The 54,572-nt window shown below is 68.5% G+C and carries 54 protein-coding genes, 2 tRNA genes and 1 pseudogene (2 of these 57 running past the window's edge); 28 read left to right on the plus strand and 29 right to left on the minus strand.

All coding sequences use genetic code 11. The features are described from left to right. A protein-coding gene (locus tag ACQUS8_RS01755) for an SDR family oxidoreductase (RefSeq protein ID WP_435096021.1) crosses the window boundary here: on the plus strand, nt 1–246 show its 3' end. It extends 531 nt beyond the left edge of the window; only the last 246 of its 777 coding nucleotides appear in the window; the start codon falls outside the window, past its left edge; its stop codon occupies nt 244–246. Here ACQUS8_RS01755 and ACQUS8_RS01760 read toward each other — a convergent pair. Further along, on the minus strand, nt 243–710 hold the full coding sequence (locus ACQUS8_RS01760; RefSeq protein ID WP_435096024.1) for an NUDIX hydrolase: 468 nt from the start codon (nt 708–710) through the stop codon (nt 243–245). The two genes, ACQUS8_RS01755 and ACQUS8_RS01760, sit on opposite strands and share 4 nt — an antisense overlap. A 58-nt stretch (nt 711–768) precedes the next feature. Beyond that, nucleotides 769–1,752 carry a transcription initiation factor IIB gene (locus ACQUS8_RS01765; protein ID WP_435096027.1) on the minus strand — a complete coding sequence of 328 codons (984 nt, stop codon included), beginning with the start codon at nt 1,750–1,752 and terminating at the stop codon, nt 769–771. A 199-nt stretch (nt 1,753–1,951) separates the two neighbouring features. On the opposite strand from ACQUS8_RS01765, the gene gatC reads away from it, so the two are divergent. Together gatC and gatA are read left to right on the plus strand one after the other, a co-directional pair. Further along, the gene (gene gatC, locus ACQUS8_RS01770) at nt 1,952–2,230 is read left to right on the plus strand and encodes an Asp-tRNA(Asn)/Glu-tRNA(Gln) amidotransferase subunit GatC (RefSeq protein WP_435096030.1); all 279 of its coding nucleotides are present in this window, start codon (nt 1,952–1,954) and stop codon (nt 2,228–2,230) included. Beyond that, a complete protein-coding gene (gatA, locus tag ACQUS8_RS01775) occupies nt 2,231–3,505 on the plus strand; it encodes an Asp-tRNA(Asn)/Glu-tRNA(Gln) amidotransferase subunit GatA (protein WP_435096033.1) in 1,275 nt (424 codons plus the stop codon). It begins immediately after the preceding gene. A gap of 90 nt (nt 3,506–3,595) precedes the next feature. Here the strand turns inward: gatA and ACQUS8_RS01780 are convergent, their stop codons facing one another. From ACQUS8_RS01780 to ACQUS8_RS01815, 8 genes are all read right to left on the minus strand, one after another. Beyond that, nucleotides 3,596–3,976, minus strand: coding sequence for a helix-turn-helix transcriptional regulator (locus ACQUS8_RS01780; RefSeq protein ID WP_435096036.1), 381 nt, complete (start codon nt 3,974–3,976; stop codon nt 3,596–3,598). 96 nt (nt 3,977–4,072) lie between these two features. After that, a complete protein-coding gene (locus ACQUS8_RS01785; protein WP_435096039.1) occupies nt 4,073–4,771 on the minus strand; it encodes an NRDE family protein in 699 nt (232 codons plus the stop codon). Nucleotides 4,772–4,773: 2 nt separating this feature from the next. After that, nucleotides 4,774–6,267 carry an o-succinylbenzoate--CoA ligase gene (gene menE, locus ACQUS8_RS01790; protein WP_435096042.1) on the minus strand — a complete coding sequence of 498 codons (1,494 nt, stop codon included), beginning with the start codon at nt 6,265–6,267 and terminating at the stop codon, nt 4,774–4,776. Then, nucleotides 6,267–7,286: a mandelate racemase/muconate lactonizing enzyme family protein gene (locus tag ACQUS8_RS01795; RefSeq protein ID WP_435096045.1), complete on the minus strand. Its 1,020-nt coding sequence runs from the start codon at nt 7,284–7,286 to the stop codon at nt 6,267–6,269. Before ACQUS8_RS01795 ends, menE begins: the two co-directional genes overlap by 1 nt. Beyond that, on the minus strand, nt 7,283–8,218 hold the full coding sequence (locus ACQUS8_RS01800; RefSeq protein WP_435096048.1) for a 1,4-dihydroxy-2-naphthoate polyprenyltransferase: 936 nt from the start codon (nt 8,216–8,218) through the stop codon (nt 7,283–7,285). Before ACQUS8_RS01800 ends, ACQUS8_RS01795 begins: the two co-directional genes overlap by 4 nt. Nucleotides 8,219–8,274: 56 nt before the next feature. Continuing rightward, nucleotides 8,275–8,475 carry a hypothetical protein gene (locus tag ACQUS8_RS01805; protein WP_435096051.1) on the minus strand — a complete coding sequence of 67 codons (201 nt, stop codon included), beginning with the start codon at nt 8,473–8,475 and terminating at the stop codon, nt 8,275–8,277. A gap of 61 nt (nt 8,476–8,536) precedes the next feature. Next, entirely contained in the window at nt 8,537–9,640 is a 1,104-nt protein-coding gene (locus tag ACQUS8_RS01810; RefSeq protein WP_435096054.1) for an AI-2E family transporter, read from the minus strand. A 49-nt stretch (nt 9,641–9,689) separates the two neighbouring features. Continuing rightward, nucleotides 9,690–9,989 (minus strand): DUF5779 family protein, encoded by a 300-nt coding sequence (locus ACQUS8_RS01815; RefSeq protein WP_435096057.1) that lies wholly within the window; start codon nt 9,987–9,989, stop codon nt 9,690–9,692. 96 nt (nt 9,990–10,085) lie between these two features. Here ACQUS8_RS01815 and ACQUS8_RS01820 point away from each other — a divergent pair, with 96 nt between their 5' ends. Next, nucleotides 10,086–10,235: a DUF7557 family protein gene (locus ACQUS8_RS01820; RefSeq protein ID WP_435096060.1), complete on the plus strand. Its 150-nt coding sequence runs from the start codon at nt 10,086–10,088 to the stop codon at nt 10,233–10,235. On the opposite strand, the gene ACQUS8_RS01825 is transcribed toward ACQUS8_RS01820, so the two are convergent. After that, nucleotides 10,236–10,673 (minus strand): DUF5799 family protein, encoded by a 438-nt coding sequence (locus ACQUS8_RS01825; RefSeq protein ID WP_435096063.1) that lies wholly within the window; start codon nt 10,671–10,673, stop codon nt 10,236–10,238. A gap of 62 nt (nt 10,674–10,735) precedes the next feature. Next, nucleotides 10,736–11,134 (minus strand): OsmC family protein, encoded by a 399-nt coding sequence (locus tag ACQUS8_RS01830; RefSeq protein ID WP_435096066.1) that lies wholly within the window; start codon nt 11,132–11,134, stop codon nt 10,736–10,738. 113 nt (nt 11,135–11,247) lie between these two features. Between ACQUS8_RS01830 and ACQUS8_RS01835 the strand changes: the two genes are divergently transcribed. Then, complete coding sequence (locus tag ACQUS8_RS01835) at nt 11,248–12,546, plus strand: MFS transporter (RefSeq protein WP_435096069.1); 1,299 nt, start codon at nt 11,248–11,250, stop codon at nt 12,544–12,546. A 22-nt stretch (nt 12,547–12,568) separates the two neighbouring features. Here ACQUS8_RS01835 and ACQUS8_RS01840 read toward each other — a convergent pair whose 3' ends face one another. Both ACQUS8_RS01840 and ACQUS8_RS01845 read right to left on the minus strand, forming a co-directional pair. After that, the gene (locus tag ACQUS8_RS01840) at nt 12,569–12,823 is read right to left on the minus strand and encodes a DUF5816 domain-containing protein (RefSeq protein ID WP_435096072.1); all 255 of its coding nucleotides are present in this window, start codon (nt 12,821–12,823) and stop codon (nt 12,569–12,571) included. A 53-nt stretch (nt 12,824–12,876) separates the two neighbouring features. Further along, on the minus strand, nt 12,877–13,278 hold the full coding sequence (locus ACQUS8_RS01845; protein WP_435096075.1) for a CBS domain-containing protein: 402 nt from the start codon (nt 13,276–13,278) through the stop codon (nt 12,877–12,879). A 148-nt stretch (nt 13,279–13,426) separates the two neighbouring features. On the opposite strand from ACQUS8_RS01845, the pseudogene ACQUS8_RS01850 reads away from it, so the two are divergent. From ACQUS8_RS01850 to ACQUS8_RS01875, 6 genes and pseudogenes are all read left to right on the plus strand, one after another. Beyond that, a pseudogene (locus ACQUS8_RS01850) lies at nt 13,427–16,081 on the plus strand (type II/IV secretion system ATPase subunit); the annotation flags it as partial. Nucleotides 16,082–16,086: 5 nt separating this feature from the next. Then, entirely contained in the window at nt 16,087–18,129 is a 2,043-nt protein-coding gene (locus ACQUS8_RS01855; RefSeq protein WP_435096078.1) for a type II secretion system F family protein, read from the plus strand. Nucleotides 18,130–18,133: 4 nt separating this feature from the next. Then, nucleotides 18,134–18,538: a DUF7287 family protein gene (locus ACQUS8_RS01860; protein WP_435096081.1), complete on the plus strand. Its 405-nt coding sequence runs from the start codon at nt 18,134–18,136 to the stop codon at nt 18,536–18,538. Next, nucleotides 18,532–19,158 (plus strand): DUF7288 family protein, encoded by a 627-nt coding sequence (locus ACQUS8_RS01865; protein ID WP_435096084.1) that lies wholly within the window; start codon nt 18,532–18,534, stop codon nt 19,156–19,158. The genes ACQUS8_RS01860 and ACQUS8_RS01865 overlap by 7 nt, the downstream gene beginning before the upstream one ends. Next, nucleotides 19,146–19,613, plus strand: a complete 468-nt coding sequence (locus tag ACQUS8_RS01870) for a DUF7266 family protein (RefSeq protein ID WP_435096087.1) — start codon at nt 19,146–19,148, stop codon at nt 19,611–19,613. Before ACQUS8_RS01865 ends, ACQUS8_RS01870 begins: the two co-directional genes overlap by 13 nt. Continuing rightward, nucleotides 19,606–20,367 carry a DUF7289 family protein gene (locus ACQUS8_RS01875; RefSeq protein ID WP_435096090.1) on the plus strand — a complete coding sequence of 254 codons (762 nt, stop codon included), beginning with the start codon at nt 19,606–19,608 and terminating at the stop codon, nt 20,365–20,367. The genes ACQUS8_RS01870 and ACQUS8_RS01875 overlap by 8 nt, the downstream gene beginning before the upstream one ends. Here ACQUS8_RS01875 and ACQUS8_RS01880 read toward each other — a convergent pair. The 3 genes from ACQUS8_RS01880 to tatA form a co-directional block, all read right to left on the minus strand. Beyond that, nucleotides 20,364–21,782, minus strand: coding sequence for a DUF7289 family protein (locus ACQUS8_RS01880; RefSeq protein ID WP_435096093.1), 1,419 nt, complete (start codon nt 21,780–21,782; stop codon nt 20,364–20,366). The two genes, ACQUS8_RS01875 and ACQUS8_RS01880, sit on opposite strands and share 4 nt — an antisense overlap. Before the next feature lie 136 nt (nt 21,783–21,918). Continuing rightward, nucleotides 21,919–21,991, minus strand: a tRNA-Arg gene (locus ACQUS8_RS01885). 54 nt (nt 21,992–22,045) lie between these two features. Further along, nucleotides 22,046–22,315 carry a twin-arginine translocase TatA/TatE family subunit gene (tatA, locus tag ACQUS8_RS01890; RefSeq protein ID WP_435096096.1) on the minus strand — a complete coding sequence of 90 codons (270 nt, stop codon included), beginning with the start codon at nt 22,313–22,315 and terminating at the stop codon, nt 22,046–22,048. Between the two features lie 242 nt (nt 22,316–22,557). Here tatA and ACQUS8_RS01895 point away from each other — a divergent pair, with 242 nt between their 5' ends. From ACQUS8_RS01895 to ACQUS8_RS01905, 3 genes are all read left to right on the plus strand, one after another. Next, complete coding sequence (locus tag ACQUS8_RS01895; protein ID WP_435096099.1) at nt 22,558–23,037, plus strand: redoxin domain-containing protein; 480 nt, start codon at nt 22,558–22,560, stop codon at nt 23,035–23,037. Nucleotides 23,038–23,175: 138 nt separating this feature from the next. Next, nucleotides 23,176–24,009, plus strand: coding sequence for an HD domain-containing protein (locus ACQUS8_RS01900; RefSeq protein WP_435096102.1), 834 nt, complete (start codon nt 23,176–23,178; stop codon nt 24,007–24,009). A gap of 87 nt (nt 24,010–24,096) precedes the next feature. Continuing rightward, the gene (locus ACQUS8_RS01905; protein WP_435096105.1) at nt 24,097–25,377 is read left to right on the plus strand and encodes an MFS transporter; all 1,281 of its coding nucleotides are present in this window, start codon (nt 24,097–24,099) and stop codon (nt 25,375–25,377) included. A 145-nt stretch (nt 25,378–25,522) separates the two neighbouring features. Here the strand turns inward: ACQUS8_RS01905 and ACQUS8_RS01910 are convergent. The 4 genes from ACQUS8_RS01910 to ACQUS8_RS01925 all read right to left on the minus strand — a co-directional run bounded on the left by ACQUS8_RS01910 (nt 25,523) and on the right by ACQUS8_RS01925 (nt 30,055). Next, nucleotides 25,523–25,594 (minus strand) — tRNA-Gly (locus tag ACQUS8_RS01910). Nucleotides 25,595–25,640: 46 nt separating this feature from the next. Next, complete coding sequence (locus tag ACQUS8_RS01915) at nt 25,641–26,291, minus strand: class I SAM-dependent methyltransferase (RefSeq protein ID WP_435096108.1); 651 nt, start codon at nt 26,289–26,291, stop codon at nt 25,641–25,643. Between the two features lie 47 nt (nt 26,292–26,338). Then, nucleotides 26,339–28,423, minus strand: coding sequence for a type II secretion system F family protein (locus ACQUS8_RS01920; protein ID WP_435096111.1), 2,085 nt, complete (start codon nt 28,421–28,423; stop codon nt 26,339–26,341). A gap of 3 nt (nt 28,424–28,426) precedes the next feature. After that, nucleotides 28,427–30,055 (minus strand): type II/IV secretion system ATPase subunit, encoded by a 1,629-nt coding sequence (locus tag ACQUS8_RS01925; RefSeq protein WP_435096114.1) that lies wholly within the window; start codon nt 30,053–30,055, stop codon nt 28,427–28,429. Nucleotides 30,056–30,220: 165 nt separating this feature from the next. Between ACQUS8_RS01925 and ACQUS8_RS01930 the strand changes: the two genes are divergently transcribed. From ACQUS8_RS01930 to cdd, 7 genes are all read left to right on the plus strand, one after another. Further along, nucleotides 30,221–30,691: a DUF5793 family protein gene (locus ACQUS8_RS01930; RefSeq protein ID WP_435099242.1), complete on the plus strand. Its 471-nt coding sequence runs from the start codon at nt 30,221–30,223 to the stop codon at nt 30,689–30,691. Between the two features lie 36 nt (nt 30,692–30,727). Continuing rightward, entirely contained in the window at nt 30,728–32,080 is a 1,353-nt protein-coding gene (locus tag ACQUS8_RS01935) for a phosphomannomutase (protein ID WP_435096117.1), read from the plus strand. Between the two features lie 192 nt (nt 32,081–32,272). Next, nucleotides 32,273–33,394: a BMP family lipoprotein gene (locus tag ACQUS8_RS01940; RefSeq protein ID WP_435096120.1), complete on the plus strand. Its 1,122-nt coding sequence runs from the start codon at nt 32,273–32,275 to the stop codon at nt 33,392–33,394. 59 nt (nt 33,395–33,453) lie between these two features. Beyond that, nucleotides 33,454–35,016: an ABC transporter ATP-binding protein gene (locus tag ACQUS8_RS01945; protein WP_435096123.1), complete on the plus strand. Its 1,563-nt coding sequence runs from the start codon at nt 33,454–33,456 to the stop codon at nt 35,014–35,016. Continuing rightward, nucleotides 35,013–36,254 (plus strand): ABC transporter permease, encoded by a 1,242-nt coding sequence (locus tag ACQUS8_RS01950; RefSeq protein WP_435096126.1) that lies wholly within the window; start codon nt 35,013–35,015, stop codon nt 36,252–36,254. The genes ACQUS8_RS01945 and ACQUS8_RS01950 overlap by 4 nt, the downstream gene beginning before the upstream one ends. Next, nucleotides 36,247–37,380: an ABC transporter permease gene (locus tag ACQUS8_RS01955; RefSeq protein ID WP_435096129.1), complete on the plus strand. Its 1,134-nt coding sequence runs from the start codon at nt 36,247–36,249 to the stop codon at nt 37,378–37,380. Before ACQUS8_RS01950 ends, ACQUS8_RS01955 begins: the two co-directional genes overlap by 8 nt. Before the next feature lie 47 nt (nt 37,381–37,427). Then, nucleotides 37,428–37,835, plus strand: a complete 408-nt coding sequence (gene cdd / locus ACQUS8_RS01960; protein ID WP_435096132.1) for a cytidine deaminase — start codon at nt 37,428–37,430, stop codon at nt 37,833–37,835. Here the strand turns inward: cdd and ACQUS8_RS01965 are convergent. The 3 genes from ACQUS8_RS01965 to ACQUS8_RS01975 form a co-directional block, all read right to left on the minus strand. Beyond that, on the minus strand, nt 37,827–38,738 hold the full coding sequence (locus tag ACQUS8_RS01965; RefSeq protein WP_435096135.1) for a DMT family transporter: 912 nt from the start codon (nt 38,736–38,738) through the stop codon (nt 37,827–37,829). The genes cdd and ACQUS8_RS01965 overlap by 9 nt on opposite strands. A 103-nt stretch (nt 38,739–38,841) precedes the next feature. Further along, the gene (locus tag ACQUS8_RS01970; protein WP_435096138.1) at nt 38,842–40,008 is read right to left on the minus strand and encodes an NAD(P)/FAD-dependent oxidoreductase; all 1,167 of its coding nucleotides are present in this window, start codon (nt 40,006–40,008) and stop codon (nt 38,842–38,844) included. 84 nt (nt 40,009–40,092) lie between these two features. After that, nucleotides 40,093–40,626 carry an Rrf2 family transcriptional regulator gene (locus tag ACQUS8_RS01975; protein WP_435096141.1) on the minus strand — a complete coding sequence of 178 codons (534 nt, stop codon included), beginning with the start codon at nt 40,624–40,626 and terminating at the stop codon, nt 40,093–40,095. Between the two features lie 234 nt (nt 40,627–40,860). On the opposite strand from ACQUS8_RS01975, the gene ACQUS8_RS01980 reads away from it, so the two are divergent. The 3 genes from ACQUS8_RS01980 to ACQUS8_RS01990 all read left to right on the plus strand — a co-directional run bounded on the left by ACQUS8_RS01980 (nt 40,861) and on the right by ACQUS8_RS01990 (nt 45,475). After that, nucleotides 40,861–41,784 (plus strand): NAD-dependent epimerase/dehydratase family protein, encoded by a 924-nt coding sequence (locus ACQUS8_RS01980; protein ID WP_435096144.1) that lies wholly within the window; start codon nt 40,861–40,863, stop codon nt 41,782–41,784. A gap of 82 nt (nt 41,785–41,866) precedes the next feature. Then, nucleotides 41,867–42,787 carry an arginase gene (gene rocF / locus ACQUS8_RS01985; protein ID WP_435096147.1) on the plus strand — a complete coding sequence of 307 codons (921 nt, stop codon included), beginning with the start codon at nt 41,867–41,869 and terminating at the stop codon, nt 42,785–42,787. Nucleotides 42,788–42,949: 162 nt separating this feature from the next. Then, nucleotides 42,950–45,475: a PKD domain-containing protein gene (locus tag ACQUS8_RS01990; protein WP_435096150.1), complete on the plus strand. Its 2,526-nt coding sequence runs from the start codon at nt 42,950–42,952 to the stop codon at nt 45,473–45,475. Between the two features lie 11 nt (nt 45,476–45,486). Here the strand turns inward: ACQUS8_RS01990 and gyrA are convergent, their stop codons facing one another. From gyrA to ACQUS8_RS02010, 4 genes are all read right to left on the minus strand, one after another. After that, nucleotides 45,487–47,958: a DNA gyrase subunit A gene (gene gyrA, locus ACQUS8_RS01995; RefSeq protein WP_435096153.1), complete on the minus strand. Its 2,472-nt coding sequence runs from the start codon at nt 47,956–47,958 to the stop codon at nt 45,487–45,489. Nucleotides 47,959–47,974: 16 nt separating this feature from the next. Further along, nucleotides 47,975–49,897: a DNA topoisomerase (ATP-hydrolyzing) subunit B gene (gene gyrB, locus ACQUS8_RS02000; RefSeq protein ID WP_435096156.1), complete on the minus strand. Its 1,923-nt coding sequence runs from the start codon at nt 49,895–49,897 to the stop codon at nt 47,975–47,977. Between the two features lie 93 nt (nt 49,898–49,990). Next, nucleotides 49,991–50,530 (minus strand): CBS domain-containing protein, encoded by a 540-nt coding sequence (locus tag ACQUS8_RS02005; RefSeq protein ID WP_435096159.1) that lies wholly within the window; start codon nt 50,528–50,530, stop codon nt 49,991–49,993. A 30-nt stretch (nt 50,531–50,560) separates the two neighbouring features. After that, nucleotides 50,561–50,917: a DUF555 domain-containing protein gene (locus ACQUS8_RS02010; RefSeq protein ID WP_435096162.1), complete on the minus strand. Its 357-nt coding sequence runs from the start codon at nt 50,915–50,917 to the stop codon at nt 50,561–50,563. A gap of 263 nt (nt 50,918–51,180) precedes the next feature. Between ACQUS8_RS02010 and ACQUS8_RS02015 the strand changes: the two genes are divergently transcribed. The 4 genes from ACQUS8_RS02015 to ACQUS8_RS02030 all read left to right on the plus strand — a co-directional run bounded on the left by ACQUS8_RS02015 (nt 51,181) and on the right by ACQUS8_RS02030 (nt 53,355). Further along, complete coding sequence (locus ACQUS8_RS02015; protein ID WP_435096165.1) at nt 51,181–51,348, plus strand: hypothetical protein; 168 nt, start codon at nt 51,181–51,183, stop codon at nt 51,346–51,348. Between the two features lie 130 nt (nt 51,349–51,478). Further along, nucleotides 51,479–52,213 carry an archaeal proteasome endopeptidase complex subunit beta gene (gene psmB, locus ACQUS8_RS02020; protein WP_435096168.1) on the plus strand — a complete coding sequence of 245 codons (735 nt, stop codon included), beginning with the start codon at nt 51,479–51,481 and terminating at the stop codon, nt 52,211–52,213. A 107-nt stretch (nt 52,214–52,320) separates the two neighbouring features. Further along, on the plus strand, nt 52,321–52,899 hold the full coding sequence (locus tag ACQUS8_RS02025; RefSeq protein WP_435096171.1) for a hypothetical protein: 579 nt from the start codon (nt 52,321–52,323) through the stop codon (nt 52,897–52,899). Between the two features lie 51 nt (nt 52,900–52,950). After that, nucleotides 52,951–53,355: an HIT family protein gene (locus ACQUS8_RS02030; RefSeq protein WP_435096174.1), complete on the plus strand. Its 405-nt coding sequence runs from the start codon at nt 52,951–52,953 to the stop codon at nt 53,353–53,355. On the opposite strand, the gene ACQUS8_RS02035 is transcribed toward ACQUS8_RS02030, so the two are convergent. Then, nucleotides 53,356–54,572, minus strand: partial view of a hypothetical protein gene (locus ACQUS8_RS02035; RefSeq protein ID WP_435096177.1) — the 3' portion only. The gene runs 340 nt beyond the window's last position; 1,217 of the gene's 1,557 nt are visible here — the last part of the coding sequence; the start codon falls outside the window, past its right edge — the gene reads right to left on this strand; it ends in the stop codon at nt 53,356–53,358. It abuts the gene before it with no gap.

The raw sequence follows: 54,572 nt of genomic DNA on the forward strand, positions 1-54,572 counted from the left end.
CTCGGCCCCGAGGGGATTCGCGTGAACGCCATCCACCCCGGCATCATCCAGACGGAGATGACGAGCGAGGACGTCCCCCTCACCGGCGGCGAGACGGGCGCGGAGTTCCGCGAGACGATTCCGTCGCGGCGCTTCGGCCGCCCGGACGACGTCGCGGACGCCGCGCTCTACCTCGCGAGCGACATGGCCTCCTACGTCAACGGCGAGAGCCTCGTCGTCGACGGCGGCCTGACGAACGGCACCTAGTCCTCGACGGTCTCGATGGCCTCGAGACCGATTTCGACGACTTCCGCGCCGAGGTCCGCCTCCGCGAGGTCCGCGGGCGTGAACCACTCCCAGTGGGCGGCGTCGCGCTCGTCACCCTGCGGCGAGATGTCGCGCGAGTCCACTTCCGCGAAGTAGACGAAGTCGACGTGCTGGTGGCCGACCTCGCCGCCCTCGTACTCGTGGATGTCCTCCAGCAGGAAGTGCGCGGGCTGGGGCAGCGAGCGCACGACGCCGGTCTCGATGTCGGGTTCCTCGAGGAGGAGCGTCGGTTCCAGGCCGGTCTCCTCGCGGACCTCACGCTCGGCGGCGTGGTGTGGCAGTTCGTCGCGCTCGACGTGGCCGCCCGGCGGCAGCCAGAGGCCGAGGCGGTCGTGCTCGTGGAGCGCGGTCGCGCCGTCACAGACAATGTAGGTGGTCGCGGTGTAGTGTCGGGTCGTCTCCATACCTACGGGGGCAGCCACGAGCGCCTAACGTCTGTCGGAGTCCGGCGACGGGAAAGAATCAGGCCTCGACGGGGACGTCGTCCTGCGCCTCGAGAAGTTCGTGGTAGCGGTTGCGGATGGTGACCTCGGAGATGTTCGCCACCTCGCTCACCTGGTTCTGCGTCACGCGGTCGTTCGTCAGGAGGCCGGCCGCGTAGACGGCGGCAGCCGCGAGGCCGACCGGCGACTTCCCCGAGTAGATACCCTTCTCCTTCGCGGACTCGAGGAGCTGGCGGGCCTGACGCTCGACTTCGTCGGAGAGTTCGAGGTCGCTGACGAAGCGCGGCACGTAGCTCGTCGGGTCGGCGGGTGCGACCTCGAGTTTGAGCTCGCGGACGACGTAGCGGTACGTCCGGGCGATCTCGTCCTTGTCGACCCGCGAGACGCTCGTCACCTCATCGAGGCTGCGCGGGTTGCCGGCCTGCCGTGCGGCGGCGTAGAGGGAGGCGGTGGCGACGCCCTCAATGGAGCGCCCGGGGAGGAGGTCCTCGTTGAGCGCGCGACGGTAGATGACCGACGCCGTCTCCCGGACGTTCTTCGGGAGGCCGAGGGCGGAGCTCATACGCTCGATTTCGCCGAGCGCCTGTTTGAGGTTCCGCTCCTTCGAGTCCCGCGTGCGGAAGCGCTCGTTCCAGGTGCGGAGCCGCTGCATCTTCTGGCGCTGACGCCCGGACAGCGAGTTGCCGTAGGCGTCCTTGTCCTGCCAGCCGATGTTCGTCGAGAGCCCCTTGTCGTGCATCATGTTCGTCGTGGGGGCGCCGACGCGGGACTTCTGGTCCTTCTCCTGGCTGTTGAACGCGCGCCACTCGGGGCCCCGATCGATGTCGTCCTCGTCGACGACGAGGCCGCACTCCGAGCAGACCGTCTCCCCGTGCTGCTCGTCGCTGACGAGATCGCCGCCACACTCCGGGCAGACGAGTTCGTCCTCGCTCGCGCGTTCGCGCTCCTGTTCGTCCGACTCCGTCCGCCGTCGCTCCCGTTCCCGTGTTCGTGAGTCACTCATGATGTGTGTCGAGACGTAGACCGACTTTCCGTTCCCGTTGCCGGACAGACGACGATACACTAGTGAGTCGGACTGACGCCGGATAAGCTTGGTGACCAATTCGCGGCGGCCCGTGCCGGCTTCAGACGGCGAGCGCGCCGCTGCGCGGCGGGGTGGGCTTTCGAAACGCTTAGACGACCACGGGTCCCACGACTCGGGTATGAGCGATTCGGCCGTCGACGACGAGGAGGTCCGGCACGTCGCCGAGCTCGCGCGCGTCGACCTCGACGAGGCGGAAGTCGAGCGCTTCGCCGACCAGTTTGGGGATATCCTCGACTACTTCGAGGCCCTCGAGGAAGTCCCGGACGTGGAGGCGGAGCCGGAGCTCGTGAACGTCATGCGCCCCGACGAGGTCGAGGAGAGCCTCGACCAGGAGGCGGCGCTCGAGAACGCCCCCGAGACCGAGGACGGGTTCTTCAAGGGCCCGAAGGTGTCGTAAATGGGCGCGCACAACGCCTTCATCACCGAGACCGAGCTCGAGGGCGCCGAGGACGGCCCGCTCGCCGGGAAGACGGTCGCCGTCAAGGACAACATCTCCACCGAGGGCGTCGCCACGACGTGTGGCTCCGACATGCTCGCCGACTACGTCCCGCCCTACGACGCCACCGTCGTCTCCCGGCTGAAGGACGCCGGCGCGACCATCGTCGGGAAGGCGAACATGGACGAGTTCGGGATGGGTACCACCACCGAGACGTCCGCGTTCGGCGCGACCACCAACCCGGTGGACGACGAGCGCGTTCCGGGCGGGTCCTCCGGCGGGTCCGCCGCCGCCGTCGCCGCCGGCGAAGCCGACCTCGCGCTCGGCAGTGACACGGGTGGCTCCGTGCGCTGTCCCGCCGCCTTCTGCGGCGTCGTCGGCATCAAGCCGACCTACGGGCTCGTCTCGCGCTACGGCCTCGTCGCCTACGCGAACAGCCTCGAACAGATCGGGCCGCTCGCCCCGACCGTCGAGGAGGCCGCGGAACTCCTCGACGTCGTCGCCGGCCCCGACGAGCACGACGCCACCACGCACGACGCCGCCGCGGACAGCGATTATGCGGCCGCCGCGAACGGCGACGTCGAGGGCCTCACCATCGGCGTCCCCACCGAACTCGTCGAGGGCGCCGACGAGGACGTGAAGGCCGTCTTCGAGGACGCCCTTGACGAGTACCGCGACGCCGGCGCGACGGTCGAGGAGGTCAGCCTCCCGTCGGTCGAGTACGGCGTCGCCGCCTACTACGTCATCGCGATGAGCGAGGCCTCCTCGAACCTTGCGCGCTTCGACGGCGTGCGCTACGGCGAGTCCGGCGGGTACGAGGGCAACTGGAACGAGGTGTTCAGCGAGACGCGCGCCGAGAACTTCGGCGACGAGGTGAAGCGCCGCATCCTCCTCGGCACCTACGCGCTCTCCGCCGGCTACCACGACAAGTACTACAAGCAGGCCCAGGAGGCCCGCGCGTGGGTCCGTCAGGACTTCGAGGAGGCCTTCGAGGACGTCGACGTCCTCGCGTCGCCGACGATGCCCGTCCTCCCGCCGAAACTCGGCGAGAGCGTCGAGGACCCCCTCCAGATGTACCTCATGGACGCCAACACGGTGCCCGTGAACCTCGCGAACCTCCCCGCCATCAGCGTGCCCGCCGGCGAGTCCGACGAGGGACTCCCGGTCGGCCTCCAGCTCGTCGGCCCGAAGTTCGGCGAGGAAGAGATCATCGACGCCGCCGCGCTGCTCGACTGAGGCGTCTCGGGCCGCACTCGGCACTGCGTCGAGTCCCACTCACCGACTCGAAAGCGGCGTAGAAGACGTCCGACCGGTCGCCGTGTCGCGTTACTCCTCGGGCGCGTCCTCGCCGACGACCGGGTCCTCGTAGACGAGGTTCATGATCCACTGCGAGAAGGCGTCGCTTCGAGCGTCGACCTCCTCCTCGCCGACGAACGGCGAGAGCATGTCGCCGGCCATGAGGAGCGAGAAGTCGAGGTCCTCCTCCTTGATGATGGGCTTGATGAGATAGGTGGTGTTCCCCTCGTGGACGGCGTCCTCGCGTTCGACGAGACCCTTGTCGGCGAGCTTCTTCGCGATGCGGCTCCCCTTGCGCGATGAGACGTCGAGCTCCTTCCAGAACTCGCTCTGGTAGATACTCCCCTGCTCGCGGACCAACTCGAGTGCACGCTCCTCGTCCTCGGAGAGGTCCCCTGATTCGGCGCTCATACACGGTAGGGCGGGCGCGGGCGGTTTAAAGTTGACCGTCGAAGGCGGTGTCTCCGCGTGTCGGCCGCCGGCCGCTGGCCACCGAGTGGGTGTCCGTCACTCCCGGGCGAACCCGCCGGCGTCCCGGTACGGTGTCCGGCACGGCGGGCCGTCCGCGAACTCGTAGCGACTCCCCCGCCGGCCGACGGTGACGATCGTCGAGGAGCGCGTGCCGTAGCCGTGGCCGTGGAGGCACGCGCGGACGTCGTGGTTGGCGAGCACGCGCTTGGCGCGCCCGCGGAACCCCGCGGCAGTGCGTGGGCGGCGGTCGGTGAGCGCCTCGTGGACGCGGCACTTACGACCCTCGGCGTCGGGCGCGCCGGTGGTCGTGGCGACGTGGACGCCAGGGCTGAGTGCCTCGCTGGTGAGGTCGCCGTCCCACCGGAGGAGGAAGGCGTCCTCGGCGTCCGCGACGACGAGGTTGAAGCCGGCGTAGTCGCGCGCCGCGACCTCGCGCTCGACGGTGTCACGTGCGGCCGCGGCGTCGCCGGCGCGGAGGGCGTCGTCGACGAGCAACCCGCGAGAGCGTTCGCCCGTCAGGTCGCTCCAGCGGTTCGTGACGGCGACGTAGAGGCCGGTGTCGGTGACGCCGGTCCACGTCCCGCCGGCTTCCTCGTCGCGCGGCGCGAGCACGCGCGGGTCGTCGCCGGTGACGGCGGGCGGCGTCGACGGTCGGCCGAGGGCTTCGTCGCGGTTCGCTGCGGCGACGATTGGCGCGTCGTCGTAGACTCGCCACGCGAGCGCGAGCGTACACATGACTACTCCTCCTCAGCTTGTGCGACGCGCTCGCGGGCGGCTGCACGGTCCACCGTCCCGGAGGGCGTGCGCGGGAGGGCGTCCACGAAGACGACGGTGCGCGGTTGCTCGAAGTCGGCGAGGCGCTCCGCCCAGTGGGCTTCGAGGTCGGCGCGCGAGAGGTCCGCGTCCGCCTCGGGGACGACGAGCGCGGCGACGCGCTCCCCCCACTCGGGGTCGCTGACGCCGACGACGGCGACGTCCGCGACGGCCGGGTGGGTGCGAATCGCGTCGGCGACTGTCCCGGGGTTGACGTTCTCGCCGCCGGTGATGATGCGGTCGGAGCGTCGGTTGAGGACGTGGAGCCGGCCCGCCTCGTCGCGGTAGCCGACGTCGCCCGTGTAGAGCCCGTGTGGGCCGAAGGCGTCGTCGTTCGCCTCGGGGGCGTCGTAGTAGCCCGGCGTGATTGTCGGGCCGGAGACGCAGAGTTCGCCGGTCTCGCCGGCCGGGACGGGGTCGTCGGCGTCGTCCACGACGGAGACCTCCGTCCCGAAAATCGGGCGGCCGACGGTCCCGGGGTTCGCGAACGCCTCCGCGGGGCGCGCCGTCGCAATCTGCGAGGCGGCTTCGGTCATCCCGTAGGAGGGATGGACGGGCACGTCGTCCTCCTCGCAGGCGGCGACGAGTTCGCGCGGCGTCGGCGCACCCCCGCAGAGGACGAAGCGCAGGTCGTCGGGGATGTCGCGTTCGGCCCGAAGCATCCGCCTGAGCATCGTCGGGACGACGGAGACGCCCGCGCAGTCGTGTTCGTCGAGCGCGCGGACGGCCGCGTCGGCGTCGAAGCCGCGCTGGAGGACGCACGTCGTCCCGTAGACGGCACACCGGAGCGGGACGGAGAGCCCGCCCATGTGGTACATCGAGAGGCAGAGGAGCCACCGGTCGCCGGGAACGACGCCGAGGGTGAACGCGCTCGCGGTGGCGGCGAAGAAGACGTTCCCGAACGTCAACTCGACGGGTTTCGGGTCGCCGGTGGTCCCGGAAGTGAACATGAGCGCGAGCGTGTCGTCCGGGTGCCACTCGGTGGGCGCAACGTCGGCCGCGTCGTGTGACTCGATGCCGACGACGCCGGCGTCGTCGGGGTCGTCCACGGTGACGACCGGGACGTCCTCAGCGGCGGCGAGGGCGTCGGACTCGGTGTCGGCGTCGCAGAGGAGGAGGATGAGGTCGCTGCGCTCGCGCTGGAACTTCAGTTCGGCGGGAGCGAGACGGGCGTTCAGCGGCACGAGCACCGCGCCGAGCCGCTGGAGCGCGAACGCGAGGCGCACGAACGCCGGACGCGTCTCCATCAGGACGCCGACGTGGTCGCCGCGCGTCACGCCGAGGGCGGCGAGGCGGCCGGCGGTCGTCTCGACGGCCGCGTCGAGGTCCGCGTACGTCCACTCGCGGCCGTGTTCGTCGTCGACGAGCGCGGTCACGTCCGGGGACGTCCGCGCTCGCGTGGCGAGGATGTCGCGCATCACTCCCCGAGAGGCGTGGGGACGCCATTGCCCTTTCCCTGTGGGACGGCGATGCGCCCGCGTTCGACGGGCGCGGGGTCGGGGGCGAGGTCCTCGGCGAGGGCGTCCGCCGTCGCGAGCCCGCACGCCGAGAGCGGGGCGAGCGCCGCGGCAGCGTGGACGGCGGCCGTCCGCGCGTGGACGGCGTCGAACGTCGTCGTGACGATGGGCGAGACGCCCGCCGCGCGTGCGCGCCGCCCGGCGTCGACGGTGCGGTCGGGACCGCCGAGCGCCATCGGCTTCAACACCACGGCGTCGGCGGCGTCCGCGTCCAGCGCCGCGTCGAGGCCGTAGGCCGCGACGGATTCGTCGAGCGCGACGTCGACGCCGCGTCCGCGGAGCGCCGCGTGCCCCGCCAAGTCCGAGGCGGCGAGCGGTTGTTCGACGAGCGCCACGTCGAGGTCGGCGAGCGCTTCGAGCGCGCGCCGTGCCGTCGAGCGCTCCCACGCCTCGTTCGCGTCGACGCGCAGGGTGACGTCGGGCGCGGCCTCGCGGACGGCGCGGAGGCGTTCGACGTCGACCTCGAGGCGTCGTACCCCGACCTTCACCTTCACGCAGTCGAAGCCCGCGTCGACGGCCTCACGGACGGCCGCCGCGGTCGCCGCGGGTGACGCGTCGCCGACCGTGGCGTTCACCGGAATCGCATCGACGGCGTCGTCGCCCGCGAAATGCCGGTAGAGCGGGACGCCCTGTGCGCGCGCGTCGGCGTCACGGTAGGCGAGAGAGACGGCGTGGCGCGCCGCCGGCGCGTCGGCGAGCAGGGAGAGCGCGCCCGCGCGGCCGGACGCCTCGCTCGCGTCCGCGAGCGCGTCGCGACACGTCTCGTAGTCCTCCGTCCAGTCGGGGAGGGGTGCGGCCTCGCCGATGCCCGTGACGCCCGCGTGCTCGACGGTGACGAGGAAGCCCCGGCGCTCCGTAATCGTGTCGTGGGCGGTCGTGAGCGGCGATTCGAGGGCGAGCGCGTACGGCTCGACCTTCACAGCGCGAGGCCGACGGCGAACAGCGCGGAGTAGAGCGCGAGCGTCTGGCCGGTCCGCGTGAGCGCCGGGTCGAGGTGGTCGGCGTCGTCGTGCGCGAGCACCGTCCGCGTCACCGAGACGGCGAGCGGGAGTGAGAGCAGGGGCAGAAGGACGGGCAGGCCGAAGCCCGGCCGGGTGAGAAGCCAGAGCGGGACGAGGTAGGCGAGGGCGTAGAGCGCGACGTACTCGGCGCGCGTTCCCGTCTGGCCGATGCGGACGGCGAGCGTGTACTTGCCGGCCTTCCGGTCCGTCTCGATGTCCCGGAGGTTGTTCACGACGAGGATGTTCGTGGAGATGGCGGCGACGCCGACGGACGCGACGACGGCGACGAGCGGGAGGGTGCCCGGCGGCGGCGTCAGCGGGAGCGCCGCAGCGTAGGACGCCGCCTGCACGTAGAAGGTGCCGACGACGGCGACGACGCCGAAGAAGAGGAAGACGAAGACGTCGCCGAGGCCGTGGTAGCCGAAGGGGAACGGCCCGCCCGTGTAGGCGATGCCGGCGGCGATGCTGAGGAGGCCGACGACGAGAATCGGGAGGCCACCGATGTAGACGAGGTAGAGGCCGACGACCATCGCGGCGAGGAAGGAGCCGTACATCGCGCGCTTCACCGACGACGGCTCGATGAGGCCGGCCTGCGTCACGCGCGTGAACCCCTCGCGCTCCTCGGTGTCCGCGCCCTTCATCGCGTCGTAGTAGTCGTTCGCGAAGTTCGCGCCGACCTGAATGAGGAGCGCGCCCACGAGGGCGGCGAGCGCCGGGAGCGGCGCGAACACCCCCTCCGCGAGCGCCAATCCGACACCGACGACGACCGGCGAGATCCCGGCGGGCAGCGTGTGCGGCCGAGCCGCCATCAGCCACGCTCGCCCCCGGGAAACGTCCGCTACGTCACTCATACCCGAGCGTTCGAGGGCAAACGCAAAAAGAGGGGCGAATCGCCGAGGGGGTCCGGTTACTGCTCGTGTTCCTCCGCCATTTTGATGAGTTCCTCCTCCGTGGGCACCTCGTAGCCGTCCTCGGAGCGGGCCCGGAGGCGCGCGCTCACGACGGCGACGCCGGCGGCGAGGGCGAGCGCGCCGACCAGCACGCGGTACTCCTGGACGAACTCGACGAGCCGTGAGAATTCGAGTCCGGCGGCGAAGAGAAGCGACATACCCACAGTACCGCCCCGGGACGGAAGAACGTTCGGCCGGCCCGCGGCGTCGTCGCCCCGCTCAGAACTCATCAAGTCGTCGCTGGTCGTCCGGGAGTCCGGGTTCCGGTTCAGTGTCCGCGCCGAGCAGTCGTGGCAGCGCGGTGTTCGCGAACGTCAAGCCGACGACGAGCGCGATGGGCGCGAAGAAGAGCCCGTAGAACCCGAGGACGACCGGCCCGAGGGTGTACGCGAGCATGAGGAGGCCGACGTGCGTGTTCTCGCCGCTGAGGATGGGCCGCAACACGATGTCGGGGATGGTGTCGACGATGACGACGGCGACGGCGAGGAAGCCCGCGACGTAGATGAGCAGCGAGGTGTCGCCGCCGAGGACGACCGGGAGCGCGGTGATGGCCGCCACCGGGAGGTAGACGACCTTCATGCCGACGACCGGAATCAGGCTCGCGATGCCGGTGAGCGTGCCGACGAGCGTCGGGTACGGCACCTCGACGGCCGCGGGCGCGACGACGTTGTACGCCTGAAACGCCGTGATGGCGATGAGCGCGATGGCGATGACGTTCAGGAGGTTCCCGAAGAGGACGGCCTCGAGTTCCTCGTCGACCGCCTCGAGGTACTCGCGGAGGATGGCGTCGTCGTCGAAGCGCAGGAGCCACGAGCGGATGCGGTCGCCGTCGACGAGCAGGTAGTAGGTGACGATGACGACGACGAAGAGGTTGAGGAAGAAGTTCGAGACGAGCGTCGTCAGGAAGGACGCGCGCGCCGACGCGAAGTCGATGAAGGGGTCAAGCTCGCCCGCCTGATACGCCTCGTAGAGGCCGTGGGGCGTGAACTCGGGAATTCGCTCGACACCCCCGAACCACGCGAGGTTCTGCGAGGCGAGTTCGACGAGTTGGTACTGGGCGGCGAAGTGGCGCGCCTCGACGGCGAGGAGGACGACGGCGTAACTGACGAGGAGGACGAGCGGGACGGCGAGCGACGCCAGGACGACGACGGCCCGCACGCGCGACGGGAGGTGGAGGCGGCGCAGCGACTTGTGGTAGCGCCGCGTCGAGTAGTAGAGGAAGACGGAGACGGTGAGCGGCGCGATGAACTGGTAGGCGAGGAAGCCGAGAACCGTGGCGACGAGGAGGCCGAAGCAGGCGACGACGAGTCGCTTCTCGTTCATGAACGCGGCGTCGCGGCGCTCCCGGGTAAAAGTACGGACGTCGGCCCGACTACAGGCGCGAGGTGTCGAGCGAAACGCCCGCGGGCGCGACGACGAGGAAGTCCCGGAAGTGCATCAGCGTCGCGCCGGCCTCCTTCGCGGGTGCGGCGAACCCCGCGGCGAGTTCGTTCAACTCGCCCTGCACGGCGAGGACGAGGACCTTCCCCGCGGCGAGTTCTTCGAGCCACTCCTCGTCCGGCGTCTCGCCATCGAGGACGCCGAGCACGACGCCCTCGACGCCGTCCTCGGCCTCCCACTCCTCTATCTGCTCCTCGGCGTTCCGCAAATCGAGGCTGAAGCCGTCGCTCATACCTCCGTTCGCGCGCCCACGGCCATCAATGCTTCGCGCGCGTCGCGCCCCGGTGTGGCCCCGCGATTTATGACCCTCGGACACCTCGCCAGAAGTATGCCGAAAGTACACTTCGACGAGGCCACCATCGAGCGCCTCGACGACCTCCGCACGGAGGACCAGTCCTACGACGAAATCGTGAACGAACTCATCGACATCTACGAGGCCGAGGAGCTCACCATCTTCCACAGCGGCGACATCGAATAACTACTCGTCGCCAGCGGCGACGCGACAGACTTCTTCCCACCGTCCGTTCTCCTCGAGGCGCTCCTGCAGGAGCTCCGCGTACTCCTCGACGAGCTCCTCGGCCTCCTCGTAGCGTTCGTCGCGACTGCCGAAGCCGAGTGCGCGCTTGATGCCGCCGAGGAACCCCTCGCCGGAGGACGTGCTGCCCGCGCCGCCCGCACCCATCGACGCCATCTGTTTCTCCACGTTGTCTATCTCGCTCATCACCTGCGGGAGTTTCCCGGTGTCCGCGACGACGCGCGCCGCCTCGGGGTCGTCGGGGTTCTCGATTCGGAGCTCCGTCGCCGTCATGATGAGCCCCCATTGTTGCCGCGAAAACGAAGATGCCTCAACCTGCTCACCGAACTCGTCGTCGACGCTCATCCGCTCGCCGACGACGCGGTCCTTCCAGTCTGCCATACCATCCGGTAGGGCCGTGGATGGTTTGTCTCTTGCCCCACGCTTGCGGGCGGCGAGTCACCTCAGAACGCGTCGCCCTCCGCCGAGATGTCGGCGTGGAGGCCCTCACGCAGGGCGGAGTGGACGTGGCAGATGTCCGTGCCGCGCGCGACGACCTCCTCGAGTTCCTCGTCGGTGAGGTCGGCCTCGACGCGGAGGTGGAAGCGGATGGCTTCGAGGTCGTCGTCCTCGTCGAGGTCACCCTCGACGTCGATTTCGACGCGCCCGACGTCGTCGTGGCCGCGCTGTCGGGCGGCGACGCGGAATGCCGGGATGTAGCAGGAGGCGTAGTCCGCGAGGAGGACGCCGTTCGGGTTCGGGCCGGCCTCGTCGGTGGCGTCGACTGTGAGCCGGAAGTCGCCGACGCGGGACTTCGTGACGTAGCCGTCCTCCGAGACGCTGGTGACTTCGAGGTCCGTCATGGTGTCCGGTCGGACTCGTGCCGCCCGCCTAAACGTTGCCCCGGTTTCGCGGCCTCGTGGGGCCCTCGACCCCGGAGAAACACTCTTTGCGGTCGCCGGTGACGCTCCGCCCGATGGCCGAGGACGACGGCGTCGACCCGCTCGCACCGTTCCGCCAAGTGGCCACACTCCCTCGCGACGTCCTCGTGCTCTCCGTGGCGATGTTCGCGTTCAGCCTCGCCTTCCAGATGACGGGCCGCTACGTCCCCGAGTACCTCCGCGTGCTCGGCGCGGGCGCGAGCGTCATCGGCCTCTACGGGAGCCTCGGCAACCTCATCGGTGCCGTCTACCCCTATCCGGGGGGCGCGCTCTCCGACCGCCTCGGCTCGCGGCGCGCGCTCACGGCGTTCGGGTTCTGCTCGGCGCTCGGCTTCCTCCTCTGGCTGCTCGCCCCGGACATCGGCCCCGTCTCGCTCGGCGCGCTCGAACTTCCGGTGTGGACGTGGCTCTTCGTCGGCCTCCTCCTCACCCAGGCGTGGAAGTCGTTCGGCCTCGGCGCGACGTTCGCCGTCGTGAAGCAGAGCACCGCACCCGGGGAACTCGCGGCGGGGTTCGCGAGCACGGAGACCTTCCGCCGGGTCGGCTTCCTCCTCGGGCCGCTGCTCGCCGCCGGCCTCCTCGCGCTCGCCGCCGACTTCGAGACGGGATTCCGGTGGGTGCTCGCGCTCGGGGTCGTCGTCGCCGTCGTCGGGACGGTCGTCCAGCACGTCGCCTACGACGCGAGCGGCGACAGCATCGGCAAGCCCTTCGAGGGCCTCAAGCAGGTCCTCGCGGACCTCCGCGCGCTCCCCGACGAACTCCGCCCGCTCCTCGTCGCGGACGTCCTGGTGCGCTTCGCGAACGGGATGGCCTACGTCTTCTTCGTCGTCGTCGTCACCGACTACTTTGACGTCGGCTTCCGGGCCGTCGGCGTCTCGCTCTCCCCGGCGGCGTTCTTCGGCGTGCTGCTCGCCGTCGAGATGCTCGTCGCGCTCGTCTCGATGCTCCCCGTCTCCCGACTCGCCGAGCGCGTCGGCCTCAAACCCGTCATCACCGCTGGGTTCGCCGTCTACGCGCTCTTCCCCGTCATGCTCATCAACGCGCCCCGAAACCAGTGGGTGCTCGTCACCCTCTTCGCGTTCTCGGGGTTGCGCTTCGCCGGCCTCCCCGCACACAAGGCCATGATCGTCGGCCCCGCGGAGGCCGATGCGGGCGGGCGCGTCACGGGGTCGTACTACCTCGTGCGGAACGTCATCGGCATCCCGAGCGCGGCCATCGGCGGCGCGATATACGCAATTGACGCGGTGCTCGCATTCACGCTCGCGTCCGCCATCGGTAGCTGTGGCGTCGCCTACTACGCGCTCCGGGGTCGGGAGTTCGCGGCCTACGCCTGAGGATGTCGCCGACTCGGACCCCTCAGAGGTAGGCGGCGTCCCAGCTTGTGGGTTTGCGCTCGTTGCCACACTGTCCGCAGGTGAGCCGCCCCATCGTGTCCATGGCGACGTCGGCGCCGCCACAGCCCGTGCAGAACCAGCCGTGGCGGTCGCTGCGCTCCGGGTCCCGATAGAGCGGAACGAACGGTGCGCGCGACCCGCGCGTGGCGTCAGCGGGGTCTACGTAGGCCGATTCACCGTCCGCCGTCGTGACTGGCCGGAGTGCCGGTGTCGACATGCACCAATGTATGGTACACGATAACAAAAGACTAGGGTGGGGGCGACGGCGCGTTATTCGTCGTGTTCGTCGAGCGTCGAGACGTAGGAAGTGAGGTCCGTCGTCGTCACGATGCCGATGACGTGGTTGTCCTCGTCGACGACCGGAAGGTGGTGGACGCCGTGCTCGATGAGCTGCTTCGCGACGTCCGTCACGACGTCCTGCGCGCCGACCGTGTGGACGTCCGACGTCATGAACTCCTCGACGGTCGAGTCGTCCTTCGGCTGTCGCTCCGCGACGATACGCACGAAGTCCGTCGTCGTGAGGATACCGGCGAGTTCGTCGTTCTCGTCGATGACGACGACGGAGCCGATGTCCTCAGCGAGCATCTTCTGGGCGGCTTCCTCGACGGACGTCCCCGGCGAGACGGTCGTCACGCCGGCGGACATCACTCGTGCGATGAAAACGTCTTCCATACCCGTTCCTGAGGCCGCGAGAAGTTAAGGACTGACGAAGTGGCACGACGAACCGACAACGCGGACGCCCGCACGCCGTATCGGGATTCGAGTCGGCCACAAGTGTTTTTCAGACTGGTGTGCGAACCTATCCACGATGTCCACGGACCATGCCGACGACGCTGCCGGGGACGCCGAACAGGCGGCCGACCCGGAGGGCGTCGACGGCGCGGCCTCCGCGGCGCCCGAGACTGCCGAGCCCGAGGAGACGGGCCCCGCAGTCGTGAAGGGCAAATACACGTGGGAGGACTTCAAGGACGAGTACTACTACGACGAGGAGGGGAACCCGCCGACGGACGAGGAGGAGAACGTCATCCCCTTCGACCCCTCGGAGTACCTCGGCTTCGACCCCGAGGACCTCCCCGGCTTCCTCTCGCGCGGCGGCGACGCCGCCGTGGAGAGCGACGACCTCGTCGAGGAGCGGACGCTCGACCTCTCACACGAGGACGAGGACGAGTTCTTCACCGACGTCCACGGGAACGCCACGATGGCGAACCGCTACGACCTCGAGAAGGCCGTCGCCTTGGAGAAGAAGTCGCACTTCGCCGAAATCGAACGCTACTGGGTGAACAAGCCCTACGCGTTCGTCGTCATCTTCCACTCCGACAAGGAGAACGAGAAGAAGTACTACCTCATCGAGCCCTACCAGAACCGGCTCGAAGACGACCTGCAGGAGTTCCTGACGGGGAAGCTCCGGACCGCCATCAAGTACGCGAGCGACGACGTCGCCGCCGAAGGCTCGGAGGCGGAACGCCGCGACGTCATCGAGCGCGAGACGCGCAAACTCCTCGAGCGCTACGACATCTACTCCGGCGCGGTGCGCGGCGAGACCACCATCGTCGACCAACTGAAGGAGCTCGTCGAGCAGCTCACCGGCGAGGACGAGGAGGCCGAGAACGAGGGCGAGAGCGGCCCACCCGAGCAGTTGGCCGGCCTGTCCGCCCGCCCCGAGCCCGCCGTCCTGGAGGAGGACCCGGAGACGCTCACCCAGTATCAGGTGGAGAAACTCCTCTACTACCTCAAGCGCGACTTCATTGGCTACGAGCGCATCGACGGCATCAAACACGACGTGAACGTCGAGGACATCTCGTGTGACGGCTACGAGTCGCCGGTGTTCGCCTACCACTCCGACTACGAGCAGCTCATCACGAACGTCTATCACGGCACGCAGAGCCTCGACGACTTCGTCGTCAAGCTCGCCCAGCGCTCCGGGAAAGGCATCTCGAAGCGCCAGCCGCAGGTCGACGCGACGCTCCCGGACGGCTCGCGCGCCCAGCTCACGCTCGGCCGCGAGGTGTCCGACCACGGGACGAACTACACGATACGGCAGTTCAAGGACGTCCCGTTCACGCCCGTCGACCTCATCAACTGGAAGACGTTCTCGCTGGAGGAGATGGCGTACCTCTGGCTCTGCATCGAGAACAACAAGAGCCTCATCTTCGCGGGCGGGACCGCGTCCGGGAAGACCACCTCGCTGAACGCCGTCTCGCTGTTCATCCCGTCGAACGCGAAAATTGTCTCCATCGAGGACACCCGCGAGGTCGAACTCCCCCAGCGCAACTGGGTGGCGTCCGTCACGCGCCCGAGCTTCGGCGAAGACGAGAAGGGCGACATCGACGAGTTCGACCTGCTGGAGGCCGCGCTCCGCCAGCGCCCCGACTATATCGTCATGGGCGAGGTGCGCGGCGAGGAGGGCCGGACGCTCTTCCAGGTCATGTCCACGGGGCACACGACGTACACGACGTTCCACGCGGACAACGTCAGCGAGGTCCTCAAGCGCTTCACGACGGCGCCCATCAACGTCTCGAAGACGCTGTTCACCGCGCTCGATTTGGTGAGCATCCAGTCCTCGACGCGCGTGCAGGGCAAGAAGGTCCGCCGGAACCGGAGCATTACCGAAATCAACCGTTACGACGCCGAGAACGACGAAATCAACGTCAGCGACGTCTTCCAGTGGGAGCCGGAGGGCGACGAGTTCCGCCAGCTCACCGAGTCGAACACCCTCGATGAGATACAGTTCGACCGCGGGTGGACGCGTCAGGAGCTCCAGCGCGAGCTCTTCGAGCGCCGCGTCGTCCTCGCCTACCTCATCCGCAACGGCCTCAACGAGTACACCCAGGTCGCCGCGACGCTGCAGGCGTACATCGCCGACCCGGACACGATTCTGACGCTGATGGCGAACGACGCCCTCGAGGAGAGCCTCGCGGACCTCCGGGGGATGGAGTCCGTCCTCATCGACGTCGACCCCGAGAAGGAGGCGATGGTCCCCCGACCGGACCCGAGTGAAGACGTCTACGAGGAGGCCGGCGAGCTCCTCGAGGAAGCCGAGGAGAAACTGTTCGAGGAGTACCGCGGCGCGGAAGCCCCCGACATCAGTTTCGCGCTGACGCAGGCCGCACAGGAGGCCACGTCCGGCGACGTCGTCGTCGACGAGTCCGGCGAGACGCCCACGATAGAGGAAGTCGAGGCCGAGACGGAGGCGGCCCAGGCCGAGAGTGAGCAGGCCGAAAGCGAAGCCGCCGAGGGGACTGACACGGAGACGGAGGAGAGCGAGGCTGCCGGGGAGACCGAGAGCGAGGCGGCCGGCAAAACCTCCGAGAGCGGGGAGTCCCAAACCGAGACCGAGGCGGCGGCCGAGGGGGCGGAGACCGAAACCGCCGACGAGGTCGCCGAGGACGCCGGCGAACCCGCCGAGTTCGTGACCGACGCTGAGGAGACCCCGGACGAACCGAGCGAGGACGACGGAGGCGGGGGTACCGAGGGCGAGCGATGAGCCTCGGGAGCGAGTCGGGCTACACGAGCGGCGCCGACCTCCTCGCACAGACGTTCTACCCGCTGTTCCAGTGGCTCTTCGGCGACTCGAGCGACTTCGTCGCGGACGTCGAGACGAAACTCGCGGAGGCGCGCCGCGACGAAACCGTCGAGTTGTTCCTCTCGCGAGCGCTCGGCATCGGCGTCATCGTCGGCCTCGTCCTCTGGCTGCTCGGGACGCTCGTCGGATGGGCACTGTTCGCAACCGGCATCATCCAGACGGAGTCGCTCATCGGCCTCTACGTCAGCAACGAGACGCTCGTCGCGGTGCTGAACGCCATCAAGGTGCCGGCGCTCGTCCTGGTAACCGGGATTTTCTTCGGCTCCATCGGGTTCGCCACCGGCTTCGGCGGCGTCGTCGGGATGCCCTACATGACCGCCGGCGAGCGCAAACGCGAGATAAACATGCTCCTCCCGGACGCCGTCGCGTTCATGTACGCCCTCTCGATGGGTGGGATGAACCAACTCGAGATTCTGGAGGCGATGGCGAAAGCCGACGACACCTACGGCGAAGTCGCCCTCGAGTTCCGCAGCATCGTCCAGGAGACCAAATACTTCGACACCGACTACCGGAGCGCCGTCCGCAACCGCTCGGTTGAAACGCCGTCAGACGAACTCAGCCAGTTCCTCACCGACATGCTCTCCATCGTCAACTCCGGTGGCGACATGACGAGTTTCCTCTCCGACAAGAAGGACAAGCACATGCGGACGGCGAAACAGCAACAGGAGCTCACCCTCGACACCCTCGAGCTGTTCGGCGAGATGTTCATGACGCTCTCGCTGTTCCCGCTGTTGCTCATCATCATCCTCGTCATCATGAGCATGCTCGGGGAGGCCCAGCAGATTCTCCTCTACGGCACCGTCTACCTCCTCATCCCCATCGTCGGCGTCGGTTTCCTCGTCCTCGTCTCGACGGTGAAGCAGGACGAACCCGGTGACGGCTACCTCCGCCTCCAAGAGGGCGAGAACGGGGACGAGACGACGAGCCGCGAACCTGGTCTCTTCGACCTCGGCCTCATCGAGCGCTTCAAGGAGAACGGTGCGCTCTTCTCGCGCATCTACGACCGTGAGGGGACCTACGAGGCGAAGTGGGTGTTCACCCACCCTCACCTGTTCTTCAAGCGCCACCCGCTCTACACGCTCGGCATCACGGTGCCCGTCGCTGTCGTCCTGCTCGTACTCGCCGTGCTCGCGGGGTCGGCGCCGACGTCGCTCTCGGGGATGCAGGAGAGCCCCATCGCGGGTACCGTCGTCTGGGTGTACGTCCCGATGTACATCATCTTCCTGCCGCTCGCGGCGTTCCGCGAGTGGAACCTCCGCTCGCGTCACCGCATCACGAACAAGCTCTCCGACGACCTGCGGAAACTCTCCTCGGCGAACGACACCGGCCTCACCCTCCTCGAGTCCATCAAGACCGTCTCGGAGACCTCACCCGGGAAACTCGGCGAGGAGTTCAAAATCGTCCACGCGAAGGTGAACTACGGGACGAGTCTGCGCGACGCGCTCGTCGAGTTCAACAACAAGTACCACATCCCGCGGCTCGCACGCACCGTCAAGCTCGTCAGCAAGGCTCAGGAGGCGTCCAGCCAGATTTCGGCGGTCCTGACGACGGCCGCACAGGCCTCGGAGAACCAGGACGACATCGAGCGCGAGCGCAAGTCCCGCACCCGGATGCAGATCGTCATCATCATGATGACCTACCTCACCCTGCTCGCCGTCATGGCCATCCTGAAGGTGAAGTTCCTCGACGTGATGGCGGGCCTCGCCACCCAGGCCAGCGGCGGCGGTGGCGCGGCCTCGCAGGCCGGCGGTGGGAGCATGAGCTTCGGCGGGAACGTGAACATCCAGCTCCTCAACATGATGTTCTTCCACGCCGTCACGATTCAGGGCGTCCTCTCGGGATTCATCGCCGGGTACATCCGCGACGCCGACCTCCTGAGCGGCGTGAAGTTCGCCGTCGTCCTCCCGACGGTGGCGCTCGTCGTCTTCATCTTCATCTGACACCATGAGCCAACGCGCCCAGACCACCATCGACTTCGCCATCGGCGCGAGCGTCTTCCTCCTCACCGTCGCGTTCGTCTTCGCGTTCGTCCCTGGCCTCGTCAGCCCGTTCGCGAGCGGGCAGGAGTCCGCGCCCGTCGTCGCGAACCACGTCGCCGACGACCTCGTGCAGCAGGACCTCGCCGTGCAGGGGCAACCGTACACGCTGCGCGCCCCGCTGAACCTCGACGGCGCGGACGTCACCCTCGACGTCCCGCGGTTCATGGACGCGAACGTCACGGTGACGAACGCCGACGGGGTGGTGGCGAGTCGCGGCCCGACGCCGCCCGAGGGCGCCTCGACGTCGGTCGCATGGCGCGTCGTCACCTATCAGGGACGGCACGCCGAACTCCGGGTGAAAGTATGGTGACGCCGCGCGAGCGCGGGCAGGGTGACGGCAGCGACCGGGGGCAGGCGCACACGCTCGAGGGGGTGACGGCGGCGCTCATCGTCGTCACGAGCGTCGTCCTCGCCCTCCAGATGACCGCGGTGACGCCGCTGACCGCCTCGACAGCGAACCAGCACATCGAGACGCAGGAGCGCGCCGCCGCCCACGGCGTCCTCGCCACGGCCAGTCAGGAGACGCTCCGCGGGAGCGCGCTCTACTGGAACGCGACCAGGGCGCGCTTCCCCGGGTCGGGCGAACGCGGCTTCTACGTCGGGAGCGGGCCGACCGAGCAGGTCGCCCTCCTCGACCGGTTGAACCAGACGTTCTACGGGACCGGCATCGCGTACAACGTCCGTCTCGTCTATCTCGACGCGGCCGGCGAGGAGCGCCGGACGCGCCGCCTCGTCTACAACGGCGAACCGACGGAGAACGCCGTCATCGTGCGGCGCTCGGTGACGCTCTACGACAACGACCACCCGGTCGTCGCGTCCGGGCGGACGCCCCGGACGCTCGGCGAGTCGGCGTACTTCGCGCCGGACGCCGCGCCGAACTCGACGGTGTACAACGTCGTCGACGTGGAGGTGGTGGTATGGCGGATGTAGGCGTCTGTGGCGACGGCCGCGGCGTCTCCACCGTCGTCGGCTACGTCCTGAACATCGGCATCGCGCTGTTGCTCGTCACGGGACTGCTCATCGCGGCGTCCGGCTACGTCGCCGACCAGCGCGAGCGCGCCGTCCGCACCGAACTCCAGGTCGTCGGCGACCGCTTCGTCAGCGACCTCTCGACCGCCGACCGCCTCGCCACCGTCGGCGACGGCCGCTACGTCGCTGTCCACGCCACGCTCCCGCCGCGCGCCGTCGGACGACACTACACCGTCCACGTCGGCGACGTCGGTTCGCCCGGCGGGGAGGTGTACGTCCGTCTCGTCGCGCCGCAGGCGGACGTCACCGTCGAGCGGACCGTCCACCTCGACACCGCCGTGACGAACACGACGCGCTCAGGTGGGTCGCTCCGCATCGTCGTCGACGGCGGCACGATGGAGGTGCAGGATGGCTGACCGACGGACGGTCAGCGTTCCGAGCGGACGGGGTGTGAGCGACGTCGTCGGCTTCGTCCTCATCTTCTCGCTCATCATCGCCACCGTCGGCATCGTCTACACCACGGGTCTCACCGGCCTGCAGGACGCCCGCGACGCCGAGCGGCTCTCGAACGCCGAGACCGCCTTCGGCGTCCTCGACTCGAACGCCGAGGACATCCTTCACCGGGGCGCACCCGCGCGTGCGACCGAAATCAAGCTCTCGAACGCCCAAATCGGCCCGGGCGAACCCGTCACCGTGAACGTCACCGCCGGCCCGAACGCCTCGGTGTCGCGCGAAATCACGCCCGTCGTCTACAGCGCCGGCGACACGAAAATCGTCTACGTCAACGGCGCAGTCATCCGCTCACAGCGCGGCGGGGCGTCCATGCTCGACCCGCCGAACCTCCACCTCGGACAGCGTGCGCTCGTCCCCATCGTCGACACCTACTTCCCGGCGCCGAAGACGATCGGCGGGCAGACGCGCGCGCTCGTCCGCCTCGACGTCCCCACCGCGAGCGACCGCACGGTGACGGCGTTCCGCCCGACGAACGACACCGTCACCGTTACGGTGACGACGACGCGTCCCGGCCCGTGGAACCGTTACTTCACGGCGCGCGGCAGTTCCTGTAGCGAGTCACCGGTCAACGGCACCTACACCGCCGTCGCCTGCGACGTCACCAGCGTCCAGACCGTCGCCGTCTCCCGCACGAACGTCCACGTCCGCCTCAACTAGTCGAGGCGGACCGCGATGCTGTTCCGCGTCGCGTGGATGTACGTGACGACGTTCCCGCCGGTCTCGTAGCGCACGTACGCCGAGGAGTCGCTCAGGCTGACCGAGCCTGTCTGGTCGTACGCCCGGATGGTGGCCGTCCCCCCGTCAGTGACGAGTGCCATGTAGTGCTGGGTGAGGAAACGCGACGTGTTCGTCTCGCCCTCCGAGAACGTCGTCGGGCCGTCGACGGGGTGCTGGTCGAAGGTCGCGTTCTCGTCGAACGAACCCGACGGCGAGAAGTAGTTCAGGTTCGGGTCCGACTCGTAGGTGAAGGTCCGAAGCGCCGTCGCGTTCATCTCCAACACCGGCGCGCCGGCGACACAGCGCACCGAGAAATTGCCCGACCACGACTGGTAGCTCCGGCCGTTCGAGTAGTAGATCCACGCCGGGAGCGTCGAACGCGACGGCGTGCCGTCGTCGTCGCACTTCACCTGTCCGCTGCCCTGCGTCGGCACCGCAACCTCGAACTCCTTGCTCCCCGACTGGGCGTAGATCGACCACTTGAGGCTCGCGAACCGCTCCTTCTTCCCCGAGGAGACGCTCACGTTCATGTCGGAGACGGCGTGTCCCTCGGCGACGCCGCGGAGGCCGATGCGTCCGCTCGCCATCGAGAGTCGCCCCTGCTCGCCCGGCGTCGCGAGCGCGAGACTCACGGTGCCGTTCGGGTAGACCGTCACGTTCCCGTCCGTCTGCGCGCGGAAGTACTGCCCCCACCCCTCCGCGTAGCGGCTGTTGACGTCCAAGACGACCGTCCCGTTCGAAATCGGGTTCAGGTAGCGATGCGACCCGCCCGGGTATGTCGCAGAGCGGTTCGGGTAGCGGGCTTGGTCGACGGCGAGCGGCCGTATCGTCGCCTGTCGCGTCCCTGTTGTCTCCCCCGGCACCGTCTCGAGCGAGATTACAGGCAGCGTCAGCGTCTGGGTCTGGTAGTGGAACTCCGGCGGCGAGAGCAACACCGGTCGCCCGCTCCCGTCCGTCCGCCAGACGCCACCGCCCTGATAGGCGATGCGGGTCTGCCCGTTCCGGTACGTCATCGTTCCTAGTGTCTCGTTCACGAGTACCGCCGTGTTCCCGTTCCCCGAGTGGTTCACGTGTCTGAGGCGAATCCACCCCGACGAATTGTCGACTGTGTAGCGGCCCTCGCCAGGCTGGCCGAGAGTCACCGTCTGGCCGTCCGTCCGGCCGAGCGCCACGAGTGCCGCCTTCGAGTCGAAGAGCGTCATCACGTCCTCGGCGTTCGACGTCGCCGCCCGCTGTTGGGTCTCGCCCAGCGTCCCGCTCGCGACCATCACGACGACGCCGGTCACGATGAGCGTCAATCCGAGCAGGAGCGCCAACCCCACCACTTCGGACTGCGCGCGAGACCCATCACTCATGGCTAGACGGAGCGCCCGATGCGGGATGAACTTACTGGCGAGGACGGCCCGTGAGTCGCCGCCGAGAACAGCCGTCCCTCGCCGCCGTTACTGAGGTCGTCGCCCGTTTTGTGCGAGCAGGAGACGAGCGTGAGAACGGGCACGGCGGGATTTGAACCCGCGGTCTAGCGGTTAGGAACCGCTCGCCGTATCCGCTTGGCCACGTGCCCCGTGGCGGTGGCTACGGGGGTAGGAGTGAAAAACGGTTACTCTTCGCGGACGAACTAGTTCGTGTTCTTCGTGCCGGCCGACTCGGTCTCGGTAACGGTGTCGCTCTCCGTCTCGGACTCGGCGGAGCCGCCTTCGCGGACGTTCTGGAGTTCCTCTTCGATCTCCTCGCGGCCGCGCTTGAACTCGCCCATCGCCTGCCCCGTCGAGCGCGCGAGCTTCGGAATCTTGTTCGCGCCGAAGAGCAGTACCGCGATGAGGAGGATGAGCGCCAACTCCATCCCGCCCGGCATGCCGCCCAGGAACAGTGGGGTACTGGTGAGCATCTCTATCCTTCCGTAGCCAACTGCCAGTTATAGGTTTTTTGCTCCATGAGGTATTTGGGCCGGAGAAACGCCGACGCAGTCGAAAACGACGTCTCCGACGTCGGATCACCGACCCGGGTCTAGCGTACACGACGCCGACCGCATCGCCCACAAATCGGGGGCCACGGTACCACTAACCACGCACCGTTGTCGGTTCTACTGGGAACGCAACCATCATAGGCGATGCCTCCAAACGAGCGCACATGGTTGACGTTGGAGACGACGCACCCGACTTTACCGCACCGCTCGCCGACGGCGACGTAGACAGCTTCACGCTCTCCGAGGAACTCGGAGAGGAACCCGTCGTGCTGGCCTTCTACCCCGGCGCGTTCACGGGCGTCTGCACGGACGAGATGTGTACGTTCCGCGACAATATTGGCGCGTTCGAGGACGTCGGCGCGACGGTCTACGGCGTCAGCGTCGACACGCCGTTCGCGAACAACGAGTTCCGCGACCAGAACGACCTCTCCTTCGGCCTCGTGAGCGACGCCGACGGCGAGGCCATCGAGGCCTTCGACGTCGTCGACGATGACTTCGCCGGCTTCGGCTACACCGCCGCGAAGCGCTCCGTCTTCGTCATCGACGCCGACGGCGAAATCACCTACAAGTGGGTCACCGACGACCCCGGCGTCGAGCCGGACTACGACGAGGTCGAGGAGGCCGCCGCGGAAGCCGCCGAGTAACGCGACCCCTTCCGAATCGCGACGATATCGACCGGGACGCGCACGCGACCCGCGAATAACCCCTTCCCCCGGGGCGAACCACGTACGCCCCCATGGAGGCCCCGTTCCTTTTTAGCACGCCGCGTCACACCTCACGGTATGAGCGATACCGACGCGCCCGCAGAGAGCGAGCGAGGCATCCAGGAGTACGACCCGGGCGACGAGCACGCGTTCCCGGACGAGAGGCTGAACGATGTCCTCGCGGTCGTCGAGAACGACCCCGAGGTCGTCGCGCTCCTCGAGGCGCAGAACGTCAACCCCGTCACCCGCAAGGGGTACAACGACCACGGCGCGAAGCACATCGAAATCGTCCGCAACCGCGCGCTCCGGCTCTACGACCTGCTGAAGCGCGGCGGCGTCGAGTTCAACGGCGCGGCCGACCAGGGCCTCGAGGAGGCGGACGAGTCCGTCATCATCGCGCTCGCGGCGACGCTCCACGACATCGGGCACATCGTCCACCGCGACGACCACGCCTACTGGTCGATCCCGCTCGCCGCCGACATCCTCGACCGAATCCTCCCCGAGTTCTACGACACTGCGGACGCCGTCCGCGTGAAGGCCGAAGTCCTCCACGCCATCCTCTGTCACCACACCGAAGAACAGCCGCTCACCCGCGAAGCCGGCGTCATCCGCGTCGCCGACGGCCTCGACATGGAGCGCGGGCGCTCGCGCATCCCCTACGAGCGCGGCGGCCGCGGCATCAACACCATCTCCAGTCAGGCCATCGAGTCCGTCACCCTCCGCGAGGGCGACGAAGGGGGCGAGAACGTCCCCGTCCTCGTCGAAATCCGGATGCGGAACGCCGCCGGCGTCTACCAAGTCGATGGCCTCCTGAAGGAGAAACTCGAGGAGTCCACGCTCGAGGACGACATTCGCATCGTCGCGATGAACGTCGGGGGCGAGGAAGAACTCGTCGAGCGCATCGAGCTGTAGGCACACCGCGTCCCACGCAGGCATCCGCCAAGGCCGTCGCGTGCCAGTTCCCTTATTACGGCCGCCACGGTACTCCCGGTTCACATCGTGTCCGCGACCGACAGTCGCCTCGCCATTTTCGCCGATCGCGAGTTCATCGCGCTCTCGGGTACCGCGTTCGCCCGCGCGCAAGCCTACTCAACGATCCTCATCGCGATCGCGCTCTACGCGGACGCCTTCGGCACCACGGGATTCATGGAGGGCCTCTTCGGCACCGCGTTCGCCGCCGTCCAACTCCTCATCGTCCTCCCGCTCGGCCGCCTCGTCGACACCCGGAACGCGAAACACTTCCTGCTCGTCGGCCTCCTGTTGAACGTCGCGACGTTCGTCGGCTTCATCTTCGTCTCGAACGCCGTCGACGTCGTCCTCGTCCGCATCCTCCAGGGCGTCGGCGCGAGCATGCTCTGGATCACCGGCTCGAGCGTCGTCGGCGAAATCAGCCCCGACGCCGAGCGCGGGCGCTGGCTCGGCTCCTACAACCAGGTCGGCGCGTTCTCCAGTTTCGCCGGCGACCTCGTCGGTGGCGCGCTCCTCCACACCTTCGACACCTCGGTGACGTTCGTCGTCCTCTCGGCCATCACGCTCGCGGCGTTCGTCCTCGTCTACGTCTTCCTCCGGGACAACCCCGGCGGACGGAAGGACCCCGAGGAGTCCGGGAGCCTCGAGACGTTCGTCAGCCTCCTCAAGCGCCCGATGGTGAACTCGCTCGTCACCTTCCGCTTCGCGTTCAGCGTCGGGAAGATGGCGGTCATCCTCTTCCTCCCCATCTACGCGCGCACCGAGTTCGGCGTCTCCGCGTTCGCCATCGGCATCCTCCTCGCCGGCGGCAAACTCGTCAAGGCCGCCCTCCAGGGCTGGATGGGCGACCTCACGGACAGACTCGGGAACGAACAGTACTTCGTCCTCGTCGGTGCGCTCACCTACGCCGTCGGCACCGCCTGCATCCCGCTCGCCGGTCCCGCACAGGGACTCCTCCCCGCGTTCGCCGTCGCCGGCTTCGACGTCGACGGCGCCTTCCTCACCATGTTCCTCGCGTACGCCGTCATCGGCGTCGCCGACAGCATCCGCCTCCCCGCCAGCATGGCGCTCTTCGTCGAGGAGGGCGAGCGCTTCGACTCCGTCGCCTCCTCGATGAGCCTGCGCTCCATCTCGTGGAAAGTCGGCCAAGTCGTCGGTCCCGTCCTCGTCGGCTCCATCAAGGACTTCTACGGGATGGCCATCGCCTTCTGGACCGCCGCCGCGTTCATCGTCGTCGCCAGCTGCGCCTTCATGCTCATGTACCGCTTCGGCCACCACATCACCGGCGGGCAGCCCGTCGGCGCGGACTGAGCACTACTCGTCGTGCTGTTCTTCGGCAGAAGATGCACCGACCGGGATTTGAACCGAAGCGAGACGGACGCGCTCACGCTGTTCGCGCGCTGCGACTCGCAGGGCTCAAATCCGTGCATTTCGCCTCACGCGGTTCGGCAGAAAGTGCACCGACCGGGATTTGAACCCGGGCCATGAGCTTGGAAGGCTCAGGTCCTAGCCACTAGACCATCGGTGCTGGCTGCATCCATCGTTTTTCGGTGGTCGGTAAAGACGGTTTCCCTTCAGGACGTGACGACGGCGTAGGAGTTGCCCGTCGACTCGTAGACGTCGAGGACGTCGAGCGCGGACGCCTCGAGGTCCGCGCGGAACTCTTCAGGGTCGTAGATGTGGTAGTAGCGGGGTTCGACGGCGCCACCCGGAAGCGTCCAGTCCACCGTGGTGTCGAAGCCCTCCTCGGCGTCGAAGCGGTCGTGGGTGGTGCTCCAGACGCTGATGAGTGCCTCGCCGCCGGCGCGGAGGACGCGCGCGAGGTCGGTGAGGCTGGCCCGCCGCGCAGTCTCCGTGGGGAGGTGGTGGAGGGTGGCGATGTAGACGGCGAGGTCGATGCTGTCCGCGCGGAGGGGGAGGCGGCCGGCGTCACCACGGACGAGGTGGACGTCATACCCTCGCTCGGTGGCGCGCGCCCGCGCTTCGGCGAGGAGGCCCTCACTGGCGTCGACGCCGACGACGGTGTCGGCGCGCTCGTCGAGGAGTTCCGCGTGGCGGCCGTTCCCACACCCGAGGTCGAGGGCGCGCTCGCCGCGTCGCTCCTCGATGAACTCGGCGACGTCGGGCCACGGGTGCTCGCGGGTCTGCGAGAAGTGTTCGGCGATGCGGTCGTAGACCCGGTCGGGGCGAGGGTCACCAGTCGGGGTCTCGGGGGCGTCGGGCATACGTCACGGGAGGGTGGCCCGGCCCTTGAAGCGCGGGATTCGGGCCGTCAGCCGAAGAAGAGGAAGATGCCGTACGCGATGGTGAGCATGATGAAGGCGTGTTTCGCGCCGGAGCGCGGGTCGTCCTCGGCCATCTGCCCGGCGACGAACCCGGAGCAGACGGACTGGACGAGCGCGGTGTGGAAGAAGAGGAGGCTGTAGGCCTGTTTCTGCGCCTCCGTAATCTGGCCGATGCCCCCGACGGTGGTGGCGCCGACGTCGCCGAACTGCTCGGCGGTCGGAATCGCGGGCACGAAGATGGTGTCGAGGGCGACGATGATGGCGAGGAAGACGAAGAACGCGAGGTAGATGACGACGAGGTAGGTGACGAGTTCGTTGCGGCGTTCGCGCTTCAGCCGCTGGGTCGACTTCGCCTCGTCGGCGGCGATGCGGAGGACGGGCCCGAGGTCGCTCGTGGCGCTCATCGCGTTCGTCGTCAGCGTCACGATGCGGGTGACGGTCGGGGTGCGGATGCGCCGCTCGAAGCGCTGGAGGGCGGCCTCGACGGGCGCGCCCCACTGGACGTCCGCCCACGTCCGGTCGAGTTCGGTGTTCAGGCCGCCGAGGTCGCTGCGAACGACGCGCTTGAGGCTGGCGACGATGGGCATCCCCGCCTCGTTGGTGCTGGCGAGGCGGTCGAGGAAGTCGGGGACGGCGCGCTCGATGGCGTCGACACGGCGCTTGCGGACCTCCCAGACGAGTGCGAACGTCCCGACGACGAAGAGCAGGGCCTGCACGACGGGGTCGTCGAGCGTCGACAGGAGGGACTCCAGCGTCGCGGGCTGGACGAGTTCGGCGGGCGTGACGCCCATGGCGAGCAGGTCCCGCAGCCAGCGCACGAGGACGTAGAGGACGGCGATCGGGCTGGTGATGGCGAGGAGCCAGACCGGCCGTTCGAGGATGGTCTCGGCGGGGTGGGTGAGCGCGTAGCGGACGGGTTGGATGCGCTTGTAGGCGCGCAGGCGCGCGCGGTTCGCGAGCGAGACGTCACCTGCCGTCCCGCCGTCGGCGGCGAGGCCGTCCTCCCCGGGGACGTGGGACTCGATGACGCGCTCGTAGCCGGCGCCGGTCTCGATGGCACGCGCGCGGTCGAAGTCGGTGTCGCTCGTGATGCTGTCGAGGTAGACGACGAGGCCGACGGTTGCGAGCGGGATGACGAGGTAGGTGAACACCCGGAGGAAGGTGAGCGTCCCGCCGAGGACGAGGCCGATGACGACGAGGATGGTGATGAGGAAGAGCGGTCCGGCGACGAAGACGGTGACGTACGCCTCCGCGAGCGTCGAGAGCAGTTCGAGGAACCGCTCCTGCTCGCTCTCGGACTCCTCCTTGTAGTACTCGTACTCGTCCCGGAGGAAGCGACTGACGCTCTGTCCGGACTGGAGGACGCTCGTGAGGTTCTCGATGAATTCCTGGAAGTCGTCGCTCGGGGTGCGGTTGGCAGTGCGCCGGAGCGCGCTGATGAGGTCCGCGCCGAAGAGGTCGACGTCCCGAACGGTGACCCCGACTTCCTTCGCCGCCTCGCCGTAGACGTGGTGGTTCTTCGCGAGGATACGCAGAATCTCCGTGAACGACATCCCGGAGCGCGAGAGCGCGAACATGAACGCGATGTTGCGTTCGAGCGTCGTGTCGATGTGGCGCGCGCGCTCGTCCGCCCGGTACTGCGGGAGCATCCAGCGGAACTGATAGGTGACGAACGCGGTGACGACGCCGAGCGTCACGCTCCCCGCGAGGACGGCGCCGAGGAGCGTGAGTGGCCCGACGTCGGAAATCGACCCGGAGACCGGGAGTACCCCCATCTCGAGGAGGGCGAGGAGGGCGACGACGAGATAGAGGCCGAGGACGCCCCCGATGACGGCAGCGGCGGCCGTGTAGAGGAACGTCCGCGAGGCGTACATGACGTAGGGCTGTGGGATGTGCGCGGCGCGGAGGCGGCGCGCCTGCCTCCGGTTCCCGGCCGCGCGCGAGCGGGCGTAGTCGCCGAATATCGAGACGGCCGTCCACGTGACGACGCGGCTGAGGCCCTCGCTCAGCGGGACGCACGCGATGACGACGACGAGCAGTCCGGCGGCGACGAGCGGGAGGTACTCGAGCACGGCTTACCTCGCGACGTCGGTGTCCAGTTGCTCGGTGACGCGCTCGACGACGTGCTCGGGGTTGGCGTAGTACTCGTTGATGAGCGCGGTGAACTGTCGGTAGTCCGTGATGCCGCGCTCGACGAGGTACTGGAGGACGCGCTTCCGGTTCCGGAGTTCGCGCAGGAGTTCGGAGCGACTCCACCCGCGGTCCTCGCGAATCTCGTCGAGGACGGCGCTGTCCTGCTCGACGAAACGGTCCTCGGTCGGCCGCCACTCGAACGCCGTCGAGTAGTCGAGGTCGCCGGTGCGCTGGTCGATACCCTCGATTTCGGCGATGACGCGGTTGCGCCGGACGCGCTCGTCGTCGACGTAGGTGAGCGTCTGCACGCAGAGGATGTCGAGACTCTGAATCATCGCCCGCGGGACGTTGATGGGTTCGTTCTCGAGGCGGTTGATGGCGGTCTGGACGCTGTCGGCGTGCATCGTCGAGTACGTCGTGTGCCCGGTGTTCATCGCCTGGAAGAGCGTCATCGCCTCCTCGCCGCGCACCTCGCCGACGATGATGTACTCGGGGCGGTGACGGAGCGCGGAGCGCAGCAGGTCGTACATCGTGATGTCCGAGCTGTCCCCGAGGCTCTCGCGCGTCACCGAGGAGAGCCAGTTGTCGTGGTAGAGGGTGAGCTCACGGGTGTCCTCGATGGTCAGGACTTTCGAGCGCGGCGGGACGAACATCGAGACGGCGTTCATGCTCGTCGTCTTCCCGGACGCGGTCCCGCCGGCGAAGAGCAGGCTCTTGTTCGACTCGATGGCGAGCCAGAGGTAGGCCATCTGGTCGAGGTCGAACGTCCCGAGGTCGACGAGCGTCGCGGGCGTGAACGGCTCCTCGGAGTACTGACGGATGGTGAACGCCGACCCGCGCGGCGTGACCTCCTCGCCGAGCGCGAGTTCGGCACGCGAGCCGTCCGGGAGCGTCGTCTCCGTGACGGGGTCGCCGATGCTGATGTGCCGACCCGACTGCTGAGCGAGCCGGACGACGAAACTGTCGAGCTCCTCCTGTTCGTAGGAGAGGTTCGTCTCGATGTCCGTGTAGTCGTCGTGGTAGACGAACAGCGGGATCTCGTAGCCGTCGCAGGAGATGTCCTCGATGTGGCTGTCGTGCATCAAGGGGTCGATCTTCTCGAATCCCTCGAACGCCCGGTAGAGGTAGTAGAAGAGGCGGTTGAAGGTGTTCGCGTCGACGTCGGCGCCGTACTCCTCGAGGAGGAGTCGCGCGCGCTCCCGGAGGACGGACTCGGCGTCCTGCGGGTCGTACTCGGCCTCGTAGACGAGCGTGTCCCGGACGTCGCTGAAGAGGTTCTCGAGGAGTTCCTGCTCGACCTCGTCGAGTTCAGGCTCGACGACGTGGTAGCGGTATTCGTTCTCCGCGGGGTCGTGACCGATCCAGACGAACGCGTAGGGGGCGTTCACCCAGTATCGGTCGACTTCCTCGTAGCCCTCGAGCCCGGAAAAGGAAACGAGCGGGCCGTGTTCGGCGGGCCGGTATTCCGTCTCGGATATCGTAGAGCCCCGGAGCATCTCGGCCGCCCGCGCGAGACGCCAGCGTAGGCGCTCGTATCGTCCCGAGAGCGTATCTGGAAATTCACTGGACATCGAGAGTGTCTACTGGCTCAACACTCCGGCATAGCTTAAAACCTGTCCGCACGGTTGGATGCTCGGCGCCGTCGCGCCCGCGCGGGCGTCCGACAGCGTGGCCGCGCGACCTATCGTCGGCGTTACGTTCAAGTCGTGCGACTGCTTAGCGTGACTCGTACCCAGATGCGGCGCGAGGACTTCACGCTCGACGTCGACGAGAACCGAGGAGACACTGAGTCGCGGCCGCCGACCGTCACCATCGACTTCGACGGGTCGCGGACCGACCTCGACGAGCGACTCGTCGGGCCGGACGGGGAGTATCTGGACGCCGAGGAGACGGACGTCACGCTCCGTCTCCGGGGCGACCCGGAGGACCCCGACACGACCGGCGTAGTATCCGTCACCGACCGCATCACGGGCTCGCTCCTCCTCGAACTCGACGAGGACGCCGCGGACGTCCTCGCGTTCGTGGACGCCGCGCGCGCCCACGGCGAGCGAGAGGACGACGACGACCGCAACGGCGGCTATCGCGTCAACATCGACGTGGACGGCGAGCGCGTCCTCACCTACGAGAAGGAGACGTTCCTCGTCTACAGCGCCGACGGCGACCTCCTGCGGGGGCGCAGCCTCATCCCGGGCGGCGTCGAACTGTAGCGGAGGCTCTTTGATTCGGGCGGGCGGAGTTCGGGTATGGACCTCTTCGGAACCGCGGGCATCCGCGGGAGCGCACAGAGTCGGGTGACGCCTGACCTCGCCCTCGAGGTGGCGCGGGCGGCCGGCCGGAACGCCGACGCGTTCGTCGTCGGGCGCGACGGTCGCGTGACTGGCGACGCCCTCGCCGCCGCGGTGTCGGCCGGGCTCACGTCCGCGGGCGCGGACGTCACCGTCGTCGGGCAGGTGCCGACGCCCGCGCTCGCGTGGGCCTCCCGGGGTCGTCACGGCGTGATGCTCACCGCCTCGCACAACCCGCCCGAGGACAACGGCATCAAACTGTTCGACGACGGCGTCGAGTACGGCGACGCCCAGGAGGCCGCCGTCGAGGACGCCGTCGCCGCCGGCACCGAGCCCGCGCGCTGGAACGAGTGGGGCGAGCGCGAGCGCGACGAGATTCTCGCGGACTATCGCGACGCGGTCGCCGACTACGCCCGCGGACACGGCGCGAGCCTCGACGGGCTGACCGTCGCCGTCGACTGCGGGAACGGGATGGCGAGCGTCGCCACCCCGCAGGTGCTCCGGGACCTCGGCGCGCACGTCGTCACGCTGAACGCCAACGTCGATGGGCATTTCCCGGGCCGGCCGAGCAAGCCGACGCCGGAGACGATTCGGGACCTCCGCTCGTTCGTCGCGGAGGGCGACGCCGATATCGGACTCGCGCATGACGGCGACGCGGACCGCATCGTCGTCGTCGACTCGGACGGCGATGTCGTCCACGAGGATACCGTCGTCGCGGTTCTTGCGGAGCACTACACGCGCACGAGCGATGTCGCCAACCCCGTGGTAGTGACGACGCCCAACGCCTCCGCGCGGGTGGACGAGCGCGTGACCGAGGCGGGCGGCCGAGTCGAGCGCGTCCGCCTCGGCGCGCTCCACGAGGGCATCAAGGCGGCACGAAGCGAGGGCGGCGACGTCGTCTTCGCCGCAGAACCCTGGAAACACATCCACACGCGCTTCGGCGGGTGGATCGACGGCGTGGCGTCCGCCGCGGTGCTCTCCCGGCTCGTCGCCGACGCGGGCGGCCTCGACGCCCTCCGCGCGCCGGTCACGGAGCGACCCTACCGGAAGGTGTCCGTGGAGTGCCCGGACGACCTGAAGGCGGCCGTGATGGACGCGCTCGCCGAGGACCTGCCGACGGCGTTCGCGGACGCGGACGTGGAGACGGAGTACGGCGTTCGGCTCGCGTTCCCGGACGGGTCGTGGACGCTCGTGCGGCCCTCCGGCACCGAGCCCTACGTCCGGGTCTACGCGGAGAGCGACGACGTGGACGCCCTCGTCGCGGACGTGACTGACGTGGTGCGCGACGCCGTCGAGGGCGAGCGCCCCTGACGGGACCCGTTCGGCCTGCGGGCCCGTCGTCGACGACGCCCGTACGACGTGCGTCTGACGCGCTCGTGGGCGCTCGACGAACGTTCAGCAACCCACGAACCCCTAGAAAATACAGGGCGTTTTTGTGAGATGTGGACACGCGTTCGACCCTTCGATGCTTTTATCCCTTCTCCCTCGAAGTTAGCTTCAACAATGTCAAGCTTCGACCGTCGTGAATTCGTCAAGGTAACTGGTGGGCTCGGCGTCGCCGGCCTCACCGGTCTCGCGGGCTGTTCGGGCGGCCCCTCCGGGGATGGTGGCTCGGAGACGACCAGTTCCAAGACGACGACCGGCGGCGGGAGCGAGGCGTCGGCACACGTCGGCCTCGTCTACGGTACGGGCGGCACCGGCGACGGGTCGTTCAACGACCAGGCGAAGCAGGGCATCGAGAAGGCCGTTCAGGAACTCGGCATCTCCTACCAGTCCGCCGAGCCCGACGAGGTCGCGCAGTTCAGCAACTACCAGCAGCAGTTCGCAGGGTCGACCGACCCGAACTACGACCTCGTCTCCTGCATCGGCTACCTGCAGGCGGACGCGCTCTCCGAGACGGCCTCCCAGTACCCCGACCAGCAGTTCCAAATCGTCGACTCGACGGTCGAAGGCGACAACGTCGCGAGCTACGTCTTCCAGGAGCACGAGGGCTCCTTCCTCGTCGGCGTCCTCGCCGGGATGCTCACCACGCAGAGCTTCAGCGCGGGCGCGGGGTCAACGCAGTCCGATTCGACGAACGTCGGCTTCATCGGCGGCGTCGAGGGCGAACTCATCGGGAAGTTCGAGGCCGGCTACAAGGCCGGCGTGAAGCACGCGAACGACAACGTCGACGTCCAGACCTCCTACGTCGGGAGCTTCAACGATCCCTCCGGTGGGAAGGAGGCGGCGCTCGCGATGTACAACTCCGGCGCGGACGTCGTCTACCACGCCGCCGGGAACACCGGCACCGGCGTCTTCCAGGCCGCCCAACAGAAGGGCCGCTTCGCCGTCGGCGTCGACCGCGATCAGTCGCTCACGAAGCCGAGCTACGCGGACGTCATCCTCGCGAGCATGGTCAAGCGCGTCGACACCGCAGTCTATGAGTGCGTGAAGAACGTCGTCAACGGCAACTTCAACGGTGGCACCTCGACGACGCTCGGCCTCAAGGACGGCGGCGTCTCCTGCGTCTACGGCGACCAACTCGGCTCCGCGATTCCCGAGGACGTCAAGACGGCCGTCGCGGACGCCCGCCAGGCCATCATCGACGGCGAGATTTCGGTCCCGAGCGACCCGAGTAGCAACTGACGACGCAGCGCCGGCGACGGCGGCGCACCACACCTACAGTTACATTCTGCACGCACACCATGAGTGACTTGGCGGTCCGACTCGACGGCATCACGAAACGATTCCCGGGTGTCGTCGCGAACGACGACGTGACCCTCGAAGTCGAGAGGGGGACGGTCCACGCCCTCCTCGGCGAGAACGGCGCGGGGAAGACGACACTGATGAACGTCCTCTACGGCCTCTACGAGCCGACGGAGGGGCGCGTCTTCGTGAACGGCGAGCAGCGGGCGTTCGACTCGCCGCGCGACGCAATCGACGCCGGCGTCGGGATGATTCACCAGCACTTCATGCTGGTCGACCCGATGACGGTCGCGGAGAACATCGTCCTCGGCAACGAACCCCGGAAGTGGGGCGGACTCGCGGTGGACCGCGAGGCCGCTCGACGGGAGGTACGCGAACTGAGCGAGCGCTTCGGCTTCGACGTCGACCCCGAGGAGACGGTGGCGGAGGTCAGCGTCGGCGTCCAGCAGCGCGTCGAGATTCTGAAGGCGCTCTACCGGGGCGCGGACGTCCTCATCCTCGACGAGCCGACGGCCGTACTCACCCCACAGGAGGTCGAGGACCTCTACGGCGTCATCGAGGAGCTCACCGACCAGGGGAAGACGATCATCTTCATCACGCACAAGCTCGGCGAGGCGATGCACGCCGCCGACGACATCACGGTACTCCGCGACGGGAAGAACGTCGCGAGCGTGCCGGCCGCCGAGACGACGCGGGAGGCGCTCGCGGAGTACATGGTCGGCCGGCAGGTCGACATGGAGTTCGACAAGTCGGACCGCGAGCCCGGCGAGGCCGTCCTCACCGTCGAGGACGTCACCGTCCGCGACGACCGGGGCGTTCCGGCTGTCACGGGCGCGTCCTTCGGCGTCCGCGAGGGCGAGGTGTTCGGCATCGCGGGTGTCGACGGCAACGGCCAGTCGGAACTCATCGAGGCCGTCACGGGCCTCCGAACCGCGGAGTCCGGTACCGTCACCCTCGACGGCGAGGACGTCACGGCGACGCCGCGACGCGAACGCATCGACCGCGGGATGGCCTACATCCCCGAGGACCGCCAGGAGCGCGGCCTCGTGATGGAGTTCGACCTCGTGGAGAACGCCATCCTCGGGAGCCAGCACGCCGCGCCGTTCGCCGACGGGGGCCAGATTGACTGGGAGCAGGCGCGCGGGCACGCCGACGACATCGTCGAGACGTACGACGTCCGCCCACCGGACGTCGATGCGCGCTCGGCGGCGCTCTCCGGCGGGAACCAGCAGAAGTTCATCGCGGGCCGCGAGTTCGAGCGCGACCCGCGCCTCGTCGTCGCGACGCACCCGACGCGCGGCGTCGACATCGGCTCCACGGAGTTCATCCGCCGACGCCTCATCGACCTCCGTGACGAGGGGCGAGGTGTCCTCCTCGTCTCCTCGAAACTCGACGAGGTGCAGGGGCTCTCCGACCGGCTCGCCGTGATGTACGAGGGCGACCTGATGGCCATCGTCGAACCCGAGGAAGTCACCGAGGAGGAACTCGGCCTGCTGATGGCGGGCGAGTACCCGGACTGGCTCGACCCGGAGGAAGCCGCCGAGTCGGAGGTGGCGCGATGAGCGCCGGTGACCGGGCGCGCGCGGTCCTCGACCGACTCGTGCGCGCCTCGGGCTTCGAGCGCTTCCTCATCAGCACCTCCGCGCTCTTGCTCTCCATCCTCATCGGTGCCGTCATCGTCCTCGTCGCCGGCCGAATGACGACGTGTAGTACGGCGGCGACGACGTACGTCGGCGTCGGCTTCTGCTACGATCCGGTTTCGGTCTACGACAAACTCTTCCTCGGCGCGTTCGGCAACATCCTCGAGAACCCCATCAACGGCCAGTTCGCGACGACGCTCGCCGAGACCACCGTCCTGCTCTTCACGGGCGTCGCGGTGGCGCTCGCGTTCCGCGCCGGCGTCTTCAACATCGGCGCGCAGGGTCAACTCGTCCTCGGCGCGCTCGCGACGGCCGTCGTCCTCGGGTTCGTCGCACCCGTCTTCGCCGGCCTCGGCGTCGTCGCCACGGTCGTCCTCGTCCCGCTCGGCATCCTCATCGGCGCGCTCGCAGGCGGTGCGTACGGCGCGCTTCCGGGCGCGCTGAAGGCGTATGCGGACGCGAACGAGGTCATCACCACCATCATGCTGAACTTCGTCGCGACCTCCGTCGCGCTCTTCCTCGTCTCGGACCCGAACTGGTTCAAGGACCCGGAGAGCGCCGCGAACCAGACGGTGGCGCTCCCCGAGTTCGCACAGTTCCCGACGCTGCTGTTCGCGGGCCGCGACGACTTCTCGCTCATCGCGCTCGCCGCCGGCGTGCTGACGCTTGTCGGCATCTGGCTGCTGCTCACGCGCACCTCCTTCGGCTACGACCTGCGCACAAGCGGCCTCCAGGCGGACGCCGCGGAGTACGGCGGCGTCGACGCGAAACGCACCATCGTCTCCAGCATGGCGCTCTCCGGCGCGCTCGCCGGCGTCGGCGGCGCCGTCTACGTCCTCATGATACTCGGCAACTACCAGGTCGGCGTCCCGTCCTACGGCTTCGACGGCATCACCGTCTCCATCCTCGCGGGCAATCACCCGCTCGGCGTCGCGGCGGCCGCGCTCCTCTTCGGCGTCCTGAAGAGCGGGTCCATCGTCGTGCAGGTCGGCTCGGACGTCCCGCCGGAACTCGTCGGCGTCCTGCGCGGTCTCATCATCCTCTTCGTCGCGATGCCGGAGTTCTTCCGGCTCATCGGCCGGCGCCTCGTCGGCCCCGTCGCAGGCGAAGGGAAGCCGATGGCGACCGACGGCGGCCTCGGAGGTGATGATGATGAGTGAGACGGTCGTTGGGCGACTCCTCGACTCGTTCCGCGAGCGCAGCCGCTTCCAGCAGGCCGCCGTCTCGTTCGTCCTGCTGGCGCTCACCGCGCTCGTCGTCGCGGGCGTGGCCTTCCCCGACTCGAAGGCCGGCGCGCTCCTCGGCGTCCTCCTCTCGGAGTCGACGCTCGCCTCGACGCTTCGGCTCTCCGTCCCCATCGCGCTCGCCGCCGTCGGGGGCATCTTCGCGGAGAAAGCCGGCGTCATCAACATCGGCCTCGAGGGTCTGCTCATCATCTCGGCGTTCACCGCCGTCTGGGCGACCGGCGCGACCGGGAGCCTCTGGATGGGCGTCTTCGGTGGCGTCCTCGCGAGCACGCTCCTCGCGGCGCTGTTCGCCGTCGTCTGCATCAAGTTCCGCGCCGACCAGATTATCGCTGGCCTCGCCGTCTGGCTCATCGCGCTCGGCCTCGCGCCGTTCGCGTCCTCGGTCATCTACGGCAGCACGAACACGCCGACGGTGAAGACGCCACAGACGGTGACGCAGATGGGGATTCCCGTCCTCAGCGACGCGCTCACCGCGACGATTCCCGGTCTCGGCACGTCGCTCGCCGGCCTGCCGTTCCTCGGCGCGCTCTTCGACGCCTCGCCGTTCGTCTACCTGATGTTCCTCGTCGTCGCGCTCTCCTGGTACGTCCTCAATCGGACGACGTTCGGGCGCTGGGTGCGCGCGAGCGGCGAGAACCCGAAGGCACTCGACACCGCCGGCGTGAACGTCCACCGCGTGCGCTACGCGGCGGTCATCCTCTCGGGCGTCCTCTCGGGTATCGGCGGCGCCGCGCTCTCGCTCAGCCTCGGGCAGTTCACGGGGAGCGGCCCGACGATGGTCAACGGCAAGGGGTTCATCGCCATCGTCGCGTTCCTCTTCGGGAACTACAACCCCATCGGCGCGCTGCTCTCGACGATGCTGTTCGCGGGCCTCGATGCCGTCCAACTCACCCTGCAGGCGCTCGACGTCTTCCAGGTTCCACGGCCGCTCGTCCGCACCATTCCCTACATCACCGTCATCGTCGTGCTCGCGCTCTTCGGGCGCACGCGCGTCCCGGAGGCCTCCGGCGAGCATTACGACTCCGGTGAGGACCGCTGACAACCCGACACGGACGCTTTTTTCTTCGACTCGCGCGAACCGCCGCTATGAACGACGACGAGTTACTCGCGGCGGCGCGCGAGGCCTGTGAGAACGCCTACGTTCCCTACTCGGAGTACGCGGTCGGCGCGGCGCTCCTGACCGCCGACGGCAGCGTCTACGTCGGCTGTAACGTCGAGACGGCGAACTTCTCGAACACCCTCCACGCGGAGGAGGTCGCCATCGCCGAGGCGGTGAAGGAAGGGCACCGGGAGTTCGAGCGCCTCGTCGTCACCTCCGGGGCGCGCGACGGCGTGACGCCCTGCGGGATGTGTCGACAGACGCTCGCGGAGTTCTGTGACGACGACCTCGCGGTGCTTTGCGACACCGGCGACGGCCTCCGGGAGTACGCGCTCGGCGAGCTGATTCCGGACACCATCACGCCGGAGACGCTCGGCGTCGAGGAGTCAGGCTAGGAGCCGCGCGACGGCGCGCCGGTTGACGAGGACGAAGCCGAGGACGATGAGGGCGAAGCCGCCGACGAGCGCGGGCGTAATCGGCTCGCCGAGGAAGGCGACGCTGATGGCGGCGGTGACGAGCGGGACGAGATAGGAGACGAGCGTCGTCCGCGTCGCGCCGATCTCCGCGATGAGCGTGAAGTAGGCGGCGTAGGCGCCCGCCGTCGCGATGACGGCGAGGTAGGTGAGCGCCGCGTAGAACGTCGGCGTCGCGTGCACGAGGGTGAACGGTTCGCCGAGCAGCAACGCGAGCGGGACGAGGAGGACGCCGCCGACGAACAGCGACCACGCGGTGCTCGCGACGGTGTCGATTTTCGCGGGGAAGCGCTGGCTGGCGACGCTCCCGACGGCGACGAAGAGCGCGGAGCCGAAGACGAGGAGTTCGCCGACGACGCCCCCGCTGCCGAGCTGGCTCGGGGACGGCTGGGCGACGACGACGACGCCGAGGATGCCCAAGAGGACGCCGACGGCCTGATTCCACGAGAGGCTGTCCTTGGGGATGACGACAGCCGCGAGCGCGGCGGCGATGACGGGGTTGAGGCTGAAGAGGACGGAACTGACGCTGCTCGTGACGTACTGCTGGCCGGCGAAGAGGAGGGCGTTCGCGCCGCCGGTGACGAAGAGCGCGCCGAAGGCGACGACGGCGGCGTCACCCCACGAGCGCGGTATCCAGCGGTCGCTCTCGCCGGCGAGGTAGGCGGCGACCGGGAGGATGACGACGGACGCGCCGAGCAGGCGGAGCGCCGCGAAGAAGACGGGTGCGCCCGGCACCGCACGGAGGCCGACTTTGATGGCGACGAAGGAGCCGCCCCACGCGAGCGCGCAGTAGACGAAGAGGACGGCGTTCCGGTTCCGAAGCACGCCACCGGCTACGACCGGGCGGGTGTTCCCGGTGACGGTTCCGGCACGCAGTGAGAAGAACGGAGAGCGAGACGGCGCGGGGACGAGCGCGTCGAGGCGGGCCTTACAGGATCTTCCAGGCGTCCGCGACGCGCTTCGGGCTCGTGATCTTGTTGATCCAGCGGGCGGCGGCGGCCTTCTTCAGGTTCTTCGCGGGGAAGCCGCCGAACGTGGAGATGGGGCTGGAGAAGCCGGCGAACTTGACGTCGTGGGCGACGGCCTCCTCGCCGATGGAGACGAGCGTCCCCTGATCGTCGTAGGTCCAGCGTTCGAGCGGGCGGCCCTCGATCGCGGCCGCGATGTTCTTCCCGGCGACTTCGGCGGACTGCCACGCGGCCTGTGCGGTCGGCGGTGCGGGGTTCTCGCCCTGGTCGATGAGGGAGTCGTCGCCGATGGCGAAGACGCGCTCGTCCTCGGTCTGGAGGTTCGAGCCGGCCTTCAGGCGGTTGTGCTCCTTCTCGACGTCGACGTCGCTGAGCTCGGAGGGGCCGGTGACACCGCCCGTCCAGAGGAAGACGTCGTATTCGAGGGGGTCGCGCTCGTCGAACTCGATGGTGTCCTCGGTGGCCTTCGTGATGGGGTCGTCAGTGAGGATGTCGATGTCGCGCTGCTCGAGGCGGTGACGAAGCGCGCCCTGAATCTCGGCGTCGCCCGGCGGGAAGATCTGCGGGAGCGCCTCGACGAGCGTGACGTCGATGGGGGCGTGGTTCTTGTCGCGGAACTCGGCGACTTCGCCGGCGGACTGGATACCCGAGAGGCCGGCGCCGCCGATGACGACCTGCGCGGGGTCGTCGCGGGTGGCTTCGCGGGCGGCCTCCTTCACCTGCTCGTGGATTTCGAGGGCGTCCTCGCGGCTCTTGAGGGTGAGCGGGTGCTCGTCCATCCCCTCGATACCGTAGGTCGCCGTCTCGGAGCCGATGGCGACGAGGACGTAGTCGTACTCGACGGTGGAGTCGTCGGCGAGGGAGACGACGCGCTCGTCGACGTCGACGTCGACGACTTCGCCCTGGATGAACTCCGTCTCGCGGTCCTTGATTTCGTCGACCGGAATCGTGAGTTTCTCCTTGACGCTGGCGTCGCGGATGATACGGTGAGACTCGTGGAGGACGAAGTGATAGTCGTTCTCCGCGACCCACGTCAGTTGCGCGCGGTCGGGGAGATGCTTCTGCAGTGACTTGACCGCGCCGGCGCCCGCGTATCCGGCGCCGAGAACGACAACTCTGGTAGCCATAGTCAGGCGTCTGCGTCCCTGGAATACAAAGTCTTTGGAATGCGGCGAGAGAGAGACGACGGAATTGAGGAACGCCGAGTCTACCTAGTGTTCGGGGGCTTCTGCGGGCGCCTCCATCCGGTCGATTTTGAGGATGAGGACGTTGCCCGTATCGTCCTTACCATCGACGCTGCCCTCGACGACGAGCTTGGAGAGCGGCGTCGGGCCGACGACGACGTCGTCGCCCTCGTGGAAGTCCCGGACGCTCCCGCGGAGGTGAATTTCGGCGCGGCAGAGGTCCGGGTGGTGAACGCTCGTCAGGCTGATCTCCTGGACGTTCGCGTTCTCGTACTCCTCGCCGTTGTGGTAGACGGGGACTTCGGCGGCGGACTCGAGCTCCTGGACGTCGAGCGCCTTGTAGGCGTTCGACGTGGGCTTGTAGCCGCCCTTCGGGCCGGGGACGCCCTCGACCAACTGGAGGGCCTTCAGGCTCTGCATCTGGTTGCGGATGGTGCCGGGGTTCCGGTCGACTTCCTCCGCGATGTCCTCACCCTTGACGGCCTCCTCCTGCTGAGTGTAGAGGTCGACCAGCGCCCGCAAAATGGTCTTCTGACTCGGCGTGAGTTCGATCGATGACATTGTCGATACTAGGGCTGGCGATTGCATAAAACCCCCGAATACGTACCCCTCCGGAGACGCGCCCGGCGTCGATTACTGGGCGTTCGGTCGCTTCTGACAGCCGACACTAGATGTTCGTCGCCCCTGTCCGCAATCCTTGCCACGGAATACCGAGGCATGGCGGCGGGGTGAGCGCCGCTGGACCTGTGGGAACATACCCGATGGGTTTTCACCAGTCCGGGACAACCCTCGCGTATGAACGGGAAACGCGTCCTCGTCACGGGGGGCGCCGGCTTCATCGGCTCGAACCTCGCGAACCACCTCGCCGCGGACAACGACGTCGTCGCGCTCGACAACGGCTATCTCGGGACGCCGGAGAACCTCGATTCGGACGTGGAGTACGTCGAGGCGGACGTCCTCGACGACGACCTCCCCACGGACGTCGACGTCGTCTTCCACCTCGCCGCGCTCTCCTCGCGCCAGATGCTCGAGGAGAACCCTCGCGAGGGCGCGCGCGTGAACATCGAGGGGTTCGTGAACGTCGTCGAGCAGGCCCGCGCTGACGGCTGTGAGACGTTCGTCTACGCGACCACCTCCTCCATCTACGGCAGTCAGACCGAACCCTGTCCCGAGGACATGCCGGTCGACGCCGCGACGGGCTACGACGCCTCGATGCTCGGCCGGGAGCGCTACGCGGAGTACTACTCGAACTTCTACGCGGACCTCACGCTCGCGGGCATGCGCTTCTTCTCCGTCTATCAGGGCTACGGCGGCGCGGAGGAACACAAGGGCGAGTACGCGAACACCGTCTCGCAGTTCACCGAGCAGATCGCGAACGGCGAGTCGCCCGTCCTCTGGGGCGACGGCTCCCAGACCCGCGACTTCACGCACGTCTCCGACATCGTGAAGGGGCTCGTGCGCGCCGCCGAGGAGCGTCTCGACGGCGTCTACAACCTCGGCACGGGGGAGAGCTACTCGTTCAACGAGATGGTCGAGATGATCAACGACGCCCTCGGCACGGACGTCGAACCCGAGTACGAACCCGTCCCGCTCGACAACTACGTCTACCACACGAAGGCGGACATCTCGAAGATCCAGGCCGCGACCGGCTGGGAGCCCGAGATCTCCTTCGAGGAGGGCGTCGAGATGGTCTGCGAGCCCTACACGGACGACCAATAAGGGACCGCGGGCACGTGGCAACCACGTGATTGATTCGTCGCGGCCCACCGCTTTTTAGCCGCGTCAGCGCGCAGGTCGAGGTATGACGCGAGACGTGCGAATCATCGGTGCACCCTCCGACTACGGCGCGAACCGGCGTGGCGTCGACATGGGCCCGTCGGCCATCCGTTACGCAGACCTCGCGGACGGGATCGAGGCGACGGGCGCGAGCGTCCACGACGCCGGCGACCTCGCGGTGCCGCGCGCGGAGGAGCGCGACCCGGACCGCGAGCAACCCTCGACGGGGACGGCGAAATTCCTCCACGAAACCCGCGAGGTCTCACGGACCCTCGCCGACGCCGTCGCCGACGCGCACGCGGACGGCGAGTTCCCGCTCGTCCTCGGGGGCGACCACAGCATCGCCATCGGGTCACTTGCGGGGACGGCGCGGGACGCGGAGGTCGGCGCAATCTGGTTCGATGCGCACGGCGACTTCAACACGCCGGAGACGAGCCCCTCCGGGAACGTCCACGGGATGCCGGTCGCGGCGGCGCTCGGCAAGGGTTCGTTCGCGGGCGTCGAGTGGGCGAACGCCGAGGGCCTGCGCGAGGAGAACGTCGTCTTCGTCGGCCTGCGCGACATCGACGAGCACGAGCGCGAGGCCATCAACGAGAGCGACGTGACGGCGTTCACGATGTCGGACATCGACGAGCGCGGCATCAGCACCGTCGTCGAGGAGGCGCTGGACGTGGCGTCCGCGGGCGTCGACGGCGTCCACGTGAGCTTCGACCTCGACTGGCTCGACCCGAACGAGGCGCCGGGCGTCGGGACGCCGGTGCGCGGCGGCGCGACCTATCGGGAAGCGCACTGGGCGCTCGAAGCTGTCGCGCGACGCGACGAGGAGGACGACATCCTGCGCTCGATGGAGCTCGTGGAGGTGAACCCGATTCTCGACCAGTCGAACCGGACGGCGGAGATGGCGGCCGAGCTCGCGGCGAGCGCGCTCGGCAAACGCATCCTCTAGCGACCTGGTCGACGACGCTCGTGGACCCCGTCGCCGCGGGCGCGGGGATTCAAGTTTCGCAACCAAGTACCACGAAAGGAAATGGACGCCGAGCGACAGCAGCGGCCGTCTACCCGGTCGCGCGCTCGACACGCACTGGTCCTCGGCGCGGTCGTTCTCGCGGTGTTCGTCGCCGCCGGGACTGCCGCCGCCGCACCGACAGCACCGGTCGCCGTCTACGGGGGGAGCGACGGCAGCATCCACGTCGTCGGCGCGAACGGGTCGACCTCGACGTTCGAGGCGAGTGCGAGCGCCGTCGGCCCGCTCGCCGACCTCGACGGCGACGGCCGCCGGGAAGCGCCCTACGTCACGTCGAACGGCGCGCTGAAAACGATCGACTCGGGCGGCGAGACGACGACGCTCGTCTCCGGGGGTGTCCGCGCGAGCAAGACCCGCCTCGGCGTCGCGGACGTCGACGGCGACGGCACCCTGAGCGTGCTCTACGTCAACACGCAGGACAGCGGGCACGTCTACGGCGTCGAGGCCGGCGGATCGCCGCGCGAAGTCGTCGCCGCGTCCGCGAGCGCCGTCGTCGGCTACGCGGACATGGACGGCGACGGCACCACGGACGTCGTCTTCCTCGGCTCCTCCAGCACCGTGAAATACGCGAGCGGCGGGAGCGTCACGGGAACCGGCTACTCCTCCGTCGGGTCGAATAACGGCATCGGCGTGGGCGCGGCCGCGGACTACGACGGGGACGGCACCGCGCGCGCCGCCGTCGTCGACGGGAGCAACCAGCTGAAGCTCGTCGCCGCCGACGGCTCGACGACGGTGCTCGCGCGGGACGCCGCGAAGGCGCCCGCGGGTGCCGCCGACATCGCCGGCGACGACTCGCCGGACGTGCTCTACACGACGACGAACGGCACGCTCGGCTACGCCACGGCGAGCGGGCAGACCGGCACGCTCGCCTCCGGTGTCGCGCCCGCGGTCGGCGTCGCTGGCCACACCGGCCCGGGCGCGCCGCGCATCACGAACGTCTCGCTCGCGAACCCGGACGGCCGCACACTCGAGGTTTCCGTCACAGCGGACAGGTCGCTCGACAGTCTCGTCGTCGACCTCTCAGGCCCGGACGGGACGACGCTCACGAAGAGCGAGTTCGCCGTCACTGGTGAGTACACCTACACCGCGACGTACACGCCCGACGCGGACGGCGAGTACACCGCGACCGTCGAAACGGCGGCCGCGGACGGTCGGGACGGCGCGAGCGGCCAGCAGGCGTCAGCCACCGTCCGGACCGCCCAGCCGACCGTCTCCGACGCCACGGTGAACGCCGCGGACGGGAGCGATGTCGTCGGCGACGGCGACGAGTTCGTCGTCTCCGCCGTCGTCACCGGTGCGGAGAACGTCACGGTCACCGCGGACGCGAGCGCCTACGGCGCGGGCACCGTCCACCTCTCCCGGGCCGACGGGAACGTCTATCGGACGACTGTCACCGTCGACGCCGAGGACGGGAGCGCTGGCACGCACGACGTCACTGTCCGCGCGCGCACCCCGGTCGGAAATACTGACGCCGACACCGGGACCGGGCCGGTGCTCGACACGCGCGCCCCGACCGCCGACGCGGGCCGCGACCGGAATGCCACGCCCGGCATGGTCGTCGGCTTCGACGCCGACGGCTCCAGCGACGACACCCGCATCGTCAACGCGACGTGGACGTTCCCGAGCGGCACGACGAAGCACGGCGAGGCCGTGACGCACGCCTTCGCCGAGACGGGCACCTACACCGTCCGCCTCCGCGTGCGCGACGCCGCCGGCCACACCGCCACCGACACCCGGACGGTCCGCGTCCGCGAGGCCAGCGCCGTCGCCACGGACGCGAACGTCAGCGTCGAGTCCGACGGCGCGAGCGCCACGGCGCGCGTCCGGAACGCCACCTCGCGGCGTCCCGTCTCGCTCCCCGTCCCCGCGGACGCCGACGCGCCCGCCGCGCTCTCGAACGTCACGCTCACCACGTCGCGCGAGTCCTTTGCACTCACCTTCACCCCCTCGGCGACGCCGCTTAACGCAACGCCCGCGCTCGACGCGTCGCTCCCCGCCGAGGCGCTCGTCTACTACGATATCGGCCACACCGTCAACGACGCGAACGTCTCCGCCGCGCTCTTCCACGCGAGCGTGAACGCCTCCGCCGTCCCGTCCGCGGAAACCGTCGCGCTCTACCGCTACCACGACGGCGCGTGGACTCGCCTCCATACCACCGTCGAGAACGTCACCGACGGCCGGGTGCACGTCAGCGCGCGCACCACCGGCTTCTCCGTCTACGCGATCGGCGCGCGCCAACCGCAGTTTGCGGTGACGAACGCCACGCTCGGCGCGCAGCAGGCGGACGCCGGGACGGGCGTCCCCATCACTGTCACCGTCCGCAACTCCGGGAGCGCGAACGGCACCGCGACGCTCCCCGTGAGCTTCGACGGCGAGACGGTGGCGACGCGGAACGTCAGCGTCGACGCCGGCACCACGCGCACCGTCACGCTCACCGTCACGCCACAGAAGAAGGGTGCCTACGACGTTGCCGTCGCCGACACACAGGCGGGCGAACTGACCGTCACGAGCCCGGCCTCTACCGTGATGCAGGCGCTCAGAATCGTCGGCCTGCTCGCCGCGCTCTGCATGGCCGCCGCGGGCTTCCTCTACCTCCGCGACGGCTTCTGAGGGCGGCGGCGTTAGTCGTCCGACTCGTCCGCGTCGCCGGGCGTGTAGACGTCCACGGAGGCGACGTGGTCCCCGTCCTCGACGTCCATGATTTTCACGCCCTTCGTGTTCCGGCCGACCGTCGACACCTCGCTCGCGGCCGTCCGCATGATTTGGCCACCCTGACTCATCGCGATGAGCTGGTCGGCCTCGCTGACCGCCTTCACGGTGACGACGTTGCCGTTGCGCTCCTCGGTCTTGATGTCGGTCAACCCGTAGCCGTAGCGGGACTGCGGGCGGTACTCGGAGAGCGGCGTGCGCTTCCCGTAGCCGTTCTCCGTCACCGTGAACAGCGCGCGCTCGTCGCCCTCGTGGGTGGCGACGAGTCCCGCGACGGTGTCCCCATCGCGGAGTTTGATGCCGTTCACGCCCTTCGTCGCGCGGCCCGTCGAGCGGGCTTCGGACTCGTCGAAGCGAATCGCCATCCCGTGCGCGCTCGCGATGACGAGGTCGCTCTCGCCGTCCGTCACCTCGACGTCGACGAGTTCGTCGCCGTGCTCGAGGCGGATACCGATGATGCCCGTCGAGAGCACGTCCTCGTACTCCGTCGCGGGCGTGCGCTTGACCGTGCCGTTGCGCGTGACCATCGTGAGGAACTCCTCCTCGCCGAAGTCGTCCGTGTTCACGACCGCGGTGAGCTCCTCGCCGTCGTCGAGGTCGAGAAGGTTCACCGCGGACTTCCCGCGGGCCGTCCGGCTCATCTCCGGAATCTCGTAGGTCTTCAGCTGATAGACCTGGCCCTGGTTCGTGAAGCAGAGGAGGTAGTCGTGCGTCGACGCCGTGAACACCGTCGAGACGCGATCACCCTCCTTCAGGTCGGAGCCGATGACGCCCTTCCCGCCGCGGTGCTGGACGCTGAACGTCTCGGTGGGCACGCGCTTGATGTAGTCCTCCTCGCTCAGGACGACGACGACGTCCTCCTCGGGGATGAGGTCCTCGTCGGTCACCTCGCCCGTGCTCTCGATGACGCGCGTCCGGCGCTCGCTCGCGTACTCTTCCTTGAGCTCGCGGAGCTCCTCCTTGATGACGCCGAGCAGTTCGGACTCGTCGGCGAGGATCTCCTCCAGGCGCTTGATGCGCGCCGTGACGTCCTCGTACTCGGACTCGATCTCCGCGGCCTCCATCGAGGTGAGGCTCCCGAGCTGCATCCGGACGATGTGTTCGGCCTGTGACTCGCTGAAGTCGAAGTCGTCCCGGAGCGCAGCGCGCGCGGCGTCGCGGTCCTCGGCGTCGCGAATCGCCTCCACGACGGATTCGGCGTTCTCCAGCGCGCGCAGGCGGCCCTCGAGGATGTGTGCGCGGTCCTCGGCCTCCGCGAGCTCGTGCTCGGAGCGCCGGCGGACGACCTCCTTGCGGTGCTCGAGGTAGTGCTCGAGCAGTTCCTTCAGCGAGAGGACTTCCGGCTGGCCGTCGACGAGTGCGAGGTTGATGACGCCGAACGTCCGCTCGAGGTGGGACTCGAGGAGGTGGTTCTCCACGATGTCCGTGTTCGCGTTCGACTTCAGCTCAACGACGACGCGGATGCCGTCGCGGTCGGACTCGTCGCGCAGGTCACGGACCCCTTCGAGCGAGCCGTCGTTCACGTCCTCGGCGATGCGCTCGACGAGCCGCGACTTGTTCTGCTGGTAGGGGAGCTCCGTGATGACGATGCTGTCGCTCCCGCGGTCGTTCTCCTCGACGTGGTACTCCGCGCGGACGCGCAGGCGCCCGCGGCCCGTCTGGTAGGCCTTCCGGATGGCGTTCCGGCCGACGATGTTCGCGCCCGTCGGGAAGTCCGGCGCGGGCACGTGCTCCATCAGGTCCGGAATCGAGCAGTCGGGGTTCTCGATGAGGTGAATCGTCGCGTCGATGACCTCCCCGAGGTTGTGCGGCGGGACGTTCGTGGACATCCCGACGGCGATCCCCGACGAGCCGTTCACGAGGAGGTTCGGGAAGGCCGCAGGGAGGACGCTCGGCTCCTCGAGGCGGCCGTCGTAGTTCCCCTCGAAGTCGACCGTGTCCATGTCGATGTCTGAGAGGAGTTCCTCCGCGATGGGGGCCATGCGGGCCTCCGTGTAGCGCATCGCCGCCGGCGGGTCGCCGTCGATGCTCCCGAAGTTCCCCTGCCCGTCCACGAGCGGCTCGCGCATCGAGAACGGCTGGGCCATCCGGACGAGCGTGTCGTAGATGGCGGAGTCGCCGTGCGGGTGGTAGTCACCCATCGTCTCGCCGACAATGGAGGAACTCTTCCGGTGGGCGCTTCCGCTCGAGACGCCCGCCTCGTGCATCGCATAAAGGATGCGCCGGTGGACGGGCTTGAGGCCGTCGCGCACGTCGGGGAGGGCACGACCCGCGATGACGCTCATCGCGTAGTCGATGTAGGACTGCTCCATCTCCTCCTCGACGCGCACGTTCTTCACGCGCTGTGCAACGTCGTCGGGTACGTCAGGTGAGTCAGAACTCATAGTGGGAGAGTGATAGTTAGATGTCGACCCATTCCGCGTCGGTCGCGTGGTCCTGGATGAACTGCTTGCGCGGGCCGACGGCGTCGCCCATCAGGACGGAGAACATGCGGTCGGCTTCGGCGGCGTCCTCGACGGTGAAGCGCTTGAGGACGCGGTTCTCGGGATTCATCGAGGTGTCCCAGAGCTGCTCGGGGTTCATCTCGCCGAGCCCCTTGAAGCGCTGGACCTGTGTCGGGTTCCCGTTACACTTCTCCTCGATGATGCGGTCGCGGTCCTCCTCCGTCATCGCGTCGTACGTCTCGCCCCGATAGCGGATACGGTAGAGCGGCGGCTGAATCGCGTAGACGTGCCCGCCCTCGAGGAGCGGACGCATGTGCCGGTAGAAGAACGTCAGGAGGAGCGTGCGGATGTGCGCGCCGTCGACGTCGGCGTCCGTCGCGAAGATGATCTTGTCGTAGCGAAGCTCGTCGATGTCGAACTCCTCGCCGATGCCGGTGCCGGCGGCGGTGATGAGCGCCCGGATCTCGTCGTTCTCCAGCACGCGGTCGAGGCGGTGTTTCTCGACGTTCAGGATCTTCCCCTTGATGGGGAGCACCGCCTGGAACTCCCGGTCGCGGGCCTGCTTTGCGGAGCCGCCCGCGGAGTCGCCCTCCACGATGAAGAGTTCGGCGTCCTCGGGCTCGCGCGTCTGACAGTCCGCGAGCTTCCCGGGGAGCGCGCCCGATTCGAGCGCGTTCTTCCGGCGGGTGAGCTCCTCGGCCTTCTTCGCGGCCTTCCGGGCCTTCGCGGCTTCGACGGCCTTCTCGATGACGGCCTCGGCCGTGTCCGGGTGCTCCTCGAAGTAGGTGCGAAGTCCCTCGTGGACGGTGGACTCGACGATACCCCGAACCTCGGAGTTGCCGAGTTTCGTCTTCGTCTGCCCCTCGAACTGCGGGTCGGGGTGCTTGATGGAGACGACGGCGGTGAGACCCTCACGGATGTCCTCGCCCTTGAGGTTCTCGCCGTCGAGCTCGGAGAGGAGTCCCTCCTCGCTCGCGTAGTCGTTGACGGTCCGCGTGAGTGCCGTCTTGAACCCGGTGAGGTGCGTGCCGCCCTCGCGGGTGTTGATGTTGTTCGCGAAGGCGTGCGTCGAGGACTGCAGGTCGTCGGTCGCCTGCATGGCGATTTCGACCTGGATGTCCTGCTCCTCGCCGGTGAGATAGATGACGTCATCGTGGAGTTCCGTCCGGGACTCGTTGAGGTACTCGACGAACTCGCGGATGCCGCCCTCGTAGTGGAAGGTGGTCTCGCGTCCCTCCTCGCCCTCGCGTTCGTCCTGCAGCGTGATGGTGACGCCGCTGTTGAGGAACGCGAGCTCCCGGAGGCGACTCTCGAGGGTCTCGAAGCTGAACTCGGTCGTCTCGAAGATGTCCGAGTCCGGCGTGAAGCGGATGAGCGTCCCGGTCTGGTCCTCGGGGACGTCCGTCACGCGTTCGAGGTCGGTGACCGGTTCGCCACGCTCGAAGCGCTCACGGAAGCGTCCGCCCTCGCGGTCGACCACGACGGCGAGCTGTTCACTGAGCGCGTTCACGACGGAGACGCCGACACCGTGGAGCCCACCGGAGACCTGGTAGGACTTGTTGTCGAACTTCCCGCCGGCGTGAAGGACGGTGAGGATGACCTCGACGGCGGGCCGGTCGTACTCCGCATGGGTGTCGACAGGGATGCCGCGCCCGTCGTCCTCGACGCTCACGGACCCATCAGAGTGGAGTGTCACCGTAATCTCGTCGCAGTGTCCGGCGAGCGCCTCGTCGATGGAGTTGTCCACGACCTCGTAGACGAGGTGGTGGAGACCCCGTGCGTCGGTAGAACCGATGTACATCGCCGGGCGCTTGCGGACCGCTTCCAGTCCTTCCAGCACCTGAATCTGCCCGGCTCCGTACTCGCCTGAGTCTGGCATGGGGATTGACTGTCCCTAGTAGCCCCTCCCGTATAAGCCCTCGCACACGCGCGCGTGTAGGCGCGCGAGCCGCGAGAGCACCCCTGTGCGCCCTCAGCTGACGTGTGCGGCGACGTCGGCCTGCGTGATGATGCCGACGGTGTCGCCGTCCTCGGTGACGATGACGGCGGTGTAGTGGTCAAGGAGACTCGACACCTCCTCGAGGGTCGCGTCCGGCGAGACGGTGGGGAACGACTCGCTCATCACTTCCCGAACGGGGCTGTCGCCGACGTCCGCGCCCGCATGCACGACGTCACTCTCGCTGATGGAGCCGACGGGCACGCCGTCGGCGATGACCGGCAACTGGGAGTAGCCGGCGTCCTGCATCCGGTCGACGGCGTCGTGGACGGCGTCGCTCGGCGCGACGCTGACCACCATCTCGTGCATCAAGTCGCGCGCACGCACGACGTCGCCTTCGGCCTCGTCCAGCGCCTCGACGATGCGCCGCAGCGTCGAGAGTCGCGGGTCGACATCGCCACCCTCGATGCGCGCGATGAGGGGTTGGGAGACGCCGGCCCGTTCGGCGAGTTCGCTCTGCGTCAGCCCGAGGGCGTTCCGGCGTTCCCGGAGGTCCTGGGGCGTGGGGAGGTACATAGCCGTAATTACCCGAAGTTATAGATAAGTTTACTCCCCGTCCTCGGGCTCCTCGACGACGTCGATGACTTCGAGGGGGACGTTGCGGAGCGCGCCGCCGACTTCGCTTTTCGCGATGCGCGAGGCGTGCTCCTCGGAGTCGGCGTTGAAGACGGTGAGTTCGAGGACGAGCCCGACGAGCGCCGTCTCCGCCGCGAGGAACGCGGCGTCGAGCGGCTCGCCACACGCCGGACAGGCCGTCACGCCGGCCTCGACTTCGACGTAGTCGAGGTCTTGGTCGTTCAGTCGCCGACCCGCTTCGCTCACCGCGACGCCGATAGCGTCGTCCGACTCCTCGACGTCACGAACCAGCCACGCGGCCTCCATCGCCACGACGTAGTTGCTCATGCTCGAACGCAAGTGCCCCGGGTAGTCGTGCTTTGTGGTTGCTGGCCGTCGGCCCACCGCGCGGACGTGACGCCAATTATCGCCATAACTTACGCGAATAGCTGGCGTCACCTCGGCCTCCGTGACACGTCGACGCCACGCGGCCCCGGCCCGATCGGCCGTGCCCCGAGCGCGACGCGAATCGCAAGACTGCGCCGGGGTGTGCGGGTCAGTGACAGCGGCAAGGTTCTTATACTCCAATCGATTGAGTGCGAGCCAAGCAGATGCGAACACGGTTTGCCCGTCTCGTCACCGCCGTCCAGTACCAGTTCACGCTCGCAATCGCCCTCGTGATGCTCCCAATCGCGACGCTCGCGCGCCGCTTCGGTCTCACCCTTCCGCTCCACCGGGTGCTCGAGCGGTCGGGCGACGCCTACCGAAGCACACGCTGAGCCGCGAGCACCGCTCGACTCGTTCCTTCTCGGACGTCGTGTCGTCAGCGTCGCAACCGCCCGCAGGGAGTCCCGTGAGTAACCACCGGAAGGGTGGATTTTATACGTGACCCGCGAGTATCCACAGGCAATGTTTAACCCGAGTCAGGGCTCCGAGTTCTCGCGGAACGCAGAGCGCCTCCCCGACGGCCCCGGCAACCCCTACGAGCCGGAGCTCGGCCACGTCCCCGAGAACGACGTGAGCAAGCAGGACATGGACAACATCAACAAGACCGGTACCACCATCGTCGGCATCACCACCGAGGAGGGCGTCCTCATGGCTTCCGACATGCGCGCCAGCCTCGGCGGCCGCGTCGTCTCCAACAAGAACGTCCAGAAGGTCGAGCAGATTCAGTCGAACGCCGCGCTCTCCATCTCCGGGAGTGTCGGCGGCGCGCAGTCCTTCATCCGCACGCTGAAGGCCGAGTCGAACCTCTACGAGGCCCGCCGTAGCGAGCGCATGTCCATCAACGCCCTCGCGACGATGGCCTCCAACCTCCTGCGCGGCGGTCCCTTCTTCCGCGTCGCCCCCATCCTCGGCGGCGTCGACGAGGAGGGCTCGCACGTCTACAGCCTCGACCCCGCGGGCTCCTCGCTCAGCGACAAGTACACCGCACAGGGCTCCGGGATGCCGTACGCGCTCGGTACCCTTGAGAACAACTACCGTGAGGACCTGACGATGGACGAAGCGGTCACCGTCGGCGCGAAGGCCATTCAGGCCGCGAGCGAGCGCGACACCGCGTCCGGCAACGGTATCCACGTCACGAAGATTACGGAGAACGACGTGGAAATCGTCGGCCATCAGGACGTCGACGACGTCCTGTAAACCGGCTCTTCCCGGATTCTCACGTTTTCGCGACCCGCGTAGCGACGGCTCCCGGGTGTGTGGAGGCCGCCCGAACGGTTTTCAGACCGCGCGCTGACACCCCACGTATGTCCGACACTCCGCTGCGCATCGAGGGCGGCGTCGCTGCCGTGCTCGCGGGCGTCCTCCTCCCGCTCGGCCACGCCCTCAACCTCGTCGGCGGCGACCCGACGGCCGGCACGCCACTCGGGCGCGGCGCCGTCCTCCTCGCGCACGCCCTGCTCGTCTTCGCGTTCGTCGGCATCTACGCCGTACAGGCCGACCGCGCGCCCGACGTCGCCGGTCGCCTCGGAATGGTGGCGGGGACGCTCGGCACCGTCTTCGTCACCGCCGTCGTCTACGTCGAACTCGCAGGGTCGGCCGGTGTCGACGTCACGCCCGTCTTTGCGACTGCCGCCACCGGCCCGGTCTCCGCCGCCGGCCCACTCCTCTTCGTCCTCGGGCTGGTGCTCGTCGGGTGGACCGTCGTTCGCGGCCCGCCGCTGCCGCGCTGGAGCGGCGGCCTGCTCGTCGTCGGGACGCTCGTCTTCGCGGCAGCGAGTGCCGTCCCCGCAGTCGCGCCGGGCCTCACCGTTATCGGCGCGGTACTCACGGGTGCCGGGTTCGTCTGGGCCGGCACCGCGCTACTGGGTGTCGGGGGCGTCTGAGCGCCCCGCCCCGGCGGGAAGTTTTCTGTGCCGTCGGTCCCTACGGGGCGTATGGAGTCGTGCGCGTTCTGTCGCATCGTCGCCGGCGAGGCGGACGCCCACCGCGTCTACGAGAGCGAGCGCGTCGTCGCGTTCCTCGACGCGAACCCCGCGGTCCGGGGACACACGCTCGTCGTCCCCGTCGCCCACGGCGACGACGTCTTCGCGAACGACGCTGACGCCGGCGCCGTCTTCGAGGCGGTTCGGACGCTCGCCGACGCGCTGGAGCGAGCGCTCGACGTCGACGGCGTCAGCGTCTTCTACACGACGCCGCGCATCGTCGGGGGCGTCGACCACCCACACGTCCACCTCCTGCCACGCGACAGCGCCGACGGTGTCCACCTCTCGCTCCCACGCGGGTCGCTCGACGACGGGGAGGCGACGGCGCTCACGGCGCGCGTCCGCGAGGGACTCTAGCTATCCGCGCCGGTTGCTCCGGTGGCGCTCCGCCTCGACTTCGCCGCCTCGTCCCGTCCAGTCCGCGAAACTTCCGGTGATGAGCGTGTCGCGCTGGTGTTCGAGGTAGTCGAACTGCATGTCGTAGACGGCGTTCTCGAAGTCCGCACCCTCATCGAGGTTCTCGCGGACGCGCTCGCGCTTCCAGTCCGCGGGCGTGACGCCGTGGCGCGCGCGCTGGCGGAGCGGCCAGAGGTACTTCGCGGCCGTCTCCTCGTCGAGCCCGCGGGCCTGCAGGCCCGCCTCCGCCTGCTCGAAGAGGTCGGCGTACATCTCGGTCGCGTCCGTCGTCTCCCCGTCGGGGCCACGATAGGTGATGTCCGCGTCGCTCCCGTCGCGGACAGCAGCGTAGAAGTTCTCGCGCGCCGTCTCCCACGGGAGTTCATAGAGCGGGTGGTCACGTGCCACCATCGCCTCGAGCGCCCCCGCGAGGAGCGCCTGGAACGCGATGGTGTCCCGCACCGTCGGCTGGCCGGGGAGCGGGCGGAACTCGATGCGGGCGTTCGCGGACTCCGGCGAGGCCCCGCCGAACACCGGGCGCACCCAGCGCCAGTAGGTGCCGTGTTTCATCCGGAAGTGCGCGAACTCGTCGTCGAAGCGCCCGCCCGTCTCGACGGGCATCGGGACGATGGTGTCGTCCTCGACGACGGCGTCGACGGCGTCGTGGACGCTCTCCAAATCACGCGGGAAGCGCACTTTCTCCTGCTCGCCCGGCACGTTCAGCACGGACTCGAAGACGTCGATCCGGCCCTCGTCGTGGCCCTCTCTAAGGATCTCCTCGGGCGTCGCGTCCGCGTCGTAGAGGTCTGGGGGATAGAACGGCGAGTTCACCCCGAGTGCGACGAGCGGCCCGGCGAGGCGGACGGCGTACCGGAAGTAGGTCGGGAGATCAACGGCCTGTGGCACCTGATAGTGGGGCTGGATGGACGTGATGAGTGCCTCGGGCATCACCGTGTCCGCGTCTAGCGAGACGTGCGGGGCGTCGAGGCGCATCCCCGCCGGCTGGTCGGTGTTCGCCATCGCGTGATAGCGCGTCGAGGCGCTCATGTTCGTCGCGATCTCGACGCCGCCGTCGGTCACGCTCGCGGTCAGGTACTCCCGTGCCGTCTCCCCCTCGGGGGGGATGGTCCACATCGCGTCGCTGACGAGGTGGAGGCCCTCGGCGTCCATCGGTTCGG

It is taken from the genome of Halarchaeum sp. P4 (assembly GCF_051195175.1).
GTDB lineage: Archaea > Halobacteriota > Halobacteria > Halobacteriales > Halobacteriaceae > Halarchaeum.

What these genes read in the sequence shown, in the direction of transcription:
- ACQUS8_RS01825 (WP_435096063.1), bottom strand. Translation starts at nt 10,673, where the DNA reads ATGGCAGACTGGAAGGACCGCGTCGTCGGCGAGCGGATGAGCGTCGAC.
- ACQUS8_RS01915 (WP_435096108.1), bottom strand. Translation starts at nt 26,291, where the DNA reads ATGCCCGACGCCCCCGAGACCCCGACTGGTGACCCTCGCCCCGACCGG.
- ACQUS8_RS01805 (WP_435096051.1), bottom strand. Translation starts at nt 8,475, where the DNA reads ATGTCGCTTCTCTTCGCCGCCGGACTCGAATTCTCACGGCTCGTCGAG.
- ACQUS8_RS01760 (WP_435096024.1), bottom strand. Translation starts at nt 710, where the DNA reads ATGGAGACGACCCGACACTACACCGCGACCACCTACATTGTCTGTGAC.
- ACQUS8_RS01875 (WP_435096090.1), top strand. Translation starts at nt 19,606, where the DNA reads ATGGCTGACCGACGGACGGTCAGCGTTCCGAGCGGACGGGGTGTGAGC.
- gyrA (WP_435096153.1), bottom strand. Translation starts at nt 47,958, where the DNA reads ATGAGTTCTGACTCACCTGACGTACCCGACGACGTTGCACAGCGCGTG.
- cdd (WP_435096132.1), top strand. Translation starts at nt 37,428, where the DNA reads ATGAACGACGACGAGTTACTCGCGGCGGCGCGCGAGGCCTGTGAGAAC.
- ACQUS8_RS01860 (WP_435096081.1), top strand. Translation starts at nt 18,134, where the DNA reads ATGAGCCAACGCGCCCAGACCACCATCGACTTCGCCATCGGCGCGAGC.
- ACQUS8_RS01815 (WP_435096057.1), bottom strand. Translation starts at nt 9,989, where the DNA reads ATGAGCGACGGCTTCAGCCTCGATTTGCGGAACGCCGAGGAGCAGATA.
- menE (WP_435096042.1), bottom strand. Translation starts at nt 6,267, where the DNA reads ATGCGCGACATCCTCGCCACGCGAGCGCGGACGTCCCCGGACGTGACC.
- ACQUS8_RS02005 (WP_435096159.1), bottom strand. Translation starts at nt 50,530, where the DNA reads ATGTACCTCCCCACGCCCCAGGACCTCCGGGAACGCCGGAACGCCCTC.
- ACQUS8_RS01865 (WP_435096084.1), top strand. Translation starts at nt 18,532, where the DNA reads ATGGTGACGCCGCGCGAGCGCGGGCAGGGTGACGGCAGCGACCGGGGG.
- gatC (WP_435096030.1), top strand. Translation starts at nt 1,952, where the DNA reads ATGAGCGATTCGGCCGTCGACGACGAGGAGGTCCGGCACGTCGCCGAG.
- ACQUS8_RS01950 (WP_435096126.1), top strand. Translation starts at nt 35,013, where the DNA reads ATGAGCGCCGGTGACCGGGCGCGCGCGGTCCTCGACCGACTCGTGCGC.
- ACQUS8_RS01945 (WP_435096123.1), top strand. Translation starts at nt 33,454, where the DNA reads ATGAGTGACTTGGCGGTCCGACTCGACGGCATCACGAAACGATTCCCG.
- ACQUS8_RS01835 (WP_435096069.1), top strand. Translation starts at nt 11,248, where the DNA reads ATGGCCGAGGACGACGGCGTCGACCCGCTCGCACCGTTCCGCCAAGTG.
- ACQUS8_RS01870 (WP_435096087.1), top strand. Translation starts at nt 19,146, where the DNA reads ATGGCGGATGTAGGCGTCTGTGGCGACGGCCGCGGCGTCTCCACCGTC.
- ACQUS8_RS01970 (WP_435096138.1), bottom strand. Translation starts at nt 40,008, where the DNA reads ATGGCTACCAGAGTTGTCGTTCTCGGCGCCGGATACGCGGGCGCCGGC.
- ACQUS8_RS01830 (WP_435096066.1), bottom strand. Translation starts at nt 11,134, where the DNA reads ATGACGGACCTCGAAGTCACCAGCGTCTCGGAGGACGGCTACGTCACG.
- gyrB (WP_435096156.1), bottom strand. Translation starts at nt 49,897, where the DNA reads ATGCCAGACTCAGGCGAGTACGGAGCCGGGCAGATTCAGGTGCTGGAA.
- ACQUS8_RS01820 (WP_435096060.1), top strand. Translation starts at nt 10,086, where the DNA reads ATGCCGAAAGTACACTTCGACGAGGCCACCATCGAGCGCCTCGACGAC.
- ACQUS8_RS01980 (WP_435096144.1), top strand. Translation starts at nt 40,861, where the DNA reads ATGAACGGGAAACGCGTCCTCGTCACGGGGGGCGCCGGCTTCATCGGC.
- ACQUS8_RS01880 (WP_435096093.1), bottom strand. Translation starts at nt 21,782, where the DNA reads ATGAGTGATGGGTCTCGCGCGCAGTCCGAAGTGGTGGGGTTGGCGCTC.
- ACQUS8_RS01935 (WP_435096117.1), top strand. Translation starts at nt 30,728, where the DNA reads ATGGACCTCTTCGGAACCGCGGGCATCCGCGGGAGCGCACAGAGTCGG.
- ACQUS8_RS01930 (WP_435099242.1), top strand. Translation starts at nt 30,221, where the DNA reads ATGCGGCGCGAGGACTTCACGCTCGACGTCGACGAGAACCGAGGAGAC.
- ACQUS8_RS02015 (WP_435096165.1), top strand. Translation starts at nt 51,181, where the DNA reads ATGCGAACACGGTTTGCCCGTCTCGTCACCGCCGTCCAGTACCAGTTC.
- rocF (WP_435096147.1), top strand. Translation starts at nt 41,867, where the DNA reads ATGACGCGAGACGTGCGAATCATCGGTGCACCCTCCGACTACGGCGCG.
- ACQUS8_RS02030 (WP_435096174.1), top strand. Translation starts at nt 52,951, where the DNA reads ATGGAGTCGTGCGCGTTCTGTCGCATCGTCGCCGGCGAGGCGGACGCC.
- ACQUS8_RS01940 (WP_435096120.1), top strand. Translation starts at nt 32,273, where the DNA reads ATGTCAAGCTTCGACCGTCGTGAATTCGTCAAGGTAACTGGTGGGCTC.
- ACQUS8_RS01800 (WP_435096048.1), bottom strand. Translation starts at nt 8,218, where the DNA reads ATGAGTGACGTAGCGGACGTTTCCCGGGGGCGAGCGTGGCTGATGGCG.
- ACQUS8_RS01925 (WP_435096114.1), bottom strand. Translation starts at nt 30,055, where the DNA reads ATGTCCAGTGAATTTCCAGATACGCTCTCGGGACGATACGAGCGCCTA.
- ACQUS8_RS01840 (WP_435096072.1), bottom strand. Translation starts at nt 12,823, where the DNA reads ATGTCGACACCGGCACTCCGGCCAGTCACGACGGCGGACGGTGAATCG.
- ACQUS8_RS01810 (WP_435096054.1), bottom strand. Translation starts at nt 9,640, where the DNA reads ATGAACGAGAAGCGACTCGTCGTCGCCTGCTTCGGCCTCCTCGTCGCC.
- ACQUS8_RS01785 (WP_435096039.1), bottom strand. Translation starts at nt 4,771, where the DNA reads ATGTGTACGCTCGCGCTCGCGTGGCGAGTCTACGACGACGCGCCAATC.
- ACQUS8_RS01975 (WP_435096141.1), bottom strand. Translation starts at nt 40,626, where the DNA reads ATGTCATCGATCGAACTCACGCCGAGTCAGAAGACCATTTTGCGGGCG.
- ACQUS8_RS02025 (WP_435096171.1), top strand. Translation starts at nt 52,321, where the DNA reads ATGTCCGACACTCCGCTGCGCATCGAGGGCGGCGTCGCTGCCGTGCTC.
- ACQUS8_RS01900 (WP_435096102.1), top strand. Translation starts at nt 23,176, where the DNA reads ATGAGCGATACCGACGCGCCCGCAGAGAGCGAGCGAGGCATCCAGGAG.
- psmB (WP_435096168.1), top strand. Translation starts at nt 51,479, where the DNA reads ATGTTTAACCCGAGTCAGGGCTCCGAGTTCTCGCGGAACGCAGAGCGC.
- ACQUS8_RS01955 (WP_435096129.1), top strand. Translation starts at nt 36,247, where the DNA reads ATGAGTGAGACGGTCGTTGGGCGACTCCTCGACTCGTTCCGCGAGCGC.
- ACQUS8_RS01845 (WP_435096075.1), bottom strand. Translation starts at nt 13,278, where the DNA reads ATGGAAGACGTTTTCATCGCACGAGTGATGTCCGCCGGCGTGACGACC.
- ACQUS8_RS01765 (WP_435096027.1), bottom strand. Translation starts at nt 1,752, where the DNA reads ATGAGTGACTCACGAACACGGGAACGGGAGCGACGGCGGACGGAGTCG.
- ACQUS8_RS01895 (WP_435096099.1), top strand. Translation starts at nt 22,558, where the DNA reads ATGGTTGACGTTGGAGACGACGCACCCGACTTTACCGCACCGCTCGCC.
- ACQUS8_RS01855 (WP_435096078.1), top strand. Translation starts at nt 16,087, where the DNA reads ATGAGCCTCGGGAGCGAGTCGGGCTACACGAGCGGCGCCGACCTCCTC.
- gatA (WP_435096033.1), top strand. Translation starts at nt 2,231, where the DNA reads ATGGGCGCGCACAACGCCTTCATCACCGAGACCGAGCTCGAGGGCGCC.
- ACQUS8_RS01780 (WP_435096036.1), bottom strand. Translation starts at nt 3,976, where the DNA reads ATGAGCGCCGAATCAGGGGACCTCTCCGAGGACGAGGAGCGTGCACTC.
- ACQUS8_RS02010 (WP_435096162.1), bottom strand. Translation starts at nt 50,917, where the DNA reads ATGAGCAACTACGTCGTGGCGATGGAGGCCGCGTGGCTGGTTCGTGAC.
- tatA (WP_435096096.1), bottom strand. Translation starts at nt 22,315, where the DNA reads ATGCTCACCAGTACCCCACTGTTCCTGGGCGGCATGCCGGGCGGGATG.